The sequence below is a fragment of the Flavobacterium succinicans LMG 10402 genome, assembly GCF_000611675.1.
GTDB classification, from domain to species: Bacteria; Bacteroidota; Bacteroidia; order Flavobacteriales; family Flavobacteriaceae; genus Flavobacterium; species Flavobacterium succinicans.
In genome coordinates this window covers 57,672-115,342 of record NZ_JATV01000002.1, presented here as the reverse complement: position 1 = coordinate 115,342, position 57,671 = coordinate 57,672, and the positions used below count along the sequence as shown (strand labels likewise).

The following is a 57,671-nucleotide window of genomic DNA, read 5'->3' as shown; positions in this document are numbered from 1 at the left end:
ATTTGGCTAAATAATGTCTTTCTATTTTATTAAAAAGTGTAAGCTCTACTTTTTTAGGATCGACCAATACAAACTTCACTTCTGCCGGGTGTTTCTTGTATAAAAGCGAAGTTAAAACCGCATTTAACCCTACAGATTTTCCTTGACCAGTCGCACCAGCCATTAGTAAGTGAGGCATTTTGGCCAAATCAACTACGAAGGTTTCGTTTGAAATGGTTTTTCCTAAAGCGATCGGCAACTCCATTTCAGCTTCTTGAAATTTAGCAGCACCAATCACACTTTTCATCGAAACCATGGTCGGATTCTTATTCGGAACTTCAATTCCAATGGTTCCCTTTCCTGGAATTGGGGCAATGATGCGAATGCCTAAAGCTGAAAGTGATAAGGCAATGTCATCTTCTAAGCTTTTAATTTTCGAAATTCTAATACCGGCTTCGGGTACAATTTCGTACAAGGTAACCGATGGGCCAACGGTAGCTTTAATTTGTGCAATTTCAATTTTGTAATTGCGTAAAGTTTCGACAATCTTGTTTTTATTTTCTTCTAATTCTTCTTGGTTGATGGTAATGCCTCCCGTAGAATATTCTTTTAATAAATCAAGTGTAGGGTATTTGTAGTGCGACAAATCCAAAGTTGGGTCGAACAAGCCAAAATCTGACACTAGGCGAGAGGCTAAGTTTTCTTCAATAATGGTTTCCTCTGCCGCTTTTTCAATTACAAAGGCATTATCATTCGTTGCAATTACTTCTGGCGCTACCGAAAGAGGCTCTGGTTTAGGTTTAACTTGCAGATCCAAATTAATTTCAGACGAATTGCTAATGGTTGGTTTTAGTGCTTCTTTATTGATTTCAAATTGTGACCCCGTTGTTTTTAAATGAAGAGTGTCATCGGTCATAACCTCTTCTTCGAGAGCAAATTCTTCTAAATTGTAGGCGCTTCCGCTATCTTGAGCATAAGCACTACTGGCTATTTCTTGTTTGATTTCTTCTTTGGTTGATAGAAAGATATTTTGAATTTTCTCGGGAGAAATTTTCAATTTAAAAATCAAGTAAATCAATACGCCAAATAATAGCAGCAACAAAGCACCTGTTTTCCCTAAATAATCTTGTAGTAAAAGATTGACTTCGTAGCCTACAGTTCCTCCTAATTCGGGTATCGAATCAAAGAAAAAACCGAGTAGTACAGCTAAAATAACTATTAGAAATAAATCCCAAAACCAAATGGATTTGAGCTTGTTTAGTTTAAGGTTTAAAAATAAAAATAATCCAGTCAAAAAAAGTAAACGCACATAGAGAAAAGAGGCAATGCCAAACCCTTTGTAAATGAGAGCATCTGCTAAAAAAGCACCAATTTTTCCTAGCCAATTTTGTACCACTTCTGATCGATCCGTCATGGTATTGATGGCACTTTGATCTTCGTGTCCGTGAAGAAAAAAGGAAACAAAGGATACTAAAAGACCTATTGAAAATAAAATCAATATACTGCCTATTATTAGTTTTCTTTGCTTGGATAATTCCCAAAAAGGGACATTTGGAGTTGTAGTATCAGCCGCGGATGCTGCGGTGTTTTTTTTGTTTGATTTTGCCATTCTTATTTTAAAGTATGCCTAAATGAATTTTGGGATGTAAATGATTAAACCTATAATGATAGCAGTAATTGCTGCAAAGAAAACAGATCCTGCAGCAATATCTTTTATAAAACCAATTCTCTTACTGTAGCTTGGATGAATAAAATCGGCTATTTTTTCAACAGCGGTGTTTAAACCCTCAATGCTCATTACTAGACCAATAGCAAAGGTTTGAAACAACCACTCCGTAGCCGAAATTTTCATTATAGCACCTAAAATACTAATGAGTATTCCAATTGAAAATTGAACCATAATACTATGCTCTGTACTAATCAATTTTAGGGCGCCTTTGAAGGCATAGGTAACACTTTTTAATCTTCCGGTTACAAAAGAATTGTCTTTTTGAAATTCCATATAGTATTTATAGTACAGCTAATGCCGCTTCGTAATTGGGTTCGTTAGCAATTTCTGAAACTTGTTCTGTGTGCGTAATAATTCCATTTTCATTAACAACGATGATTGCTCTTGAGTGTAAACCAGTCAACGGGCCATCCGTAATTTCTAAACCATTTGCTTTACCAAAACTACCCACTTGGAAATCAGATAAATTGATTACGTTTTCTAATCCTTCAGCACCACAAAAACGTTTTTGAGCAAAAGGTAAATCTCTAGAAATACACAAAACAACGGTGTTGTCTAGGGTACTTGCGCTTTCGTTGAATTTTCTAACTGAGGTAGCACAAGTTCCGGTGTCGATACTTGGGAAGATGTTTAAAACTAATTTTTTACCAGCAAAATTAGCTAGTGAAGCTACTGATAAGTCATTTTGAATCAGTTTAAAATCTACTAATTTGCTTCCTACTTTTGGAAGCTCTCCTGAAGTGTGAATTGGATTTCCACCTAATGTTACTGTTGCCATATGGTTGTTTTTTTTGAGTTTCAAAAGTATGAATTTTTTTTAAGATTAGGGTTTCCTTTAAGGTAAGAATTTAGGTGATAGGAGTAATTGTTGTGCTTGTATTTTGTAGTATTGTTAGGAATTATTCGTTTGGTTTTATTCTTTTTTGAAGATGAAAAGTTTTTAGATGGATTATTTTAATTGAAAATATTCAATAACTTTTTTGTGATTTTTATCTAGGAGGCAGAACCCAAACAGCAGTGATTTTTTACAATACCTTATTTTTAATTAATTACGAATTTTAAATTTGCTCGGAAAGGAAATGTTTGCAGATTGAAGGATGAATTCATCGGTCTTTTTGGAGAGAGTTTAATCGCATTATATTTAATTGCATTTCGCATTAGTGTGATGATATAGTTATATAGATTTTGGCTAAAGACTAATACGAAACTCATTATTAAAGAACGTGCTAAAGCCCATTCCTATTTAAACTTTGCAAATGAATAGTAATCCCCAACTAGGGTTAGTAAAGTGTTTTTTATTATTTTCTCAAATTTAATTGCCTCCAGATTTATCTGGAGGAATTAAATTAGCATTTGCTTCAAATTGGCTTTAGCCGAAAGGATTATAGATTTTGGCTAAAGCCTAATAAGAAACTCATTTTAAAGAATGGGCTAAAGCCCATTCCTATTGAAATTATGCAAATAAATAGTTTTGATTACACTCCAAGTTTATAAATGTCATAGTATCTTTTGACAAGCCCGTTTATATATCGTTTCAAATAGTTCTCGCTCAAAAAGGAGTTAGACCAATTGTCGTAACGTTGGCATTGAATACCTAAGTAAAAAAAGTATAAACTTACGCCAAGCATAGGAATAAGTCGTTTTTCTTCTGCGCTTATTAGTGTTATCGATTCGTACCCTTTAATGAAATTGTCAACTTTAGGCTGGTAATCTTTTGCCTCATACTTTTCAATGTTGTGAAGCTGTAAAATATAATACCCAATGTCTAAGCAAAGCCAACCGTTTCCACAGAAGTCAAAATCGAAGATGGTTACTTTATTATCTTTTGTGATATTTAGATTGTCAAACCAAATGTCGAGATGCACAACTCCTTGTCGAATTTGAGAAGTGTCGGCATTTGCGAATTGGTCTAACAAATACGATTGAGCCAATTGCATAAAGGCCATTTCTTCGGTGTCATTGTTTAAAAAATGTGATACTTTTTGTAAAGAGTCAATAAGAATTACTTCAGGGGTATAGTCTATCCGATTTAATTTTTGATTATTGGTGACCTTATGAAGTTGCGCCATAAGTTGTCCAATTTGAAAATGTGCTTCTGGTGAAGTTATGTGTAATTTTTCTCCTTTTGCAAAGGTAAAAAGCACCCCAGACCTTTCACCTTCTGGGGCGTTTAATGTTTGTATATAATTATCTTCATTATCAGATAATGGATAGGAAACAGAAATGTTATGTTGTTTTAATTGCTGTAATAATTTAATTTCTTCTCCAATTGCTGCTCTTGTTCGCCAGTTTAAACTATACACTCTAAACACAAATTGGTCTGATTTATCAATTATTACATACGTGTCATTGATCCCCGCTTTTATCAATTGGCATTTGGTGTCTTTGCTCAATGAATGTTTTTCCTGTAAAAACAGTCCGAGATGAGTCGCTGAAAGATTAGAATTGCTTACTGGAAAATGTGTCATTTGTATAATCTCTTATTTGTTGTAAAATTGTGTCTGCCGTCCGCTGCACAAAGCACCCTTACTTTGTACTTTTTTATGCTTCTTAAAAGACGTAAACCTACTAAAATCCTCTAATTATTAAACTTATTTTTTTTTTCAACTTCTTCATATTGTGAGGGCAAGGTTTCAAATCTGCATTATCGGAAATTTTACAACAGTTACTGCTGTTAGCGGTAGTTTTTATTTTGTTTCTATTTCAAATATTTTGTTTCCATACGCTCCTAAATAATGTTTTACTATTTTTTCATAAACTTTATAGCCATCATCTACGTTGGTAAAAATAAGTAACCCTTGCTTTGTCTTTGGAAAAATAAATACGATAGTTTGACAACCTTTGTCAGAACCACCGTGGGATAAAGCATATTCTCCATTTCCAAGATCATATATTTCAAAACCAAGTCCAAAATGTTTTCCATTTTTGGTTTCGACTTGATTTTTAACCATCTCGGTAAATAGGTCATCACTTAAACCATCGCTATTCATAACGCTTGTCAAGAATTTTCCATAATCTTCAACGGTTGTCAATAAATTGTCAGCACCGTTGGCTGTTTTGTTTTTTTCTATTTCGTAAGCCATTCCTTTAGCGTCATAACCTATTGCAAATCGTGAAATATCTGTTTTATTGTTCCAAAAATAGTTGGTGTCTGTCATTTGTATTGGTTTAAAAATCAATTCACTTGCCAATTCGTTAAGTGATTTATGAAATTTTCTTTCTAACGCATTTCTCAAATATTCAAAACCTTCTCCCGAATATTGATACTTCGTTCCTGGTTCAAATTCAAAATGAAGTTTTCCGTCTTTGTTATTTCCACGCCAATTGGTAAATCCAGTTTGATGGCTTAAAATATGTCTTGTTGTAAGTATTTTGCAATTTTTGTCTTTTGAAACATCAGGGTCAATCCAATATTTAAAAATAGGTTCATCCAAATCCCATTTGCCTAAATTTACTAATTTTAAAGCTACCATAGCCGTTATGGGTTTGGTTAGTGAAGCGACATTAAATATAGTGTTGTATGGAGCCGTTATGCCTTTTTTTATGGTTCCAAATACTTTTACTTGTTGCAATTTTCCTTCTTTAATAACGCCAATTCCTAAAGTAGGTACTTTGTTTTCTAGTAACCACTTTTCAATTTTAGTATCGTTGTCAAAAATGGAAGATTGATAATTAGTATTATTGTTGTCTTGGTGGTCATAACTCAAACTTTTGGTTAATTTCCAAACACTATCTTCCAAAAGCCAAACGTGAGTAAACTTTGCTGAACCAGCAAAGGTTTCTTTATAACCTGAAATCGTTTCATAGAATTTATGATTTCCTGTTTGAATGGCTCCATATAGTACTTGGTTCTTATAAAGAGGAAAAATTTCGGTACTTTCTGTATTTAATTCGCGCCTTGATTGGTAAGTTGTTGGCGATTTACACAAGCCATTTTTAAACTTGTATAGAAACTCTTTTTTATAGGAAATACTGTCTTTGTCGTGAAAGAACTCAAACGTATCACTCAACAAGTGTTCAAACTGAGTGATGTTGCAATGATTAAAACCTACCTCAAACAACAGACTGTCTTTGGAAAGAATTGTTTGGTATAATGCTGAGTTTTTCTCGATTTGAGCTTGGCTTTTTGTTCCAAAAAACAGAACAATGATAAAGCTAATGATAATTTTTTTTGTCATAATTTTTTTTGTTTTTGCGATTTTAATTCTAGAAACAAAGCTATGTGCTTTGCGTTTTAAAATCGTAAAAACAACCCTGACAATAACCTGACAACTACCCGTCAGTTTTTATAGAATGCTGAAATTCAGTGTAAAAAAAAGCTTTTTTTCTTTGTCTAAAGCTACTGCGTTTCTAAGGACAATTATCACATTTGAAATTACAATTAGTGCCATAAGCAAGATTGTGAATTGATTGCCTAGTTTCAAAAAAATACCCAACATAAAAATAATTGGAGCCATTATAGTCCAAAGTATTTGTATGGAAATAAGTTGCTTTGCTAGGCTGTTTCTTTGTTTCATTCTAAACATTAGGAGCAATGGAATGATAATATTAAAAGGAGGAATAATGATAAACGGAATGGAAGAAAGATTGATTAATTTTAGTTTGGTAAAATTGATTAAATCGGTTTCTTGGTTTTTATCGATTTCTACGACATTTGCTAAATTTTCCTTTGTGGGTTTTTCAATAAGTAATTCATTCGCTTCAATTGCTAATACTTTGGCCAAAACTTTAAGGGTGTATCCTTTGGGTTCTTTTCCCGTTTCAATTCGCTGAATCGTTCTTACAGATACGCCCGATTTTTGTGCTAATTCTTCTTGGGTGAGGTTTTGAGATTCTCTGATGGTTTTTAATTTGGACATATTTTTAATTGATAGTTTTGTTTTTAGAAAATGAACACTTAAGCTATGGTATAGGCTACAACAATAGTAATGTTTGCTGCTTGAGCGACGAATTAGGTAGTTTGTCGTTACGGAGCGGGTTGCCTTTTTACATCATTCCTTTGATTGATACAAAGCAATTCTGTTTCCTTCTGTGTCTTCAAATTCTGCAACAAGTCCAATTCCATTATCTGTTTTTGGGTATAAAATTTGTCCGCCATTTAAAGTTGCCAATTGCAGTGTTTTATCAATATTTTCTGTTTTGAAATAAATTACAACCCCGTCTTTTGTTGGCTTGTAGATTGCTCCTTTTGCCAATGCACCTGAAATTCCTGAATTTTCATCAAAAAAAGGAAATAATGCCATTTCATTGTTATCAATGATTTCTTTGTCAAAGTCAAATTGGAATACGGTTTGATAAAATTTTATTGCTCTATCAATATCGTTAACTGGTATTTCAAAGTAAATGATTGGGTTTGATTTTTTTACCATATTGACTTTTTCAGTTTGTTTAGTTGACGTTTTTGAATGGTCACCACAAGAAGTTAGAAGGAGCATAAAAAGTCCAATAATCGTTGCTTTTACTATTTTCTTAGTTTGCTTCATTTCTTTTTCTATTTTGTCAAGTTCTGTGTTGTCTTAAAAAAAATCGCAGATATTCTATTGCTACAGAAATTATTGCTATTTTCAGATTTGATTAATCATCACAAATATAAAACCAACTTTTTATTATATCTGCACTAGGAAGTCTCACGACTTTATATTTTTGTTTTAAGTTTTATCTAAATTATACATTAAAATCAATTGCATCTCACTAAAGCGAGATGATTTCATTATTAAAATATATGCTTTAGCCGAAATTATTATAGATTTTGGCTAAAGCCTAATACTAAACTTATTTTAAAGAATGGGCTAAAGTCCATTCCTATTGAAACTTTGCAAATGTATAGCATTCTAAATTAGATTAGTAGAGTGTTATTTTCTCATATTTAATTGCCTCCAGATTTATCTGGAGGAATTAAATTGGCATTGGCTCTAAATTGGCTTTAGCCGAAATTATTATAGATTTTGGCTAAAGCCTAATACTAAACTTATTTTAAAGAATGGGCTAAAGTCCATTCCTATTGAAACTTTGCAAATGTATAGCATTCTAAATTAGATTAGTAGAGTGTTATTTTCTCATATTTAATTGCCTCCAGATTTATCTGGAGGAATTAAATTGGCATTGGCTCTAAATTGGCTTTAGCCGAAATTATTGTAGATTTTGGCTAAAGTCCAACACAAAACTCATTTTAAAGAACGGGTTAAAGCCATTCCTATTGAAATTATGCAAGTAAATTGTAATCCAACTCAGGTAAGGACAGTGTTTTTATTTTTCCTCAAAGTTAATTGCCTCTAGATTTATCTGGAGGAATTAAATTAGCATTTGCTCCAAATTGGCTTTAGCCTAAATTATTATAGATTTTGGCTAAAGCCGAATAAGAAACACATTTTAATGAATGGGCTAAAGCCCATTCCTATTGAAACTTTACAAATGTATAGCCGGGAGATTTTTGGTATTTACAAGGATTACAACATAAAATTACAATCGTGGGAAATCCGACCCTTTTTTCATCTTGTGCAGGGATGTTAGCACTGCGATTAAATCTCTAAGTAAATAGTTTTTAGAGGTTTTTGCAGTTATTACCTTCTATAAAGTTTTAAGCATATTTTTCACCATCATTAAACTATTATTTTGATTTTGTAATGATGATAACATACTCTCGATAATAGGTCTTGTAAGTGGTTGTGAAATCACTTTATATGCTTTCGCAGATAAGTTGTTTTCATATTCTTCCCTAATAAAATTTAAGTATTTTGAGAAGCTCATATTTTCAAATAGTAGCTTTTCAGAAGCATTATTTTCATTAATATAATTTTCTAAAAATTCTTGTATTTCTAGTGATAACTTTTGGTTCATTAAAAAATGAACTTTCAAGTTTTCTATTTCCTCTTTCGGCTCAGGTAGTTTTATTTCTGTTGGTTTTTGTCCTTGTATATAAGTAGCTAAAGCTATTATAATTCCAACAATTGCAATTATCATTTCTATTGTCATTGTATTTTGGTTTTAAATATTACTGTCAATGTTCCGTTGGTAAAAGCAGTTTGTGAATAAATTAAGCCCATTTACAGATTTGCCAAATCATCCCAAATCCGTTGTTGTGGCTGTTAGGCGACGTGTTTAATCATATAGCCAAATATTTATTTTATCTGACGGAATTGGATGTCCAATTTGCTTTAGAAGTATTTTAAATGTTTCTTGGATTTCTATTTCATCATCAATAGATAGCATTAAACGTAATAATATCCAAAATTCAACTTGATTAGCGTCTAAGTAAAATTCTTTTACTATTTCTTCTTCTTTTAAAAGTTTTATTTTGAAATTACTTTCAATAGGATCAAACTCAAAACTTATTTCGAATTTATTTTTACCGTCAGTTATTTTAAATTCATACCACACCGAATTAAATTTGCCTGATACCGAGCGTATAAAAAGGTCAGCGACATCTAAAGCTTCTTTGATTTCTGCTATGCTTGGTTTTTGATAAAAATGTTCTAATTTGTTTCTTAATGTTCTGAATTTTGAAATTATTAAGCTAGGAGCAAGGTTTAAAGCATTTATTATTTGGAGTTTAATAGGTATATCAGCTTCAAAGTCAAAATAATTAAGGAAATTTTTCACTATTGGATTAAAGTTGTCTGAAGAATTTACTAATATTTCAAATGTTTCATCAATTTGGCAATCGATTGCTCGCTTTGAGTTTGTTAAGCTATTTATATAACCACGGTCATTATTTTCTTTTAAATCTTCTTTTGCAAATCTTAAAAAATCTTTTGGTGAAATGTCAAATTGTTGTTCTTCAAAGTTAGTTCCAATTTCTCTTGAGATATATAATTCGGTTAAATCTAGTTTGGAATAAGTAAGGATTTCTAGTATTAATGAACTCATAGTGTTGTCATTTTTGGGTTGATGTCGCCTAACTTTTGTATAGGCGAAACAAATTTTCTCTCAATACAACCAGAAAGTTCGTTTCGCTTTATTTTTTTCTTACAAATCATCAAAAATGTTTCCTTTTAGCCCCGACAGCAGCGGCATCCTTTGCTTTTTTTCTTTAAAAAAGCAAAGATACAGCGGATGGCGGGACCTATGCTGGCAAAAAAGCCTATTTTTCCTGCTCCTTAGAAGGCAACTATTGTAAAGGTTTGTCTACTACGGGGCGTTCGGCTCTATTGGCCAATTCCCAAGCCATAGCAAAGGCCAATTGGGTTCTTTTGGCTAGGGCATCAAACTCGATTTTGCTGACTTCATCGGTTTTTTTATGGTAGTCTTCGTGTACGCCATTGAACAAAAATACCGACGGGATGCCATTTTTAGCGAAGTTGTAATGGTCGGAACGCTCATAAAAATGATTGGGGTCCTTCTTGTCGTTGTATTTGAAATCCAAGTCCAATTGGGTGTATTTTTCGTTGGCGGCCACGGTGATGTCGTGTAGCTGACTCGACAATCTATCGGCACCGATTACGTACACATAATTGTTGGTTTTGGGATGGTCAAAATCGCGACGCCCAATCATGTCAATATTGATGTCGGCGATGGTATTTTTTAAGGGGAATAATGGGTTTTTAGCATAAAAACGAGAGCCGTGTAAGCCGTGTTCTTCGCCTGTAACATGCAAAATTAAGATGGAACGTTTAGGGCCGTGCCCTTGTTTTTTTGCCATTTGAAAGGCCTGTGCAATTTCTAAAAGCGCCACGGTTCCTGAGCCATCGTCGTCGGCACCGTTGTAAACGTCACCATTTTTAACACCTACATGGTCGTAATGGGCAGAAATGACCAAGATTTCCTCTGGTTTTTCAGTTCCTTTGATGAAGGCCCAAATGTTTTCGGATTCATTGAGTTTGGGACCATAATTGGATTTCATGAACTCGGCGGGTACTTTTTGGTAATAGTCGGTGGCACCATCGGGAAACGAAATACCATTTTTCTTGTATTGTTCGATGAGATAGCGACCGGCTTTTTTTTGGCCTTCGGTTCCTGTGTCGCGTCCTTCCATTTCATCGGAGGCAACGATAGTGAGGTGTTTTTTCAGGTCGGTTTGGGTAATGGTGGCAAGGTATTTTTGTAAAGGCGCTGCTTTGGTTTTGTTTTGCGCTGTACAGGAAAGGCTAACAAGTACAGCACATACTAGTGCTTTTTGGATCATTTTTAAGGATTTTATTTAACGCAGATTCAAATTATTTTAGATGATGTAGTGGGTTAGTATGGCCACGAATACACTAAATTATTTTTGTTAATCGTTGCGGTTATTTTTTTTAAGTGTGTTGTTTGATTACCGCAAATTCGCAAATTATTTTTAGAGAAAGCTGTGGTTTGTATGGCCACGAATGCACTAATTTTATTTACCGCAAATTCGCAAATTATTTTGATAGTGTTGTGGGTTAATATGGTTACTAATGCTAATTTTTATTTATTGCAAATTCGTAAATTAAATTTTAATGTATGTTATTTATTTACAAAAAAAGCGCATATTATTTTTTACTATGATTTACTAACAATTTGCGGCTAGGTATGTTATTTTAAATGAGTAATAAAAAAAACACCCTCGTGAAAAATTTACAAGGGCATTTCAAGTATAGATTGGGATTACTCACCAGGATGATAGGTTTTCTCAGCATTTTTTTGGACGTCTTCTTTGTAGAATAAAACGTCTTTGAATTGGACGTTTTGATACATTTTGGCTTGGTCAAAAAAGTGTTTCGAGTTTGGGTCTCCCGAATTTCCTCCTGCCAATAAAGACTTTGCTTTTATCTTTGGACCAAATTCAACCGCGCAAATAAAGCTGTTGCCGTTGTAACCATATCGTTTTTTGCTGTTGTTTTGGTACGAACTTTTGAAAGCAGGTAAACTTCCCCACAATACAGAAGCGGTACCCATTGCTAAACTTTCTTGGTTGTCGTCATAGGTTAAATCAATAGCTCCCGAAGGACGTTGAAAACGGTTGATGTCGCCCCACGGAATTTCCCATTTTCCAAATTTGGCTTGCAGTTCTTGAACAACTGCTCTTAATTGTGGCAACATATCATTAATGCCCGCTGTTTTGGCAAACTCGGTCATATTTTCTACTTGGTCTTTTTCGCCTTCGTCAATGTAGACTTTTTGTAAAATTGGATTCAACTTGAACGCCCATTCATTGGCCAAGGTAGTCGCCACAGAGTTTGCATTAGAGTAATAATTCCAATTTTTAAACACTTGAATAGGAGCTTCCAAATCTTTGAATTTGGGTTCTTGAGCTTGAGCGTCTTTTTGAAAATTGGCAATCAAAGCAGGAAGTAACATTTCAAAAGCTGACAATTTGGTGTCGTAACCATCCGTAATCAAGTTGTCTAAGGTGTATTTTTTGTCTTGACTAAAAATACGAACGGCATTGATTCCTCTAAAGTTTTCCCCATCAGGCGCCATATAAGGCAAATAGTTAGATTCTTTTGGGCTATTGTTGCCTGCTACAGAATAGGGAGTGGAGTTACAATTTTGGAGCCATCCGTTACTTGGATTGTACAAATGCACGGTTTCGGATACTGGATGCAAACCTTTCCATTGGGTTTTGGAAGTGGTGCCATCGACTACTTTGGCCCAATTGAGACTTTTGTCGCGCATCGGAATAAAGTTTCCGTGCCAATAGGCAATGTTTCCTTTGTTGTCGGCATACACTGTATTGTTAGATGTATTGGCTTTTAAATCCATCGCTTTTTGGTAGTCATCAAAGCTCTTTGATTTTGTTCTTACCCAACTTTGCACCAAACTTTCCATATTGCGGTTTTTGGATTTCAAACTAATCCATTTTCCGTCTCGCTTAGCCATAATCGGACCGTGAATCGTAAAATAGGTCTTGATTGTTTTGGAAGCCATTTGTCCTTTATCCAAATACTTTAGAACGATTTTTTTTTCTTTTACAGGCAATAATTTTCCATCGTATTCATAAAATAGTTTTCCTTTTTGCTCGACTATTTTTTCTGCATACATATCGGCTACATCTACATTTGAAGAAGTATGCATCCAGCCACAGTTTTCATTAAAACCTTGGTAAATAAAAAACTGTCCCCAAGTCACCGCTCCGTATGCGTTCAATCCCTCTTGGCTACTGATTTGGATTTCGGGTCTAAAATAAAAAGTAGTGTGTGGATTGATGTATAAAAGTGCATTACCCGTCACCGATTTTGAAGGAGCAATAGCAAATCCATTAGAGCCTGTTTGCACATTTACATCTCTTTCAATGTAAGCTACTTTGTCGTTGTTGCCAGAGTAAAAAGCTTTCAGTTCGCCCGTGCTTAAATCGGCGGTGCTGATTGCGCCAATACTGCCATCGGTCCAAAGTAAAGGAAACCAAGGTTCAACACGAGTTAGTAATAATGGTTTTACATCAGGATGCTTGTACAAGTAATAGTTGATGGCATCGGCATAACTGTTCATTAGTTTTTTGAGCCAAGGTGCCGCTTTTTTGTAATCGGCTTTGGCTTCTTCTGCGTCAATAAGTAAACGGGTTTCTAAATCGTTGTACAAAACACCAACACCTTTTACTTCGGCCAAGCGGCCTAACTTATCAATATAGTTCATCTCGACACGCTTAAAGTCGTCTTCGCATTGGGCATACAACATCCCAAAAACAGCATCAGCATCTGTTTTTCCGTACACGTGGGCAATGCCCCAATTGTCTCTGATGATGGTGACTTGTTTGGCCTGTTGCTCCATTCGTTTTACTTCTGAAGCCGTTAATTGTTGTGCCCAAATCGAAGTCATGGGACTCAATAGTAGCATCCAAACAATAGCCCAATAGTGTTGTGTTTTCATTTTATTGAATATTAAATTTTTGACCTTCAATCAAAACGCTCATTTCTAAAGATTTGATGCTAACGAGATGATTCTTTGGCGCTTTCTTGATTTCTTTAGGATTTTTAACCACGATGACTTCGCTTTCGCCCACGACTTCTACGGTTTTGTCTCTGACAACAATGGCAGTGCTTTCGTCAATTCCAATTCCAATATGATTTGGAAAATCGACTAAGCCTGTCAGCAAGCGATTGTATCGACTTCTTTTTAGAAAATGTTGGTCAATAATGACGTTTTTTACTAAGCCCAAACCTGAGTTGATTTCAAGATTATCATAACGGATGTTGTCAAAGGTTTCGGTGTATTTGGTTTCTAATTTTTGGTTTCCAGTAATCATATTTTCGCACATCACAGCTGCACCAGCGCTAGTTCCTGCAATCGTACTGCCGTTTTGATGGGCTTTGTGAATGGCATCATAAATAGGAGTTCCGCGAACGACGCCCATAAAACGGGTTTGATCGCCGCCGCTTATGAAGATGAGTTTGGCTTTTTGAAGCGAATCGGTAAGAACTTTATTTTGACTGCTGGTTTTGTCAAAATTGAGCATCACGATAGGATGTGGGGTTAATTTGCTTAACTGTTTTTTGAAATAAATATAGGCACTATCAGGTTCTTCGCTAGACATTGGAAGCACTACAATAAAATCTTTGGTTTTTAAATCAGCTACTTTTAGCATTTGATTCATCAATACATCAGAGCGCTTTCCTCCACCAATGATGAATAATTTTCCTTTGTTTTTTTGAGCTTCAACTATAGTGGTTGATAGTAAAAGTAGGGTAATAAAAAGCTGGTTTAGTATTACTTTTGGCAATTGCATAATAAATGGTATTAATAGTGAAAAAGTGTTCAGAATGAGATAGTGTTATCTTGTTTATTCTATAGAAAGAACACCATCCGTAACGTACATATTTTGATAAATTCCGCCAGATATAGTGGTCCAATTGGTTAAATTAAAAGAGCCATTTCCAGTTTCTTTTCCTCCAATTAGGTAGGCTTGAACGGCTTTTTTATTATTTATCCAATTGAGCTTGCTGCCTGCTACACATTTCTCAGGTTTTTCACTACTGGCTTTCAAAAAATAAGCAAAACCAGTTCCATAAACTACCGCTTTACCATTTTCGTCAATACAAACGGCTGTTTGTTCTTGCACACCAATTCCTTTGGGTTGTTGCCAGTTAAATTCAGTAGCTAAACGTGCTAGAAAAGTGATTTGTCTGCCTTTTCTATCAGGGTTATTATAATGGGTGTCGGTAATTGTATTTTTAAGAAAAGGATTGTTGATAAAATCACTTTTTGCTAAAGTAATTTTTGAATTGAAAGGATTTAAAAGCGCTTCCTCGGAAGTTATGGTGTTGTTTTCGGCGGTAAAAACGGCTTCACCAAGAATGGCACAACCTGCGCTAGTTCCGCCAACGGGTACTTTTTTCACATTAATTAGGTAATTCAGTGCCTCTTCAACGGGAGTGTTTCTCCAAAAGCGAATGTAATTGGCTTGGTCTCCACCAGCAATGAAAAGCATTTCCGCTTCTTTGATGCGTTCCGCTACTTTTGGATTATTGGCAAGTTCGGCACTATTTATAAGTAAGGTTTCAACAGAATTTACTTGGCGGATGCCATTTACTTTTACTAAATCGTATAAGTATTGATTATAACCTGTTGTCCCTGATGCTCTAATGATTACTACATCTCCTCCGATGCTTTTATTGATCATCCATTTCATTGCGCCGTCTACATCGGTAGAGCCTCCCATTAAAACGGTCCCAGCACTAGTAGTTACTGTAACATCTTTTGGATCTCCAACAATCCCTATCGAAGAAGGGATAGCAGTGTAGGCGGGGGTTGGAGTTGGTTTTTCGGATTCGTTTGAATCACTACTGCAGGCTAATAAACTGAACGATAAAAGAAAAGAAGAAGCTAGTAAAACGCCATTTTTGGTTGGTTTGGTTAGAAAATCAGGGAACATTATTTAGTGGTTTATAAGGTTACATTGCGTTTAAAGGCACACCCTAACTCGATAATAGAATCGGTTTTGGCAATACCGGGAATATTATCTATTTTTTCGTAGAGTAACTTTCTCATGTGCTCATGATCTTTTGCAATCATTTTGATATATAAGGTAAATGAGCCTGTAATGAAATAGCATTCGGTTATTTCAGGTATTTTCTTTAATTCATCGATTACACGTTTAGAATCGGCATCTTTGTTTAAAGTGATACCAGTAAAGGCACCCCAGTCATAGCCGATTTTTTTTTCATTAATTACGGGTTTGATTCCGGTTAGTACACCTTGGTCCATTAACCTATTAATTCGTTGGTGAACCATGGTGTTTGAAATTTTGAGATTGGAAGCAATGGCAGAGTACGCCATACGGCCATCTTTTTCTAATTCTTTAATGATATTAATGTCAAATTCGTCTAATATTTCCATTTCGAAAGGCTTTTTTAAAGTTAAAATCACTTTTTATATTCTTTATAAAAGTAATTATTTTTATTTCATTTCAAAGTTTTAGTACAAATGAGACTTCAAAAATAACAAAATGACTTTATATATTTATAAAAAAACGAAAATTTGTTTTTATTTTTAAAATATTAAGTCAAAACACATTTTTTTTATCCTATTTTTAAATAAAATTAGTATTTTTGCTTTATAGATATAAATTAAAGACCAAAAAAATGATACAATCTGAACTAATACTTTCTTCAAAATCGGAAGTTTTAATCGAAAAAGAAAACCAATTTGGAGCCCATAATTATCATCCGTTACCGGTAGTTTTAGAACGTGGAGAAGGAGTTTATGTTTGGGATGTTGACGGCAAAAAATACTTTGATTTTCTATCGGCCTACTCCGCGGTGAATCAAGGACATTGTCATCCAAAAATTATTGGAGCAATGATTGAGCAAGCTCAAAAGTTAACCTTAACTTCTCGTGCTTTTCATAATGATAAATTAGGCGTATTCGAAGAATATATTACGGATTATTTCGGCTTTGACAAAGTTTTACCAATGAATACTGGTGCAGAAGCAGTAGAAACGGCTTTAAAATTATGCCGTAAATGGGCGTATGAAGTGAAAGGTATTCCAGAGAATCAAGCACAAGTGATTGTTTGCGAAAATAATTTCCACGGAAGAACAACTACTATTATTTCTTTTTCTAATGATGAAGTAGCGCGTAAAAGTTTTGGTCCTTTCACCGAAGGTTTTATCAGAATTCCTTATGATGATATCGATGCATTAGAAAAAGCGTTGCAATCTTCACCTAACATTGCTGGTTTTTTAGTGGAGCCTATCCAAGGTGAAGCTGGAGTATATGTACCTTCTGAAGGGTATTTGGCAAAAGCTAAAGCACTTTGTGAAGCGCATAATGCTCTTTTTATAGCCGATGAAGTACAAACAGGAATCGCTCGTACAGGTCGTTTATTAGCTACTTGCGGGAATTGTTCTTGTGAAAAAGGGTGTGAAAAAACACCTGAGGTAAAACCAGATATTCTTATTCTCGGTAAAGCCATTTCTGGCGGAGTGTATCCAGTATCGGCAGTTTTGGCCAATAATGAGATTATGAATGTGATTAAACCAGGGCAACACGGGTCTACTTTTGGTGGAAATCCAGTGGCTGCTGCCGTGGCTATTGCTGCTTTGGAAGTGATAAAAGATGACAATTTGGCTGCTAACGCAGATCGTTTAGGAAACATACTTAGACAAGGTTTAAATGATATAGCTGCCAAAAATCCTTTGATTGCTTTGGTAAGAGGAAAAGGTTTGTTGAATGCTATCGTTATCAACAGCGATGAAGATTCTGATTTGGCTTGGGATATTTGTTTACGATTTAGAGATTATGGTTTGTTGGCTAAACCCACTCACGGGAACAAAATTCGTTTTGCACCACCTTTGGTTATTACCGAAGAGCAAATTCAAGAGTGTTTAGCGATTATTGAAAAAGCGTTAAATGACTTTATCTAGGAAGTTGTATGAAACCTATTAAATTAATTAAAAATAGATCCGATATCGGAGCGGGTACTCGTGGCTCTGATTTGGGGGTAGACGCTATTGAAATTGCAGCCATCAATCAAGGAAGTGATTATTTTAACCAGTTTCCTTTTGAAGATATTAAAACGCACAACGAGTCGATTTATGATAAAGATAGAAGTACAGTAGCCAAGCGTATTGAACACGTGGTGGAGCAGTGTATTCGTTTGAATAATTCGATTCAGAAAAACTTAAAGGATTATTTTCCTATTGTGCTTTCAGGAGATCACTCCTCGGCTTTAGGAACCATTAGTGGGATAAAATCTGCATTTCCAGAGCAAAATGTTGGGGTGATTTGGATTGATGCCCACGCCGATTTGCATTCTCCTTACACGTCACCTTCTGGGAATATTCACGGAATGCCTTTGGCAGCAGCATTGGCAAATGATAATTTGGATGCTAAAACAAATGCTGTCGACCCTGATACTCAAAAGTATTGGGAAGAAATGAAGCAAATAGGGTACAAAGGACCTAAAATTCAGCCAGAAAATTTGGTGTATTTTGGAGTTCGTGATACGGAAGAAGCTGAAGATCAACAAATGGAGCGACTGTCTATTCGCAATTATAAAGTAGACGAAGTACGTTATAGAGGTTTAGAAACTTGTGTGGCAGAAGCTTTAGTAAAGCTGTCGCATTGCGAAGTTTTGTATATATCCTTTGATGTTGATTCGATGGATTGCGACTTGATTTCGTATGGAACAGGAACACCAGTAGCCAAAGGATTTGATCAATATGAAGTAATTGCAATAATAGATCAAATTATTAAAACCAAAAAAGTAGTTTGTATTGAAGTAGTTGAGGTGAATCCTTTATTGGATACCAAAGGGAATAAAATGGCAGAGACGGCATTTCAGGTGTTGGAGGCGGTTACTTCCACATTAGTTTTACCCATTGAGTAAGTAGGTTTTTTATATTTATTTGGTTGAAAAAGCTTAAAATCGCTCTGATTTTAAGCTTTTTTTTGCTCAAGTAAATGTTGGTTTTTATTTAATATATGCAAAAAAAACCACTCCGAATGTTGGAGTGGTTTAGAAAAACTAATTCAAAAAAAAATATTAATATCCAGGATTTTGAGTGATTAACCCATTTACATCTTTTTCTCTTTGTGGGATTGGGAAAACTAATAAATCAGAGTTCCATGCGATAGAAGAAGTTACAGAACCTTTAGTTCTTTTAATGTCATGAACTCTAAAACCTTCCATGCCTAACTCTAGCTCTCTTTCACGAAGAATGTTTGCTAGTGTAACAGTGCTAAACAAAGTAGCTTTTGCTCTAGTTCTTAATCTATTGATGTCATTTAGTGGCGTATCACCAGTTGTTGTTCCTGCTTGGAAATTAGATTCTGCGCGAATCAAATACATTTCGGCTAAACGAATAACAGGTACATCTCCAAATTGACTAGTAAATTTAGAAGTTAATCTACGACCGTTTACAGAGTTGACGTAATTGAAGTTTCTTCTTTCATCATTAACATCGTCAAATTTGTTTAAATATGTTGATCTCAATTCGATATCACCACCGCGGCCTCCAAATAATCCAGAAGCATAGAAAGTGATCAAGGCGTTGCTACCTGTTTGATTGGTAATTTGGATGGCAAAAATATCTTCAGCCTGATTTACTTCATGGTTGAATGCTTCCTTATATGTAGCCATCAAGCCTGCTCCACTGTTTGCAATCACGTCATTAGCAGCATCTCTTGCAGCCGGATAGTTTTGCATTTGTAAATATACCCTAGCTAAAAGTGCTTTTGCAGCATATTTGTTGGCGTAAAAGCTGTTGTTTGCAGGAAGATTTGCATATGCTTTGTTTAAACCATCAATAACAATTGCATAAACTTCTTCTACCGAGCTTCTTTCTTTAGGGTATTCTTTAGTGTAATCGTAGATTGCTTTATCTCTAACAACAACTCCTAATTGGCTGTTTGTTTTACCAGCTTCGTAAGGTTTAGCAAAAAAACGAACCAAATCAAAGTAGGCCAAAGATTTTAAAAAATTAGCCTCGGCTACCATTTTGGTTTGTTTTGCCGGATCAGCTACTTTATCTATATTTTCGATCACAACGTTTGCTGCATTAATGATTTCATAATTTCTTGCCCAGATGTTTTGAACAAATCCATTATCTACTAGCATAGTTTTAGTGTACATCTGTCTAAAAGGCACAAAAGTACCTCTCCATCTTAAATCTGTTGTGGTAGTAGATCCTGTTTGGCCAAGTAAATCAGCTGAAACTTGTATTCTACCTCCGTATGCATCACCACTGGCTGCAATTGCGTAAGTACCTGTAAGTATGTTTGTGATACCACTCTCAGTACTTAATGTGATTGTGTCATCCTCTCGTTGTCTAGGGTCGATTTCTAGTTCATTCTCACAACTAATAAACATAGCGGCAAGTAGAGAATATATGATTAATTTATTGACTTTCATTTTTGTTGTTATTAGAAATTAATATTTACACCCAATGCAATAGTTCTCGCTGGAGGAGCAGAATAAAACTCTTCCCCGATGGTAGTGCCGTCATCTCTTCTTGCTTCTGGATCATAACCAGAATAGTTGGTAAATGTAAGTAAGTTTACACCTGTTCCGTAAAAACGAACACTACTCATTCCTAAGTCTTTCACTACACTGCTTGGTAGTGTAAAACCGATTGTTAAGTTTCTTAAACGTACAAAATCAGCTTTTTCTAAGAATCTTGTGGAGTGACCTGTTCCATTACCGCCATAAAGTCTTGCTTGTGGTACATTGGTAATATCACCTGGTTTTTGCCAACGGTTTAATTGGTCTACAGTTTGGTTATCTAAGTAATCTCCAGAAACAGATTGGAAGATACCTGCAGAATTGTAGATACTAGCTCCCCATTCTCCTTGGAAAGTAAATGAGAAATCTAAGCCTTTGTAATTAATGGTATTTGTTAAACCCGTCATCAAAGTCGGGAAAGGATTTCCTGCAATAATTCTTTGTGCTGCTGCATAATCGCTAGTTTTTGTTCTGTCGATAGAACCATCAGGATTTAATGTGTTTAAATAAAATAATGCGTCACCGTTTTCAGGGTCAACTCCTGCATACTCTTTTAGGTAAAAAGAAGAAACGTTTTCGCCTACTCTATTAATTGTGAATGTATTGATTAAATCTTTGTTGTCGTTTGGTAAAGAAAGTACTTTAGTTTTGTTTGTTGTTAAATTAAAACTTGTACTCCATTTGAAGTTTTGAGTGTCAATGTTTTTGGTGTTTAACACGAATTCAACTCCTTTACTTTCAAGTTCACCAATATTCTTATTGATCGATGTTGCACCAGAACTCAAAGCTAATGGAACACTAAATAAAAGACCATCGGTCGTTTTTTTATAATAATCTGCTTCAATATTGATAATGTTAAATAAGCCTAATTCAGCACCAAAATCTACTTGAGTTGATTTTTCCCAACTCAAATCAGGGTTTCCTGCCTGAGTAAAGGTTAATCCTGATTTAAGGTTATAAGAGTTTGGTCCGTAAAATTGTCTTGACGCAAAGTTTCCTAGTTCAGCATTTCCAAGTTCACCCCAGCTTCCTTTAAGTTTCAAGTAAGAAAGTATATTGTTTTCTTTTAAGAAACTTTCCTCAGATACTACCCATCCTGCAGATACAGCAGGAAATGTACCATATCTGTTGTTTGCTCCAAATCTTGAAGACCCATCGCGACGAATACTTGCTTTAAGTAAATATTTATTTGCATAGGTATAGCTAATTCTGCCGAATTGAGAAGCAAAAGTATAGTCAGTTTCGTTACCCGATCCTGCGTTTACTTCAGCACCACCATCTATGGTTGTAAAACTATCATTAGGAAAATAAATGCTAGTAACATCTTGGTATCTTCTGTTGAATTTGTTGAACTCTATACCAGCAACTATGTTTACATCGTGTTTTTCTGCAAATGTCTTGTCGAATGTTAAGTAGTTACTAGTAATGTAGGTCTCGTTGTTTACAGAACTTGCGAAGACTTCTCCGTCAGTGGCCATGTTCGGAAAGTTTTTTCCGTACCAAGCATCTTCAGTTTGCGACATTAAATCGTAAGAAAAATCACTATTTGCTTTCAAATAAGGTAGGATTTTAAATTCACCGTACACTTTACCAAGAACTCTTCGAACTAAGGTCTTATAAAAAGAGTTATCAGCTGCTTGTACATAGTTAACATACTCTGTGTTTTGGTTAGGAGAGCCATCTGCTAAACGGACAGGTGCTAAAGGTGATTGAGCTACCATTTGCAATGGTGTTGTAAATGAGTTGTCATCTTGAACTCTATTAATTTGAGCTCTAGAAAAACTTAAGTTCATTCCAGCGGTAAAACGATCTGTCAGTTTATGTGAAATATTTGTTCTAGCAGTTATTCTTTCTAAATCATTATCTACAATAATTCCAGTTGTGCTATTGTAAGCGCCTGAGAAAAAGTATTTAGTTTTTGCATCTCCACCTGATACTGCAAAATCAGCATCAGTAGTGTATCCATTTCTAAAAGCAAGGTCTTGCCAATCTGTGTTAACTTCTAAGTTTCTCCAGTCAGTTCCTGCAGCATATGCATCAAAATAAGACTCCGCCTCTGCAGTATCTCCTGTACCATTGATGGAAGCCTCTTTAAATAATTCTACATATTGCGCAGCATTTAACCATTTTCTTTTATTAGTAGCTTCGCTAACTCCTTGCGATAAATTGATAGAAAAAGTTCCTTTTCCTTCTTTTCCTTTTTTAGTGGTAATAATTACAACTCCATTGGCACCTCGAGCACCATAAATTGCTGCCGAAGATGCATCTTTTAATACGTCAATCGATTCGATTTCATTTGGACTTAAAGTCAGTAATGGGTTTGTTGGTGCTCCATTATTTGATTCATTTGTTGTTATCAATGGTATTCCATCCAATACATATAATGGTTCTTTTCCAGCACTAATACTTGCAGCACCTCGAACACGTACGCTAACTCCTCCTTCAACTTTACCGTTAGTTTGCGTAATTTGAACCCCAGCCAGTTTACCAACTAAAGCGTTTTGTACGTTTGAAACGGGTACTTGTTGAATGTCTTTTGCAGTTACTCTGGCAATGTTATCCGTTGATTTCTTTTTGGATTGCGTACCATAACCTACAACGACCACATTTTCCAGTACGTTAGAAGCATCTTTTAGTTTTACGGAAACTTTTGATGCAGCTTTTACTTCAGCTGTTGACATCCCCACAAAACTCACGACCAACACATCATTAGTCGAAGCTTTTAGAGCAAAGACTCCCGAAAAATCTGTTTGCGTACTTGTTTTCGTTCCTTTTACTAGTACGTTAGCCCCTGGGATAGGAATTCCGGCCTGATCGGTAACGGTTCCCGTTACAGTGAATTCTTGGGCGACAGCGATTTGCACAAACAAGGCAAAAAGCAAACTCAAAAAATGCTTTAAATTGATTCTCATGTTGCTATTATTAAAGATTAGTTGGGTCAAATATCTTAATATAATGTTAAACACAAAAGGATATTTTTGTTAAATTTTTTTAAATAGTATTTTTTTATTAAAAAATTGATTTTTTATTCTGTTTATTGTTAAATATTTCTTTTTGTTGTCTTTTTTTAATTTAATTTTAAAATTTAGCTAATTGTTTGTTGTTTATTGTTTTGTGATTTTGACTTTAATGAAGTCTATTTTGGTTGCTTTTTATTTTTTTTTAAAATAATTACGTCAAATTTAAAACACTAGTGTGTTTTATTTACTTTTTTTTAGCAAATAATAAATATTTGTTATTATTGTTAATTATGTGTGAAATGTTTTTATAGTTAACTTTTTAGTCTTCATTTATAAATTCGAGAATCATCTTTTTGTATTAAACTATTATCTTAATAACTAATAGATTTCGGTACATTTTTATGTAATGATGTTAAACTATTATAAAGGAATGATTTTGAAGAATTAATAAAAAGCTATTCTTTATACTCTACGTTATAAAGATTAATACCTTCTTCCATCTTACACAAATAAAGTTAATCATCACAGAAAATTGAATTCACGAAAACGTTTTCATTTATTTTGTATGCATGCATAATATATCGTTTTCTTTTTCTATTTTTGACTGTTATAAAATTTTAAAAATGGAAAAACAATCGTTACAGTCTCTTTTGCAGATCACACATCCAGTGATTATGGCTCCCATGTTTTTAGTGTCTAATACCAAAATGGTGATCGAAGGGATGCATAGTGGTATTGCAGGATGTATTCCAGCCTTAAATTATCGAACCCTTGAAGATTTACGTGCGTCCATTCAAGAGTTGAAAAAGGCCAAAGTCGCTGGGGGTAGTTTTGGCTATAATTTGATTGTCAATAAATCGAATGTAAAATACAAAGAACAATTACGAGTGTTATGTGAAGAAGGAGTGGATTTTATTATAACTTCCTTGGGTTCTCCAGAAGAAACGATTAAAGAGGCACACAAAGCTGGTATAAAGGTCTTCTGTGATGTAACTGATTTGGCTTTTGCAAAAAAAGTCGAAAGTTTGGGGGCAGATGCGATTATTGCTGTTAATAATCTTGCAGGTGGACACCGTGGAAATACTGCTCCCGAAGCTTTAATTCGATTGTTGAACAAAGAAACCAAGTTGCCTGTTATTTCTGCTGGAGGTGTAGGTTCCAAAGCTGATCTTGAACAAATGATGAGTTTTGGTGCTGCTGGAGTATCTGTGGGTAGCCCGTTTATTGCCTCTGTTGAAGCTGGTGTTTCTCAAGAATACAAACAAGCTTGTGTGGATTACGGCGCCAAAGATATTGTGATGACCGAACGTATTTCGGGAACGCCTTGTACTGTTATCAATACACCTTATGTGCAAAAAATTGGTACCAAACAAACCGCTTTAGAAGCTCTTTTGAATAAAAATAAAAGTCTAAAAAAATGGGTTAAAATGATCCGTTTTTACATAGGTATGAAAGCTACCGAGAAAGCCGCAACGCAAGCTACTTACAAAACCGTTTGGGTTGCTGGACCGAGTATTGAAAATACTAAAGCCATTTTACCGCTTCGTGAAATTGTTAAAGGTCTAGTAGGTTAGTATGTACGAAAGAGTATACTCCGTTTTGAACCGTTATTTTGAGGCGGCTACATTGTTCAAAGTGTTGTTCAATTGGTCGCCGATGTATCGAAGAAGTTGTGGTAAAATCATTCACGTATCGAAAGATTTACATACCGTTCTAGTAAAAATACCGTTGACGTATAAAAACAAAAATTATGTGGGTTCCATTTTTGGCGGTAGTCTTTTTGCGGCTACGGATCCAATTTATATGATCCAATTGATGCAAATTCTGGGTAAAGAATATGTAGTTTGGGATAAGGCGTCTGTTATCCGTTTCAAAAAACCAGCGTACACAGTGGCTTATGCTGATTTTTGTTTCACTCAGGATGAAATTGCCGAAATCCAGTGTCGTGTGATTACTGAAAAGGAAGTCAACTTTGTAAAGCATTTAACGATTACTGATGGTAAGCAAATTATTTTTTCAGAATTGGAGAAGACAATTTACATCAGTAGTAAAGCGCATTATAAGCAAAAATTAGATCGAAAAAAAGTAGAGCAGGCTCAATAATAAAGCCTAAAATCTAGTAATTGACAAAGAGCGTATTGCTTTTCAAAGAGAGCTTCTACCACATCGGTTACATACTCTTCTTTTTGACACAATTCAAAAAAAATTTTATCTAAAACATAACTATTTGCTGTAGCGGTTACACCGTAACCAGAAATGGCTCTTGCGCCAGTGATGTCCAGAAAATATTGCGCTTCTTCTTCTTCGAGATCTAAAATTTTGGTATTAGCAAAGTGAATGATCTTGCCCTTCATTCTACCATCAAATAACTCGGCAATTTCTTCTAGACTATACAAATAATCGTTTAAACAAATTGAATTGGCTTCGCCAGGCATGACCAAATAAATGATTTCGTAGGCTTTGAAATTATTGTCATCGTACAGTAAAGTGGTTAAACTTTCCTCGAGGCCTTCAATACTGTCGCAGGCTTTGTAGATACTGGTTAACTTGCTTTGAAAAGCCATTTTTTCAAGGTGCTTGAGGACTTCCGTATCTTCAGCAACGCTGGCATCGGTGACTCCTTCAAGGCAAAATATTAATTTGTTATGTGGCATAAGATTGGTATTGAAGCGTTTGCAAAAATATTATTTCTTTCGCGTTTTGTTTTAGTTTTGTGGGCGTAAAATTCACTATTTTTTTTAAAAAACAGTTGCTTTGGTTCTTTTTAAAATTGTGAATATCTATTTTGAGATTCGTTCGTTTTCTAGGGCTTAAAATCTATCTTTGGCACCCTAAAAATGATATAAGATGAGCACAACTTGGTACGAATGCAAAGTAAAATATAGAAAAACGGATGAAACTGGCGGTCAAAAGATTACCACCGAACCTTATTTAGTGGATGCTTTATCCTATACCGAAGCGGAGAAGCGTATCAATGAAGAAATGGCAGCCTACATTAGCGAAGAATTTAAAATCACCAATATTAAAGTTGGCAATTACGCCGAAATTCACCCTTTTGAAAATGCCGATCGTTGGTTCAAGTCCAAAGTGTCGTTATTAGCTTTTGACGAAGAAAGTGGTAAAGAACGAAAAACCAATATGTATCTTTTGGTACAAGCCAATGATGTGAAAGAGGCGTTTGATAACACTATTTTTGCCATGCAAAATACTATGGGTGAGTATGCTATTCCGGCTATTTCTGAATCTCCTATTGTGGATATTTTTCCATATTTTAGTGGAGAAGAGGACGAAGCTGAAGCCTTGGAGCGTTTCAATACCTTGAAAGCTTCTACGGCTCCTAAATTCACGACAGATACTTACGAAGCCGAGGCTTTAAAAGCGGAGCTTATCGAAGATTTGGAATAGCTCTCAATTGAGTTAAACCTAAAAAGTCTGCAATCAACTTGATGTGCAGGCTTTTTAGATTTAGGAAACCGAATTTATTTATCAATCGAACCTAAAACGCGTTTCATGAACGTGTTTAAGGCTTCTTTTTTATCGGTACCTGTTTTTACCATTTTGTTTACTTCTAATGCACCGTACATATTCGAAATCAATTCGCCAATCACGTCCATCTCTTCATCTTTTAAAGAAGAAACTTCAGTAAGTGCTTCTAAAACTTCAATAGCTTCAATAATATAATCTTGATCGTTTTCTTCTATAAATTGTGTGAGGTGTTTGATAACAGGGAGTTTCATTCTTGTAAAGGTATAAAATTGAAATATTTTTTTTTGAGAAGCTATTAGGCGATTTCTTTTACTAAATCAGCCAAAACTTCCGCTTTATTGGTTTGCGTTTCGTTCACTAATTTTCCTCCAACAAATGTTGCAAAAGTTGGTAAGTTAGTCACATTGGCTAATTTTCTAGATTCTGGCGAATTCTCAGCATCTACCAAAACAAACGTCAAGTTTTCGTTTTCAGTAGCCATTTTTTTGAATTTTGGCTTCATAATTCTACAATTACCACACCAAGAAGCAGAATATTGTACTACCACTTTTTCGTTTTGTGCTACCAAAGCACCTAATGTATCTTCGTTTAATTCGATTAACATAATTTAAATTTTAAAATTCAATTTTTAAAATCCCAAATTCCAATTTTTTGATAGTGTTACAAAGAACTACATTGGAATTTGGAATTTAAAATTTGGAATTTGTTATTAGTTTAAGCTTAAGTATTCAGCAGTACTTTTTCTGTCAGCACTCATTGCTTCTTTACCAGCTTCCCAGTTAGCTGGACATACTTCACCTTTTTCTTGAACGTGAGTGTAAGCATCTACCATACGTAAGTATTCGTTTACGTTACGACCCAATGGCATGTCGTTTACACTTTCGTGGAAAATTTTACCTGTTTCGTCAATCAAATAAGTAGCTCTGTAGGTTACGTTTGAACCTTCAACAATTACAGAGTCAGTTTCTTCGCTGTAGCTTGTAGACTCAATATCTAAAATACCAAGAATGTTAGCTAAGTTTCTATTGGTGTCAGCCAAGATTGGATAGGTTACTCCCTCGATACCACCGTTGTTTTTTGGAGTATTCAACCAAGCAAAGTGAACTTCGTTCGTATCGCAAGAAGCACCAATTACGATTGTATTTCTTTTTTCAAATTCTGGTAAAGCAGCTTGAAATGCGTGTAATTCTGTTGGACAAACAAAAGTGAAATCTTTTGGGTACCAAAACAACAATACTTTTTTGTTATTGTTTACCGCTTCTTCAAAAATGTTGATTTTCAAATTGTCTCCCATTTCAGAGATAGCATCAACCGCAATACTTGGAAATTTTTTACCTACTAATGACATAATTATATGATTTTAAATTTTGTTTTTATTTCTGTGGCAAAAATAAGCACTAAGTACGGGTGGTACAATAAAAAGTAATTATAAATTGCTATTATCGAATAACGATTGCTTATTTAATAAATTTATAACACTTTTTAACGAAAACGTTGTATAATATTTAAAAAACTGACAATTAGTAACTTGGCTAGTTTTCTGCTTCTTTTGGAGCGGGATACAAAGCGCTTTTTTAGAGATAATGTCCCGCTGTCCTTCCAATCTTTTTTTATAGTTAACAGGTTATGCCAACCTGTTAACTATAAAAAAAGGATTTTCCCTCCCATCGGGGCTACGAAGTAAGAATGGGTGTCTTATTTATAAGCAAAAAAACGATAGCTTCATTACTATCGTTATTTAATATGGATTATTGTTGTTCATTACAGTATTTTGAGTTAGGGATTGGAGTCAATGTCATTAAGTTAAAGGATTAAATGATAAAATGATTGCTGATTTTTGTTTAACGATTTTTGATTTCTGATGTATAAGATGCTGAAAATCATATAATTTTTAATTCACTTGCTCCAAAATCCAAAATCAAGAATCGTTAATCTTCAATCTAAAATCTTTTAACTTAATGACATTGGGATTGGATTGTAGCCTAAAGTCCGATCCTTGTGGTAACGTCCAAATAGTGCCGTTTTAAAGAATATTTTTCAATGTTGTATTACTTCAAGAGCAAAGTCACAGGCAAAGTCCCTTCGTATTCTTGGTTCAAAGCGATTTTTTGAGCCGCTATTTCTTGAAATTCAGGAAGATCTTGATAAGCAATCACTACTACCGATGCGGCTGTACTATTTGGAAGCACTTGCAGCGCATACGGATTGCCAAACAAATGCAACACCACTTTCTTTGTTAACACCACTTCACTTAGCCAATTGATTATTGCCTCTTCAATTTCAAAATTAGCGATGGGTTTGGCCTTTGGAACAAATAAAGCAATAACCAAAGTGTCATATTTGTCTATTTCTTGAAGTTTTTCGTCTAGATTTTCGTCGTTCAATGCAATCGAAAAGCAATCGCCTTGAATGGTCTTTTCCAATCCTTTAAAAAACGGATTATTGCTGTCTTTGTAAAGACTTACTTTGGCTATTTTTTGGCTCGAATTGATAAAATCGGTTATAGAGGTTGCGCAGTTTTTCTGAACTAGCGTGATCGATTTTTCAGCACATTTTTGGTTAATTGTTGCTGTAGTTTTCCAATCTAAGTTTGGTAAGCTGATTTCGTTTTCTGTAATAAGTCCAGCTTGTACTTTGCATTTCCAAATACGTTCAAAACTAGCTTCAATTCTTGAAACATCGGCTCTTTTTAAGATTTCCTGAATTCCTTCAGGGACATTTTCGGCAAAACATAACACATCGTTGCCCGCGTTGAAAGCTTCCCATTCTAAAATTCCTTTTTGAGGATACAGTTTGGAAACGCTATGCATATTCAATGCATCCGAAATGATTAAACCATCGTATCCCAATCGTTCTCGGAGTAATCCTTCAATCACTGCTTTAGAAAGTGTCGCCGAAGTATTTTCTCCATCATTTAAAGCAGGAACAGCCAAATGACCAATCATGATAGAGTCGACCTTGTTTTCAATTCCTTCGATAAAAGGAACTAATTCATTGGATAGCAATTCGTCTAATTTTTCATTCAGAACAGGTAATCCTAAATGGGAATCAACATTAGTATTACCGTGACCAGGGAAGTGTTTTAAACAACCCAAAATTCCCGCAGCCGTCATTCCTTTTAAATATTCCAAAGCGAAGGTGGCGACTTTATTTTTGTCTTCGCCAAAAGAGCGATATCCAATAACGGGATTGTTTGGATCGGTATTGATATCTGCCAAAGGAGCCAAATTATAATGAATACCTGCTGATTTTAAATCGTTGCCAATTTGTTTGCCAACTTCATAAATCAAGTGTTTTTCGGTCACTGGAATAGCTCCAAGTGTAATAGCATAAGGATATTGAGGTGTTTTTTCAATACGCATTGCCAAGCCCCATTCGGCATCTATAATCATTAATAGCGGAGTTTGTGCTGCTTTTTGGTAACGTATAATTAAGGCTTTTAATCGTTCGTAACTTTCGTTATTGAATTCAATTTTTTTGTTGCCTTCATAGTTGGTGGCTGCACTAGCTCGACTGTGAAAAAAGGTTAAGCCACCAATATTGTATTCACGAATCAAGCGTTCGGTTGCTTGAATGTTTTCTTCGCTGTCGTTAATAAATACGGCAGGAAAAAAGAATTGTCCTATTTTTTGTTCGGTTGTCATGTGTTGTGTTATTGTTTTTCTGTTTCTTTTTTTCCAAAATCATAAGGAAAAATCAAAAAGTGAGATAAAATAATCCCAGGAATTGTCGCTAAAAAGACCCAAATAAAGAAGTTGCCATAGCCCAAATACTCTTGAATATAACCACTTGCCATTCCAGGAAGCATCATTCCCAAGGCCATAAAACCAGTGGCAATAGAGTAGTGGGAGGTTTTGGATTCTCCTTCGGCAACATGGATCAAGTACATCATGAAAGCTGCAAAACCAAAGCCATAGCCAAATTGCTCTATAACGACAACTGCAGTAATGTGTGGATTTAAGTTGTAATCAAAAACAGTTTTCAAAAATTCAAAATGAATATTGATGATATCGGAAGGGTGAAAATGCGATAGGTAGATAAAACCAAGTATTGGCAAATGCATCGTTAAAATCATGGGGAGCATCCATTTTCCAAGACCGTCTCTCGAAATTACGATACCTCCAATGATACCTCCAATAACCAAAGCGGCTACTCCAAATGTACCATAAATTACGCCTACATCTTCGGTACTCAATCCCATTCCGCCTTTAGTAACGTCATCAATTAAAAAAGGAGTAAGCATCTTCATCAATTGGGATTCTCCTAATCGATACACTAAAATGAAGGTTAGGATCAATCCAATTTGCTTTTTTTGAAAAAAAGTCACGAATACCTCTGTAAAACTTGCTTTGTGATTGGCATTACTACGAAGGTATTCCTCCTCAACTTCGGGATTGGGAGTCATGAAAAAATTATAAACAGTAATAAAAACCATGATACTAGCTACCACGAGCATGGTATAAGACCAAGCTTTAGTATTGTCGCTATATTTTTCTTCCAAATAACCCGCCAAAAGTACCATTACACCATTGGCAGTAAGCATGGATAAACGATAAAAAGTACTTCGGATCCCTAAGAAAAAAGATTGTTTGTCTTTAGTTAATGCCAATAAATAAAAGCCATCAATGGAAACATCATTGGAAGCAGACGCAAAAGCAGCTACCCAAAATAGAGCTAAACTCAAAAAGAAAAAATGATGCATAGGAATGGTTAGTCCTACAATAAGAAATGCAAGGGAGATCAGCAGTTGCATGGCCAAAAACCATTTTCTTTTGGTAGCATGCAAATCAATGAAAGGGCTCCATAGTGGTTTGATCACCCAAGGTAAGTATAATAAACTCGTATACATCCCGATATCTTCGTTGCTAATGCCTAAATTTTTGTACATTAAAACAGATACTGAAATGATAATGGCATACGGAAAACCTGAAGCAAAATTTAATAGTGGTATCCAATACCAAGGTGATTTTTCGGAATTCATAAAATAGGGGATCAAGTTGGGTTAGTCTTCGTTGGGTAAATCAACAATGGTTTCTTTGCTTTCATTGCCATAAAAGTCAATAAAAGTGAAGGCAATGGATTTGTTTTCATCAATTGCGATTAGCGGAATGCTAAAGTTAATGACTGTTGATTTTGGGTCTATAAAATATTTTTCAATAATCTGTTCCGGTTTGTTGATGTCGATTTTAGCATCTTTTTTTGCAGCATAGACCATTACGTATCGAACTTTGGTATTCAAAGGTATTGGTAAAGTGAAGGTGCAGTTTGTAGAATCAATTTCAATATGGTTGATCACCGGGTTATCAATAACAATATGTTTTGATCTTGGAACAGGTAGCGGAATTGCAGGATATTTATAATGATGATTTTGCAATATATTGGTTACTTCCTTATGGTTGTTGATGAACCATTTAGCGCTATAAAAGGCATTTCCTTGAACATTGTGATAGCTTCTGGTTAAGTCAATTTGATTTGGGATTTCATGAATATTGTTCCAATTTTTATCCGAATCGTTCTTTATTTTATAGGTACCGTTACCGATGTATAGGTTGACATCCGAAGTGTTTTCAGACCACCATTTTAAAAGTTTAGCATAAGAAGCTGTTTTGTGATTGATGCTCCAATACAATTGCGGTAGGACATAGTCGATCCACTTGTTTTGCATCCATAATAAAGGATCTGCATACAGATCGTCGTAATTGGTTTGTCCAGATTGGGTGTCAGAGCCTTTAGGATCTACTGACTTGTTGCGCCATACACCAAAAGGACTAATACCAAATTGTACCCAAGGTTTGTGTTGTTGGATTACGGTATGTATTTTATGAACGAAAATAGTAACGTTGTTTCTTCTCCAATCTTCTAAATTCATTCCATTGCCATATTGCTTAAATGAGGCGGTATCATTGAAATTTTCTCCTTTAATCTTGTAAGGGTAAAAGTAATCATCAAAATGTATGGCATCAATGTCGTATTTGACCACTACTTCCTCTACTATTTTGGCCAAATGATCTTGAACTTGAGGGAGAGCAGGATTGTAGTATATTTTTCCTCCATAAGAAATCATCCATTCAGGATGTTTGAAAACATCGTGGTTTGGGCTCAATTGCGCTTTGTTCAAGTCAAAAGTAGCACGGTACGGATTGAGCCAAGCGTGGAATTCGAATCCTCTTTTATGAGCTTCTTCGATCATCCATTCTAAAGTATCATAATTTGGTTCGGGGGCTTTTCCTTCTTTTCCAGTCAAAAAACGAGACCAAGGAGCTAAATCTGATGGGTAAAAAGCATCTCCAACACTACGAATTTGGACAATAACCGCATTATAGTTTAGTTGCTGATAAGTGTCTAGTATTGCTAAATAATCTTCTTTTTGCTTTGCAACCGAATCGGTGCTTTTTTTCGGCCAATCAATATTCACAACCGTTGCTATCCAAACTGCTCTAAATTCATTTTTTGGATGATGTTCTTTTCTTTGGGCAATGCCATTATTGGTAATACAAAAAAGGAATAAAAGGAATAGTGGAAAGAAGTGTTTGTGTTTGGTCATCAGTACATCATTTATAACGCTTTCAAAAATAGTTTTTTTTAGCATAGAAATACGAATTATAGTTAAAAATCCAACTAAAAGTTGTGTTGTTTCTTACGATTATTTTGTTTTGAAAACGATTCTGATCATCTTGTTTTTTCCAGCAGCAATGGCAGTGGTGGGATTCAAAAAACGAAGAGTGTAAAGGGTGGGATCTGAACTAATTTCATGCCAAGTCGTACCACTATCTTTTGAATAATGGATACCGGTTGCTCCAACAGTAAGCAACCCTTTTCCTTTGCTTTTCGGGATAAATTGTACACATGAAATATATCCAGGACCTTTGTTTTCTCCAATAAGTTTCCAGCTTTTTCCACCATTAAAAGTGATGGCTTTGTTGCTATGATTTTGCTTTGGTAACTCATAATCGCCTCCAGCAATACAACCAATTTTTGAATCATAAAACGCTCCGGTAAAAATCCCAGTCATTGTTTTGCCTTGAACAATTGGGGTCTCATGCACTTGCCATGAATTTCCTTTATCAGAAGAATAAAAAACTCTTGCTTTTTTTCCACCAGAAACCAGCCAAGTATGATGGCCTTGTAGGATGATATTGGTGTTACTTGCTGCAAAAGCGCCTTCTTCAGTTGTGTTTTTAAAGAAGGAGGCTGTTGGTAATTCCTTCCAAGTGGTGCCTGCATCGCGGGTGATGAGTATTTTAAAATAGTCATCTATTGGGTCACCCAAAGCAATTCCTTCTTTTGTGTTCCAAAATTGGAGACTATCAAAAAATATTTTTTCATGGTTGTTTTGATACACCAATTCAGTCGTTCCTTTAGTTTTATCAATCTTATACAAAAAAGCAGGATTAGCGATAGAGAGTGTAAAAAGATGTGTAGACGTGAGTGCCGAGCTGCGAAACTCTAGTTTATGACTGAGGTTTTCAATTTTTTTAATAATTCGTTCCTTTTTAGTTAAATCGAAATACCCGTAGCGATTTTTATCTGCAGCAAACCAAACTTTGTCTTTTTCAAGATTCAAAGTACGTATGCTGATGGTATCCGTAAAAAGAGTATCTATCGTTACTTTATTAAAATTTATTGTTGTTGATTTACTGTTTTGGCCATTGCTAAATATACTGTATAATATGCTGAAACATAGAGATATTGTTGGTTTTGGTTTCATTTTGTTCGTTTTTTTATAGACAAAAATACGATTTTAAGAAGAATAACGCAGGCACTGTAAGATCTTCTTGGCACAGTAATTGGTTTGTAGCTATTAGAATCTAAAACCAATAATTATGAAAACCAAACTACTTTTTTCAGCCCTACTAAGCATTGTAAGTATAGCAACTACTACTGCTCAAGGACGTACTTCGATTACAGTTGCCAACAATGAACTAAGCGATCATTTGGATTTAAAAGCGGTGGCTTCTGTTTTTGGCGCCTCTCAAAACATTCAGGATTTTGAACAACGATTAAATGATCCAAGAAGACAGCTTTCTAATTTAGATCTTAATTACGATAATCAAGTGGATTATTTGAGAGTGATTGAATCTGTAGAAAACCGAACACATGTAGTGGTGATTCAAGCGGTGTTAGGAAGGAATTTATTTCAAGATGTTGCCACCATTGACATTGAGACTGATCGTTACAATACGTTGAGCATACAAGTGGTGGGTGATGTTTTTTTATATGGTCCAAATTATATTTACGAACCAGTATATTATCAAACTCCTGCCATATACGCCACTTTTTATAGTAGAAACTATCGTCCGTATTGTTCTACTTGGACTTGGAATTATTATCCTTCTTATTATGCTTCATGGCGTCCGTTTCCCGTATACCGATACCGTGATAACATAATTTCTTGTATCGATAATCATAATGCCTATTATTATGTAAGTTATAGAAAAAGCAACAGAGCGCATAGTATTTGTGCGCCTTATCGTCAAAATTATTATGAAAAAAGATATCCTAATTATTCATTTTCCAATAGGAATAAATACGTTACTAACAGATATGAATTAGAAAGACGTGGCGGAAATCGAGGTAATAAAGAAGGTAATGGAGTAAATCATTATTTGAATACTAGAGGAGAAAGTGAAAGAAGAGAAACGGTGTATCAAAATCCAGCAATATATCCTAATCGTACATCGAATACAAGAGCGAATCGCAACGAGTACAATAGTCATTCAGTAAATAACGAATCACGAGATACTTATTCAAACCGAAGAGTAATCGTGTCACAATCAGATGTAAATAGAGGAGAATCAAATTGGAGCGAAATAGATACAAAACGCTCGCAAGGACAAGGGGCGAGAGATAAAATGAGAGAGTCAAGATCCGCTTCATCAAATGAAAATGATAGTGATGAAATGTCAAGAAAGCATTCACAATCAGTAAACCCAGCAGATGGCAATAGGATAAGCAGGGTAGGTAATAGAAGAATTTAATTTTCTAAACATAAAGCACGGCAATTAGGTCGTGCTTTTTTTAATTATTTGTTGTAATAAAATCTTGTTATATATTTTAAAATACTAAATTTGGTGCAGTTTTTTAATTTTTTTTCATGAGCACATCGCACAAAGACCTGCATAGTAAATTGACATTAGGTGGTTTATTAATTTCTTTAGGGATTATTTATGGTGATATTGGTACATCACCTTTATATGTAATGAAAGCTATACTTGGCACACACATAATTGATCCCGATGTTGTATTAGGAGGAGTTTCCTGTGTTTTTTGGACTTTAACATTACAAACTACTTTAAAATATGTTATTCTGACCTTAAGTGCCGATAACCATGGAGAAGGAGGGATTTTTGCGCTATATGCTTTGGTCAAAAAAACTAAGATCAAGTGGCTTATTGTTCCTGCAATAATTGGTGGTAGTGCTTTATTAGCCGATGGTATAATTACCCCTCCAATTTCGGTTTCGTCAGCTGTAGAAGGGATTAAGACGTATAACCCTGAAATCAATACGGTACCAATCGTTATTGCTATTTTGGTGATGCTGTTTACAATTCAGCAGTTTGGTACTAAGTTAGTAGGGCGGTTTTTTGCTCCAATGATGACCATTTGGTTTAGTATGTTAGCGATTTTAGGAACTATACAGGTTTTTTCACACCCTGAGGTATTTAAAGCGATTAATCCATATTACGCCTACAATTTATTATCTATTCATCCTGAAGGATTCTTTGTACTTGGATTTGTTTTTTTATGTACTACAGGTGCAGAAGCATTATATTCCGATATGGGGCATTGTGGAAGAAAAAACATCCGCATCAGTTGGATTTTTGTAAAAGTAGCGCTGATGATGAACTATTTTGGTCAGGCAGCTTACTTGATCAATCAAGGGGGTGAAACTTTACAATCTCTTGGAGGAAAGAATGGAAATCCATTTTATTTAATTATGCCAAGTTGGTTCCAACCATTTGGAATTGTTATTGCAACACTTGCGGCAGTAATTGCTTCTCAAGCTTTAATTAGTGGTTCGTTTACTTTAATAAATGAAGCCATGAGATTGAATTTTTGGCCTAAAGTCAAAATTAAATATCCTACGGAATTGAAAGGACAATTGTATATTCCATCCATTAACTGGTTGTTGTTAGCGGGTTGTATTGGTATTGTGCTTCATTTTAGAGAATCAAGTAATATGGAACATGCTTATGGTTTAGCGATTATACTTTGTATGATAATGACTACCATATTATTGAATTATTATTTAATAATGAAGCGTGTGAAATGGTATTTTTTCATGCCCCTTATTTCCTTGTATTTAATCATTGAATTTAGCTTTTTGGCTGCAAATGTTACAAAATTTTCCGAAGGTGGATATGTAACTTTATTTATTGCATTAGTTTTAATATCTGTAATGACCATTTGGTATTTGGCTAAAAAAATTAATAAAAGCTATACTAAAATTGTAAAAATTGACAATTTCAAAAAAGTATTAGTGGAATTGAGTAATGATCTGACCATTCCTAAATATGCAACACACTTAATCTATTTGACTAATGCTGGTCGAATAGATGAAATTGAAGAAAAGGTGATGTACTCCATTCTTCAGAAAAGACCAAAAAGAGCTGATATTTATTGGTTTGTTCATGTAAATGTCTTAAACGAACCGTACAAAAAAGAATACAAAGTAACCGAAATTGTAAAAGACGATTTATACAGAATAGATTTTAATTTAGGATTTAGAGAGCCTACCAAAATTAATTTGATGTTTCGTGAAGTGATTCTTGATATGGTTAAAAGGGGTGAAGTAGATGTGACCAGCCGTTATGAGTCTTTAAATAAAAACAATATTATTGGAGACTTTAAATTTGTGCTTTCAGAAAAATTCTTATCCAATGATTCCGATTTATTATGGCATGAAAAAATCATTATGAATTCTTATTTTTTAATTAAAAAATTGAGTTTATCTGAAGAAAGTGCTTTCGGTTTGGATAGTAGTTCTGTGAAAATAGAAAAATTCCCAATGGTGCTTCACGCTCCCGAAAATCTCGGACTGCACAGAATCAAATAATACATACTTTAAAAACACTGTTTTTTGCAGTGTTTTTTTTTGGGGATTAAAATTATCAAAGAACAATGCGTACTAAAAATTTAACATTCAACCAATAAATAGTACCTTTGCATTTCAATTATTTAAAATGAGATTACACAGAAATTTAGTTTACACTACGATAGACGCTTTGAATGCGATATTCAATGAAGGAGAATATGCCGATAAAGTTGTAGCGCGTTCTTTAAAAAAAGACAAACGTTGGGGAAGTTCCGATAGAAAGTTTGTTGCCGAAACCATATACGAAATAGTACGTTGGAAACGATTATATGCTGAAATTGCCGAAGTAAAGGAGCCTTTTGATAGAGATAATTTATGGAGAATGTTTTCAGTATGGGCCGTATTAAGAGGCTATCCAATTCCAGATTGGAGACAGCTTGAAGGTACGCCAGAACGAAAAATTAAAGGACGATTCGATGAACTTTCAAAAATTCGTGCTTTTAAAGAATCTATTCCAGATTGGATGGATGAAGTAGGAGTTAAGGAGCTTGGTGAAAAAGTGTGGTCCAAAGAAATCGCTGCTCAAAATCAACCAGCCAAAGTGGTGTTAAGAGTAAATACGTTGAAAACTACAAAAGAGCAATTAAGAGCGCTTTTGATGGATTTGAATATTGAAACTGATACCTTACCAGATCAACCTGATGCCTTAGTTTTACGCGAAAGAGCTAATGTTTTTTTAACGGATGCTTTTAAACAAGGATTGTTCGAAGTTCAAGATGCTAACTCACAGTTAGTAGCTGCTTTCTTGGATGTTAAACCTGGAATGCGCGTTGTAGATACTTGTGCAGGAGCAGGAGGAAAAACGTTGCATATAGCCGCCTTGATGGAAAATAAAGGTCAGTTAATTGCTATGGATTTATACGAAAGCAAACTCAAGCAATTGAAAATAAGAGCCAAAAGAGATAGTGCTTTTAATATTGAATATCGTATCATTGATTCAACTAAAGTCATCAAAAAGTTACATCAAAAAGCGGATAGAGTATTGATTGATGCTCCATGTAGTGGACTTGGTGTTTTGAAAAGAAATCCTGATGCTAAGTGGAAATTACAACCTGAGTTTATTGATAACATCAGAAAAGTACAATCTGAGGTTTTAGAAAGCTATTCTAAAATTGTGAAACCAGGTGGAAAATTGGTGTATGCAACCTGTTCAGTACTTCCTTCTGAAAATCAAGAACAAGTGAAACGCTTTTTAACTACTGATATCGGTAAAGAATTTACTTTTATCAAAGATCATAAAATTTTAGCTTCTGAATCGGGTTTTGATGGGTTTTATATGGCATTATTAGAGCGAAAAGAAAATGCAGTTCAATAGATTATTACCTTAGGGAAATATCTTTATTACGATAATTTTGTAAACAAACAACCAAAAGAACAGCTGTTTTTTTGGTTGTTTTGTTTTTATCTGCTTTCAGATAATTTTCACGGTTTTTTTTTGGATGATTTTAACCTATAATAGTTGCTTTTATCAGTGTTTATCCCTAATTTTTACCCAAATTTTTTTCATAAAATAAATTATTATTATGCGACAACTGCTCACTCATTTTTCTCGACTTTTTGTTGGGGTTTTATTTATTATTTCTGGATTAATTAAGCTAAATGATCCTCTAGGATTTTCTTATAAATTGGTAGAATATTTTAGCGAGGCGGTTTTTAATGTGCCTTTTTTGTCACCATTTGCTTTAGCGATTGCCTTGTTTTTAGTAATTCTTGAAGTAGTTTTGGGTGTCATGTTACTGTTAGGATATCAGACCAAATGGACTATTTGGAGTTTATTACTCTTAATCATTGTTTTTACTTTTTTAACGTTTTACTCGGCATATTTTGATGTAGTAAAAGATTGTGGTTGTTTCGGCGATGCCTTAAAATTGAAACCATGGGAAACCTTTGGAAAAGACATTGTTTTATTGGTCTTTATTTTGATTTTGTATTTCAATCAAAAATGGATTGAACCATTGTTTGGTTTGGGTACCCAAAAAGTGATTGTTTTAGCCGCTTTTTTCTTGAGTTGTTTCATGGGATATTGGGTTTTAAATCATTTGCCTTTGATAGATTTTAGACCTTTTAAAGTAGGAAATAATATCAATGAAGGAATGGTTATCCCTGATGATGCACCCAAAAGTGTGGTAGAAATGGTGTTCATTTATAATGTAAATGGCGAAAATAAAGAGTTTACTGATAAGGAGTTAATGCAAATTCCTGAAGGAGCCACCTTTGTAGATCGTAAAGATAAAGTTATTAAAGAAGGGTATGTGCCTCCCATTCATGATTTTACCATGGAGAAAGATGGAGTGGAGTATAGAGACCTTTTTTTAAGAAATGAAAAATTCATGCTAATGGTAGCCTACGATTTAGAAATTGCAGATGCCGATGGAATGAAAAAACTGGAAGCATTGCATCAAAAAGCTGTGAAAAAGGGATACAAAGTTATTGGTATGACAGCTTCGTCTCCAGAGCAAATAGCAAAAGCTCAAAAACAATATGGTTTGACCTTTGATTTTTATTTCTGTGACCCGATTGCTTTGAAAACGGTGGAGCGTGCTAATCCAAGCATAGTGTTACTTTCTAAGGCAGTGGTTGTGCAAAAAGTACACCACAATGATATCGAAGATTTAAAGTTGTAATTGATTTAATTTTAACTTTATAAAGTGCGGCTATTCTTGTAATAGGCGCATTTTTTTTGTGTTATCGCTTTTTTAAGAAGGTGTTCTATCTTGGTTTATGTATAGTGAAGTGTCGTGATAAAATCTTAACTGCGCTTTACAAGGAAGATTTGTCAGACCCAAATAAGGCATCATCTTTTTTGCAGATTTTTATTTATTAACGATAACGTTATTTTTTTGGTTATTTAACAAAAAAACAACTAAACTGTAAAATCAATTTCGTGATAGATGAAATACTTTCTTTAAATTTGTAAAAACCAAAAAAATACATTTATGAAAAAAATGCTAGCTATTTTTATCGCTTTTGCTAGTTTTTCTTGTTCTCAAGCGCAAAAAACCAATTTTTCACCTGTTGCTTTGAATGAAAAACTATTGTCCTTGTCAGACCAACAAGTTGCTTTTAAGGATATTTTAAAAAAGAACAAAGGTAAAACTGTGGTTGTTGAAATGTGGGCGTCTTGGTGTGGTGATTGTGTAAAAGCGATGCCTAAATTGAAAGCATTACAAGCTAACCATCCCGAAGTGAATTATGTTTTTATCTCTATGGATAAAACAGCCGATAAATGGAAACAAGGCATTGAAAAGCATGAAATAAAAGGAGATCACTATATGGCCAATGACCAGATGAAAGGAGTATTTGCCAAAGCAATTGATCTTGATTGGATTCCAAGGTATATTATAATCGATAAAAAAGGCAAAATTGTGCGTTATCGAGCCGTTGAAACCGATTTTGATGTTATTGAAGAAACCTTAAACAGTTTAAAATAAATTACAAATTCAACTATAAATACAAAAAAGATGAGAAAGAAGATTGTTGCAGGAAACTGGAAAATGCATAAAAATGCTACTCAAACACAAGAATTATTATCCGATTTATTAGCTAAAATACCAGCTCAAACCAACGCACAAGTTATTGTAGCGCCTACTTATATTAATTTGGCTGCTGCTGTAGCTAAAGTAGAAGGTTCTGCTGTGGAGGTTGCAGCTCAAAATCTTCATCAAGCGGAAAGCGGTGCTTTTACCGGTGAGATTTCTGCTGATATGATTAAGAGTGTAGGAGTGAATCATGTTATTTTAGGTCATTCAGAGCGTAGAGCTATTTTTCACGAAACAGATGCCTTGATTGCAAGTAAAGTAAATACAGCTCTAGAACATGACATGACTGTTATTTTCTGTTTTGGAGAAGAGTTAAAAGACCGTCAATCTGGGAATCATTTTAACGTTGTTGAGAACCAATTGAAAGACGGTTTATTCCATATCGCTGCCGCTGATTGGGAAAAAGTAGTGTTAGCTTATGAGCCAGTTTGGGCTATTGGTACAGGTGAAACAGCTTCTCCTGAGCAAGCACAAGAAATGCACGAATTTATTAGAGAAACGGTTCGTAAAGCATTTACTAGTGAAATTGCAGAAGATCTTTCTATCTTGTACGGTGGAAGTGTTAAACCAGACAATGCTAAAGAAATTTTCTCTAAACCAGACGTTGATGGTGGGTTAATTGGTGGAGCTGCGTTGAACGCTTCTGATTTTGTAGCTATCATCACTGCTATCTAAGATACGAAATCATTCTTAAATATCGTTACTAAAAAACGGCTGTCTATTTAGGCAGCCGTTTTTGTTGTTTTTATTATGTTCCTTTTGCTTGATTCTGTAATAAACAGCATTTTCGCAACTTATTATTTGGGCGTTACCACAAGGGTCGGGCTTTACGCTACAATCTTTTTGAGGCAGAAAAGCCTCAAAAAGGATTTTCGCTTCAAACGAAGTTCACTGAACTCCTATTAAAATAGTATAAGTGAAGTAATCCCTAACGCAAAATGCTGTAATGAATAGCATTAGGCTGTATTTTTAGTATTACACTAAATCAAAACGATCTGCATTCATGACTTTGGTCCAAGCTTTTACGAAATCTGTAACGAATTTTTCTTTGGCATCGGAATAGGCATATACTTCAGCAATTGCTCTTAATTCTGAGTTAGAACCAAATATTAAATCGACTCTACTTCCAGTCCATTTTGCAGTACCTGTTGCTCTGTTGCGACCTTCAAATGCGTCATCCGAGCTATTAACAGCACTCCAAGAAGTACTTAAATCCAAGAGGTTTACAAAGAAATCATTACTCAATACTTCTTCTTGATGGGTGAATACGCCTAGTTTTGAATGATTAAAATTGGTGTTTAAAACACGTAATCCACCAATTAAAACAGTCATTTCTGGGGCTGTTAGCGTAAGTAATTGTGCTCTATCTATCAGCATTTCCTCAGCAGAAACCGTAAATTTAGTTTTGGAGTAATTTCTAAAACCATCCGCCATTGGTTCTAAAAGTTCAAAAGACTCCGTGTCTGTTTGTTCTTGTGTAGCATCGGTTCTACCAGGAGTGAACGCAACGGTTAGGGTATGTCCGGCATTTTTAGCAGCCTTTTCAACACCAACATTTCCGGCTAAGACGATCAAATCACCAAGAGATACTGTTTTGTTATCGGTTTGCGCAGCATTAAAATCATGTTGAATAGTTTCAAGTATTCCTAATACTTTATTCAATTGATCTGGAAGATTTACTTCCCAATCTTTTTGAGGCGCTAATCGGATTCGCGCTCCATTGGCACCACCTCTTTTGTCAGAACCACGAAATGTTGAGGCAGATGCCCAAGCAGTGGAAACTAATTCTGAAATAGTTAAAGATGAATTTGCTATAGCGGCTTTTAAAGTGTTACTATCTTCATTGTTGATTAGTGTGCCAATTGGTTTCGGAACTGGATCTTGCCAAATTAATTCTTCTTTAGGAACTTCAGGTCCCAAATAGCGTGAAACAGGTCCCATATCACGATGGGTTAGTTTGAACCATGCTCGTGCAAATGCATCGGCAAGTTCATCAGGGTTTTGGTGAAATCTACGAGATATTTTTTCATAGACAGGATCCATTTTTAAGGCCATGTCTGCAGTAGTCATCATCAATCGTTGTTTTTTGGTTGGGTCGCCAGCAGCAGGGGCCATTTTGGCATTGGAAGCTTCAGTTGGTGTCCATTGATGTGCGCCTGCAGGACTTTTGGTTAATTCCCAATCGTATCCTAATAAAACATTGAAATAATCGTTGTCCCATTGTGTAGGGTTTGGAGTCCAAGCGCCTTCAATTCCACTAGTAATTGTATCGTCACCTTTACCGGTTCCAAATGTGTTTTTCCAACCAAGACCTTGTTCTTCTATAGAAGCTCCTGCTGGTTCTGGTCCTACATACACACTTGGGTCTGCAGCTCCATGGGCTTTTCCAAAAGTATGTCCACCTGCTACTAGGGCTACGGTTTCTTCATCATTCATGGCCATACGGGCAAATGTTTCACGAATGTCTTTTGCGGAGGCTAATGGATCAGGATTACTATTTGGACCTTCTGGATTTACATATATTAATCCCATTTGAACAGCTGCCAATGGATTTTCAAGTTCTCTATCTCCAGTATAGCGTTTGTCTTCAAGCCATTTTCCTTCAGATCCCCAATAAATATCTTCTTCAGGTTCCCAAACATCTTCTCTACCGCCACCAAAACCAAACGTTTGTAGTCCCATAGATTCCAAGGCACAATTTCCTGCCAAGATCATCAAATCTGCCCAAGAAAGTTTCTTTCCGTATTTTTGTTTTATTGGCCAAAGTAGTAATCTGGCTTTATCTAGATTTCCATTGTCTGGCCAACTATTTAGTGGAGCGAAACGTTGTGTTCCAGATCCTGCGCCACCTCGCCCGTCTGCTGTACGATACGTACCAGCACTATGCCAAGCCATACGTATAAATAGTGGTCCGTAATGACCATAATCAGCTGGCCACCAGTCTTGGGAGTCGGTCATTAGGTCAAAAATATCTTTTTTGAGTGCGTTATAGTCCAAACTATTAAAGGCTGCTTTGTAGTCGAAATGTTCTCCCATAGGATTCGATAGCGAAGAATTTTGTCTTAGAATGGATAAATTCAATTGATTAGGCCACCAATCACGATTATTGGTTCCTGAGCCTGCACTTTTAGTTAGAGTACCGCTTGAAAAAGGGCATTTGCCACTTGCATTGGTTTTTGGATTGTTTTCCATAGTATTTTGTTTTAATGTATTGATCGTTATGATTGCTAAGATAGCGCGTTTTTATCTATTTAAAAATTAGTTACAATAGATAAAAACTATTTTAAGATGTTTTTTTTATTTATAAAGATATTAAAATTGTATAAAATTATTGATAATCAGTGTTTTGAATTTTGTATTGCTTTGGGGTATAAAAAAAACCTCCCAGATCGTTCTAGGAGGTTTAAGGTTTTATTTTGAAGAATTTACTTGTATTTATTTTACATTTAGTTTACTGTTCTTTCGGCTAAAACTAAAGTAAATGACCAATCCTATCAGTAACCATATACCGAAGTAAATCCAGTTCCATACACTTAATTCGGCCATCATATATAAACAACATATCAAACCTAGTAATGGGATTAGTGACAGATTTTGACGATACGCCCAAATAGATAATCCTATTAAAGAGAATAAGAAGATCCACATTGGTATTTTATGTTTAAATAAATCAAAACCACTTTCATATTTGAGACTGTCATCAATTGGCAATCCAGCTACTATGGCTTTATATTCAGCCTCATTTTCAGCATGAATACTTAACAAATTCTCTAAATCGATCTCTGATTTTGGCGCTTTGCTTCCTTCTGTAGCAATTAAATAATCTCTTACAGTTTGAGATTCTTCTTTGTTGAGTGAGGTGACAATACTTGAAGGTTCGTTTACTTGTGTAGTATTGGTAATAAAATCCATGGTTGCCTGTTTGTTGAAAGTAAAAGCAAATACTAGACCTGCAATCAAGAATAACGGCATAATGAATTTTGAATTTACATAAGGCGTTTTGAATTTTCCACGAGGGATGTCTGTTTTATTTTGAAGCGATAAAACACCTGCACACACTAATACAAAAGCAAATAATGTTCCAATACTACATAAGTCTGTCACCATTGTAAGGTTTAAAAATAATGCTGGAACTGCCACTACAAAACCGGTTACGATTGTAGCAAAGGATGGTGTTTTGAATTTAGGGTGAACGGTTGAAAATTTCTTTGGTAATAATCCGTCTCTACTCATGCTCATCCAAATACGAGGTTGTCCCATTTGGAATACTAACAATACGCTGGCCATGGCTACCACAGCTGATACAGCAATAATGCCGGAAAGCCATTTTAAATCTAATTTATCAAACACAAAAGCCAAAGGATCTCCAACATTTAATTGATTGTAGCTTACCATTCCAGTTAATACTAATGCAATCGAAATGTATAATAAGGTACATATAATGATAGCCCACATCATTCCTTTGGGTAAATCGCGCTGTGGATCTTTACATTCTTCAGCAGTTGTTGATATCGCATCAAAGCCGATGTATGCGAAAAAAACAGCGGAAACTCCTTTTAAAACCCCCGAAACACCATTTGGAGCAAAGGGCTGCCAGTTGGCAGTGTCTACATAGAAAATACCAACAGCAATAACTAATAGTACAACACAAACTTTTATAGCGACCATTAAATTACTCGCATTTCTAGATTCTTTCATGCCGCGATACACCAAAGCTGTAATTAAAACAATAATTAACAAAGCAGGTAAGTCAGCCACCAAATGAAATGATCCAATAGTAGGAGATGTGGTCCAAGCGGTGTAGGCCATTTGTGTAGCTGTTTCTAAGTTTTCAAATGATTTACCGCCTTGCATTAACGCGGTGGCTTCTTTGAACCCGTTTGAGGCAGTCAAATAATCCATTTGTACCCATTGTGGCAGGATAATGCCTCCACTTTCTAATAGTCCAGTGAAATAATCACTCCATGAGATGGCTACTGTTATGTTTCCAACTGCATATTCCATGATCAGTGCCCAACCAATAATCCAAGCTATTAATTCTCCAAAAGCAACATAGGAATAGGTGTAAGCACTTCCAGATACAGGGACCATTGAGGCAAATTCAGCATAAGCAAATGCGGCAAAACTACAAGCTATTGCTGTGAAAATAAATAAAAATATTACTGCAGGTCCACCGTCTGCACTAGCTTTCCCAATGGTGCTAAAAATTCCAGCACCTACAATGGCGGCAATTCCAAATGCAGTTAAGTCGCGAGCGGTTAAGTGTTTTCCTAAGGCATCATGTCCTTCGAGGTTGTTTTTTTCAACTTGTTTTAGAATGTCTTGAACTGTTTTTTTTCTAAATAAACCTTTTAATGCCATTTTTCGAATTTTATTGGTACTGTTGTTGTATAAATGCCTTGTAAATAAATGTTTTACTTTCTTAAACTAATGTTAAGATATGTTTTTTAACTGTTTTTCAAAACGATATAATGTTTTTTGTTTTTTATTTTTGCTGTAAAAAGAATAAATTCATTTTTAATACGTTAAAAAAGTCAAATATATGTAAAAATGTTTTGTTTGAAAAAAAATACATTTTTTTTATTTAAGATTTTATAACTTTTATTTTACAACGGGCATAAAAATAGTAATATACTAATTATCAAACCCGCAATTCAACATTTTTTTAGCATTTTGTAGTCAATTAATCCATTGATGAAATAAATAGATTTAAATTCAACTTGTAAATATTTAAAGTTTGTTAAATTTTATTTGAAGATTTGATGTGCTTAGATATTTGTTTTATAAACATTCGGTCTGTTGAAAAAAAATAATTACTATTAATAAGCGAAAGCAAGGTTTTATTGCTTTTGAAGTTGAATGTTGATATTTTAGTTAATTTTGAAAAGATAAATAACAGTACATTCAAATGAATTCAAACATAATCAAATTATCTAAAATTGCACAAAAAGAAGAACGAAATATTATTGGTTTAATGTCCGGAACTTCGTTGGATGGTTTAGATGTTGCTTATTGTAAAATTACTGGAGAGGGTATACATTCTAAAGTGAAATTGGTTCATTTTGAAACGATACCTTACGATACTGAAACAAAAAACGAAATTCGAAAAGTTTTTGCCAAAAAAAAGATTGATTTTCAGCAGCTGACGCTTTTGAATGAATGGATTGGCGTATTGCATGGGAACATGGTAAATCAATGTTTGAATCAATGGAACTTATCGAGTAACGATGTCGATTTGATTGCTTCTCATGGTCAAACGGTGCTTCACGCTCCAAAATCCTTACACCAACAAGAAAAATTCCCAAATGCTACATTGCAAATTGGTGATGGAGATCATATTGCCGTGCTTACACAATGTATCACGATTTCGGACTTCCGTCAAAAACATTTGGCATTGGGAGGTGAAGGAGCGCCATTGGCGGTGTACGGAGATTATTTTTTGTTTAGCACCGATTTAGAAAATCGTATTTTGTTAAATATTGGTGGAATTTCAAATTTTACTTTTTTGCCAAAATCTGGAGATTTTCAAGATGTTTTTGTTAGTGATACTGGAACTGGCAATACGCTGATGGATGCTTACACTCGACTGCATTTTCCTGATCTAGCCTTCGATGTCGATTCAAAAATCGCTCAATCAGGTTCAGTATCTTCGGATTTGTTATGCTCATTAAAAAACCATGATTTCTTTAAAGCTCCTTTCCCTAAAAGTACTGGTCCCGAATTGTTTAGTATGGAGTATTTAAATCGCTCTATGCAAGAATCTAATACTACTACATTAGGTGTCGCTGATGTTTTAGCCACCTTAACTCGATTTACAGCCGAAACCATTGCGGAGGCTATTATTGAAATTAGTGCTACTAAGTTATGTACTTCAAATAATTTATCTATTTATGTTTCTGGTGGAGGTATGCATAATCCGTTGCTAATGGACAATTTGAGGCAGTTACTTGATTTTTCAATACAATCCACTCTTGATTTAGGTATTGATGGTGATGCTAAAGAAGCAATACTCTTTGCTCTATTGGCAAATGAAACTGTAGTAGGAACCTCTTATATTAATGCCAATACTGTTACTCAAAACACCCCATATGCTAGTATGGGTAAAATTTCGTTTCCATTGTAGTTTTTATATACGCAAAAATACGTAGCTTTTTTTATGTATAAATGATTGTTAATATTTTTATATATTTTATGTAATTTAATAAATTTATTAATAATAAAATAAAATATAATCACTTAAAATTAATTTTATTTATTTTAAAGCTACTTGTTTGGTTTTATTGTTAAATTTAACAGTATAAAATTGATGATTGTTTTAATTAAATCGATTAGTTCTTTTTGGTGTAAAAAAAATTCTGTTTTTTTGATTTTATGTTTGTTGATGATTTTGCCTTTCAAAAGCCCTGAAGTTTTAACCTAAAACCTACGAAGTTATGGAAAATAATAAATCCCTTAATAGTTTTCAATGCTTTGTTTCTAACTCTAGTACTAAATCCAATAACAATAGCAGTAGTACAAGTTTATTATTGAATCAAAAAAAGCTTATCAGGGAGATTAATTTTCTTGAAAAGTCGGTAGTTGAATTACAAAAAGAAAGAGAAAAATTAAATTTACAGTTACTTCACGAAAAAAATAATTACAGCAATTCAAATCAATTCTCTAAGAATGATGTCCAAGAAGGATTGGAAGAAATTATGTTTATTATTTCTCATAAAATTAGATTGCCACTGACTAACATACTTGGTCTTACAAATTTGTTAAGTGCAGAACATAATGGAGATGCTGATAATCTTGAAATAGTTGAATTGATAAAAAAATCGGCAACAGATCTTGATGAATTTACCAAAGAATTGACTTTGTTTATCAAAAAAATGCATCGTAGAAAGAGAATGGATTTGTCTAAATAGCAATAGATAAAACATTTTGTATTGAATATTATCTGTTTTTTACATCTAATTTTTAAATCTATAGCCATGAAAACTTTAATTCTATTATTGGTAAGTGTTTTTACATTTGCACAAAGTGATAAAGAAAATTTCATTGCATTTTCAGGAGCGGTAGATGCTAGAAATTTATTTTTAGGAAGTGAACCGACTAATTATAAGTCAGGAATCAATTATTTACTTCAATTTGCTATGGTTTCAAGAAATTATGAAGTAAATGTTGGATACGAAAGTTTTTCTATTACCCAATTCAGTAAGTTTACGATTGGTTTTGGATATCATATTCCCTTACGTTTTAACATAGGAAGCTTATTGATTAAGTCAACAATAATTCCATCAATGGAGCCAACTTTAATCAATAGATGGGGTAATTGGGGAGGTGGTATTTCCTATGATCAAAAAAGTTCACATATTTCGGTGGGCGGAAACTTGGCTTATAGAATTAATATTTCTGATTCAATAGCAATCGAATATTTATTTAATGTTTTGCCAAGAGTTGATCTTAATGCTATGTATGGTGATGGAAGTTGGGATAATAGGAGAAGTTTGAATGGAATTCCATTGGTAGGAAGTAATTATTTTAAGTTGATTTATAAATTAAGAATTTAAGATTATATGTTTCATTTTTTATTCTAACAAAAGTTCATTCGGAAGTGGAATGAACTTTTGTTTTTTTTATTTGTTTTTGTTACGATATTGTTGTAGTAATTTGCGGTCAAAATCAATTTCAGATTTTCTGAGTTTTAGAATCTTAGTGGGTATTAAGATACCTCGAAGTGCTTGATTGTATTTTTTTCTACAATGATATTGTTCATCATCAGTGTTTTCTATTTGATTCAAAAAAACTAAGGCTTCTTTTTCGCTCATATTGTCTAGGGAGCCGTCGTTTAATTTCTTGGCATATGTTTTCATTTTTTGATGCCTTAATTCAAATTGTTTGTCGTCATAGGCATTGTAAACAGGCCAAAATTTAGCTGCTTCTTCGGGAGTCAAGTTGAGTTCGGTAGTCAAAAAAGCTACTTTCATGGCTTTGATTTGATCTCTTTTTTCTTTTAATCTTTCATTTTGACCAAAAGCAGTAAATGATAATAGCAAAATAATCAATGGGAGAATATGTTTCATTGTAATGTATTTTTTAATTTTATTTTATAGACTTTATTCAATTATAAGTTGCTCTATGTTTCCTTCTTTAATTAAGTAATCTTCAACGGTTGTCAGATCTGCACTCGTGGATTCTAACAGCGGTAAAGATTGGTTTAGGTTTATTTCATTTATTAAGTCGTATTCAGTAATATTGGGTTGATAGGCTAAATAATTCTCTAAATAAGTACTGTCAAATTCTGTAGTGCTACTATGAAAATGATTGTAAAGCGGTATACTCAACACACCAATCAAAATGGCTGCTGCTGCCCAAATTAATTTTTTTCTTTTTGAGAAAAGCGGAATTACTTTGGCTTCTTTATTGGGTAGATCCGCAAGAAGTGTAGCCGAAAAGGTGTCGAAATAATTTTCAGGAACCTTAAATCCAGCAGATATCTTGGGATGTTGATCTAATTTGAATTCTTTCATAATGTTTTTAGACTAATAAGTTGGCAAATGGTTTAATTTTCAGTCATAAAAGTTTCTATTTTTTTGGTGGCATGATGGTAAGAAGCTTTTAACCCTCCTACCGATGTTCCCAGAATTTCTGATATTTCTTCGTATTTTAAATCTTCAAAATATTTCATTTTGAAAACCAGTTGTTGTTTTTCTGGTAAGAGAGCGATTGCTTTTTGTAATTTAATTTGAATAGCATCTCCTTCAAAATAGACATCGGCTTCCAGATTTTGCAGTATTTTATCTTGCAACTCTTGTGAACTCACCTTGTTTTTTTTGGCCTTTTGATTTAGAAAAGTCAAAGCTTCATTAGTAGCTATGCGATACATCCAAGAGAAAAGTTTGCTATCTCCTTTAAAATCTTTTAAATAACGAAAAATTTTAATAAATGTATTTTGCAAAACATCGTCAGCATCATCATGATTCAAAACTATGTTTCGAATATGATGGTACAACGGTCTTTGGTATTCCTTCAATAACAGCTCGAACGCTTTATTTTGCGTTTTCGGATCTAGTAATTGCTGGATAAATGCTTTTTCGTCTTGCAAGTGTTACACTTTTTGTGGGTTAGACTAGCATTTACTTCGAAGGTTTAATTGTCGATTTTCTTTTTTAGAATTCAGAGGGTATCTCTTCCTCAATAGTGGTTTCCACAGGTTTTTTCTTTGGGATATACGTTCGAACAATTGGAGATGGAACAACTTTTGGTTGAATAGGAGTATAGATCGTTGTAATCCATTCAGAAGGTTTTGTGCTTTTATTCTTTCCAACGGTATAAACCTCAATATGAGAAAATGTTGTTGCTCTGGAAATGCCTTTTGTGTTAAAATAACTAGCAGTTTTATCTAAAGCTTTTAACATGTGCCTATAATCCCCTTTTGCTATCGTTTTTACCGCAGGGAAACCTTCAAGCTCGCCAATAGTTATGTCTTTTTCAATACTTATTAAGTTTTCGTCTTGGATCGGGAGGCAAAATGATAGTTTTACTGTTTCTTTGGGTAAGTCGTAAAGATGGTAGATGATAAAGGGTACTCCCGAGATTTTAATGCCATTCGCACTACAATAGTTAGTTAATTTCTCAAAAACAATTTTACTGTTTTTTGCAATATTACTTGTTTTACTGCTAAAAGTTTGGCTGATATAATTTGTTGAAGTTTTTCGAACTTCACCTACTACTTTAGAGGAATAAGTATTCATTTCGTAGTCTAAGATTTTATCTAAATTGATCAAGCTCTTTTCGTAAATACTTCCTAAATTACGTTCAACTCCTCCTTTTAAAGCGGCCAACATTTTTAATTCGAAACTCAAGTTACCTTTGGTTTTCCAAGTGACTTTTGTACCTCCAACAGTATCCTTGAAGTTCCAAAGTACCTCGGATTCGGTTCCGTTATTGTTTAGTTTTTGAACAATACTCTCATTGATTTTGCTTTTTATCGTCACAATATCACCTGTTCCTTCTGCTCCTGTCCACGAACATGAGGCTCCATTTCCAGAAGTAATACCAGAATAAGTCATGTTTAAACTCGAATCTTCAAGCATCCAAGTGTTGAAATCGGGCCAGTTTTGGTAGTCGTTAACATAAGTAAAAACGGCCGATTTAGGTGAGTTGATTACTTTACTGCGTTCCAATTGAAAATCACCTTTTTGCGTAGCAATAAAGATAGTAGTGGCAACAATACTGAGTAGAAATAATAAAAAAAGATACTTTAGGATTTGCATGAGATGTAAAATGTAAACTTGAGTAAAGTTAAAAATTTTATTCAAAAAAGGAGTCTATGAAATTTAATGCTTCAAAAAAATCTTAATAATAAACAAAATCCCAATAAAGGCAATAAATCCTAGTAAAATTTTATAATTTCCTTTATAAAAAACGCGATGTAAATTCGCGTCTTTTCGGTAGGCAATTATCATTGCAAAAATAAAGGCGATGGCGAAGCAGGCTCCAAATACTAATTGTCCTTGACTAAACATAATGGTAATTTTTTGTACAAATTTAAGGAATTGATTAGGAATTATTGCTAATTTGTACTTTCAATTCATAAATCAAAAGTATGCAAAAACAAATAGAAGCGGTAAAGGAATTTCATACTGCATTTGCCATAGGGCATAAAGAACAACCCCACGCTAATTTGGGTGAGGCAAAACAGCTGCTTCGCTTTAATTTGATGAAAGAAGAAAATGAAGAATATCTTGAAGCCGCCAATACTAATGATATTGTTGAAATTGCTGATGCTTTGGGCGATATGATGTATATTTTGTGCGGTACAATCATCGAACATGGATTGCAAGATCATATTGAAGCTGTTTTTGATGAAATTCAACGAAGCAATATGAGTAAATTGGGCGAGGACGGAAAACCAATTTATAGAGAAGATGGTAAAGTTATGAAAGGACCTAATTATTTCAAGCCTGATTTTTCTAAGATTCTCAAGATTGTTGCAGATTCAAAATAAAACGAAAGGCGATTTTCATCGTGAAAATCGCCTTTCGTATTTTTTATAAAGTATATATTAGATTTTTACAGTCCAACCAAATGGATCCGCTTCTAATTTGTGTTGCATTTTAGTTAGTTTGCTTTTCAATTGTTCTGCGTAAGAGTTTTCGATTTTAGGTAATTCGTAATATTTATCTTTATACGAATATCCAACAATTGGGTTAACCACTGCCGCTGTACCTGCTCCAAAAATTTCTTTTAATGTTCCGTTGTTAGAAGCTTCTACTAGTTCGCTAACCAAAACTGGTCGTACTTCTACATTGATGCCTTCTTTTTTGGCTAATTCAATTAAACTTTTTCTAGTAATTCCATCCAAAATTCTCTCGCTTACTGGAGCAGTCAACAATGTGTCGTTGATTCTGAAGAATACGTTCATGGTACCAGCTTCTTCAAGTTTAGTATGTGTCGCGTCATCTGTCCAAATTACTTGCTGGAAGCCTTCTTTGTTGGCTAAAGTAGTTGGATAAAATTGTGCAGCGTAGTTTCCGGCTGCTTTTGCAGCTCCAATTCCTCCATTGGCAGCTCTACTATAATGCTCAGCAATTAAAACTTTTACTTCACCAGAATAGTATGCTTTTGCTGGAGAAAGAATAATCATGAATTTGTATTCACTTGAAGGGTTGGCTACTACACCATCACCTGTTGCAATCATAAAAGGACGTATGTACATCGTATTACCTAATCCTTTCTTCACCCATGCTTCGTCGATTTTCAAAAGTTCGTTCAGTCCATTCATGAAAACTTCTTCTGGAACTTCAGGCATTGCCATTCTCACTGCCGACGCATTAAATCTTTTGTAATTTTCATCGGGTCTAAAAAGCCATAGATCATTATTGTCGTCTTTGTAAGCTTTCATTCCTTCAAAAATAGCTTGTCCGTAGTGAAAAACTTTGGCCGATGGGTCTAATAGAAAAGGTTGGTAGGGTTTAATTACAGGTTGTTGCCAAGCACCATTTTTAAAATCGCATTCCAATAAATGATCAGTAAAAACGGAACCAAAACTTAAATTATCAAAATCTACATCGTTTATTTTGGAAGTAGTAGCTTTTGTGATATCAATTGTTGTTGTTTGAGAAGTACTCATGATTAGGTTTTAATAGTTAAATTCAATAGCTAAAATCATAGAAAAAATGCTTCTTTTGTATGATTTTTATTTTTTTACAAAATTAAATAAAAAAGCCTATAAATAGTCCTAAAATTTTTCTCTCTGTTGAATTTGATAATGATTTGTAATTTTTCTAATAATCAGAATTATTTATTGTCTTTTTGATGAAAGAATAAATAAATACTTGAGATTTTGTCTGTTGCATAACGTTAGTAATGATTAATTTTGCTTTAAAACTAAAAACAAAATTCACAAATTTATTTTAATTTGTTTTAATTCAATGATAATGTTATTGTTGATCAAATGGTTAGTGATATTTTGAACAAAAAATAACGATAATACAATTACTTTTACCGCTATGAAAAGAAACGTGATTCAAACGTTGGATGGTTCTACCACGATCCAAATTGAGGATTGGGATGAATGTTATCATTCTAAGCATGGTGCAATACAAGAAGCCAAACATGTGTTTATCAAAAACGGATTGGCTCTTTTTCCTGCGCAATCCCTCTCCATTTTAGAAATAGGTTTTGGTACGGGACTCAATACTTTTATTACTTTTCTAGAAGCCAAAAAACTTCAGCAAACCATAAGTTATGTTGGGGTCGAGGCTTATCCAATTTCTGTTGCAGAGTTACAGGGTATGAATTATGTTTCGGAATTGCAGGCAGCAAGCGACCAAACAGTTTTTGATGCTATTCATTCTAGTGATTGGGAAAAAACTGTGGCGTTAGCTTCTAATTTTTCGTTAACTAAAAGGCAACAATTTTTTGAAGACATTAGTGATCAAGCGCAGTATGATTTGATTTATTTTGATGCTTTTGGTTATAGGGTTCAGCCGGATTTATGGAGTACCGAGATCTTTAAAAAAATGTTTGATGCACTCAAGAATAAGGGTGTTTTGGTTACGTATGCTGCTAGAGGCGTTGTAAAGAGAAGTATGATAGAAGTAGGTTTTACCGTCGAAAAATTAGAAGGGCCACCTGGTAAACGAGAAATGTTTAGAGCCACAAAGCGCGTGCCTTGATAGCACTTCGAAAACGTTATTAATTGCATAAAAAAACTATAAATCTTAGTTTGCTTTGTAAAAGCAAAGCATAAAAAAAGTATTTTTACAACAAGATAACCCCAAAATCTTATTTTATTATGTCTAAAATAATGTTTGATTACACTAAATCAGTGCTAGAAAGAGTAAGTTTTGACCATAGTCTTTTTTGTAAAGAATTAGAAAAAGCCATAAGAACTTTGTTGCCTTATGAATTGGAACAATTAAGAGAATGGTTGTTTGATTTTACTGAGAAAAAGCCAGAATTAAAACAATGTTTAATAATTGTAAATAGATAAAAGAAAGGAACCTGTTTAGGTTCCTTTTTTTATGTTTACTTTTTTTGGACAGGACTAATAATTTCAACATTTTGAAATACAATTGCTCCTTTAATTACTCCGGCAATCGTATTGCGCAAGGCGTCAATGATTTGAATTTTTAGCTCGTTTTTTGGGTAAATTAAGCTAATTTCTCTAGCGGGTTTTGGCTCTTTGAAATGTTTTAGTTTTCCTTTGTCAGATTCTTTCAAATCCAAGGTATGAAGATAGGGGAGTAATGTGGTGCCTAAGCCTTCATCAGCTAATTTGATTAAAGTTTCAAAGCTGCCGCTTTCAATAGTGAAGTGGTTGACTTGATTGGAATTGCTGTTTTTGCATAAATTCAAGATGCCATCTCTAAAACAGTGTCCATCTTGCAATAAAAGAATTTCATCTAAATTCAAATCGCTAACCTCTATTTCTTTTTTGTCAAAATGCTGATGACCTTCAGGAATGTAGGCAACAAAAGGTTCATAATACAAAGGAATTTCCTTTATTTTTTCTTCTAGAAGTGGAGTAGCCGCAATGGCAGCGTCCAGATGTCCATTATTTAGTTTGGTGATAATTTCAGCAGTATTGAGCTCTTCAATAATCAATCGTATTTTTGGATATTTTTTAATAAAATTATTCAAAAACATGGGCAATAAAGTAGGCATGATAGTAGGGATGATTCCTAAGCGAAATTCTCCTCCAATAAATCCTTTTTGTTGTTCTACTATATCCTGTATGCGATCTGCTTCGTTAACAATATTTTTGGCTTGATTTACAATTTTTTGACCAATCTCTGTAAGTTGTATTGGCTTTTTGGTTCGGTCAAAAATTTGAACACTTAGTTCTTCTTCTATTTTTTGAATTTGCATGCTGAGGGTGGGTTGCGTCACAAAGCATTTCTCAGCGGCTAGAGTAAAGTTTTTATGCTCTGCTACGGCGAGCACGTATTTTAATTGAGTAATTGTCATTGATAGTAAAATTTGATGTAAAGATAATTACAATCAATTAAAGTGATCGTGATTTCTACTTTTAATTCTAAATTCTTGCAGGAATTAATGAGCGATGCCTTAAATCTAATATAATTTTTAGCAGTTTATAATGTTTGATTTGATGGCAGGTAATATCATCATCGTACTTTAAAGCTTGTATTTGTTTTAATAATTATTTTTTACCTCAAAAAAAAAGTAACTTCGTATGAGTTAAAAACTAAATGCAAATCGTTTACAGTAAGTGTCTTGTTGGTTTTGTGTTGTTGTTGGTTGCGTTTTTTTATTATTTATTTATGATTTTTGTTTTAAAAATGAATGTTGGATTTAGTAAATTTGAAAAAATTTTTTCAATATGCAACTAGCTTCATTTAGTGGTTTTATAAAGACATTGTTATACATGATCATGTTTTACTATGTTTTTAAATTTTTAGCTAAACTTTTTTTGCCGATATTAGTTAAAAAAGCGGTTGAAAAAGCCGGAGAGAGTTTTCAGCAACAACAACAGTATTCACAACAACAGTACAATCAAAATAATAGAAACTATACTCATCAAGATGAGATTATTGTAGATACTGCACGTTCTAAAAACCCAAAAGAAACCAAAAAAGTGGGAGAATATGTGGATTACGAAGAAATAGATTAAATTTGTGCGCTGAAGCCCTTTTTTTAATCTAATTCAAATCTGAATCCATTGAAAGTTATAAATAAATTCTATCCGCACGCATTAGCTATTTTAGGTTTTGTAGTTATTTCTTTAATTTATTTTTATCCTGTTCTACAAGGAAAACAAATTTTCCAGTCTGATATCGCTCAGTTTACTGGGATGGCCAAAGAACAAAATGACTTTAGAGCCATCGAACATCAAGAACCTTTTTGGACAAATTCTGCTTTCGGTGGAATGCCTACCTATCAGTTAGGTGCAAAATATCCTCACGATTATATTGGTGCTCTTGATGATGCAATCCGATTTTTACCTAGACCAGCTGATTATTTATTCTTATACTTTCTAGGATTCTACGGCCTTTTATTGGTCTTAAAAATCGATCCGTTAAAAGCATTTTTTGGT

Annotated in this window: 51 protein-coding genes (2 of these 51 cut by a window edge); 19 read left to right on the top strand and 32 right to left on the bottom strand. The window is 34.3% G+C overall.

The genetic code is table 11. The annotated features are described in order from the left end of the window. The 14 genes from AO58_RS0101985 to AO58_RS0101915 form a co-directional block, all read right to left on the bottom strand. Positions 1 to 1,588, bottom strand: partial view of a DNA translocase FtsK gene (locus AO58_RS0101985; protein ID WP_024980103.1) — the 5' portion only. Its footprint begins 863 nt before the window's first position; 1,588 of the gene's 2,451 nt are visible here — the first part of the coding sequence; it begins with the start codon at positions 1,586 to 1,588; its stop codon lies beyond the left edge, outside the window. 18 nt (positions 1,589 to 1,606) lie between these two features. Next, positions 1,607 to 1,981: a diacylglycerol kinase family protein gene (locus AO58_RS0101980; protein WP_024980102.1), complete on the bottom strand. Its 375-nt coding sequence runs from the start codon at positions 1,979 to 1,981 to the stop codon at positions 1,607 to 1,609. Positions 1,982 to 1,988: 7 nt separating this feature from the next. Next, positions 1,989 to 2,486 (bottom strand): thiol peroxidase, encoded by a 498-nt coding sequence (gene tpx / locus AO58_RS0101975; protein ID WP_024980101.1) that lies wholly within the window; start codon positions 2,484 to 2,486, stop codon positions 1,989 to 1,991. A 697-nt stretch (positions 2,487 to 3,183) separates the two neighbouring features. Further along, positions 3,184 to 4,176 carry a phosphotransferase gene (locus AO58_RS0101970; RefSeq protein WP_024980100.1) on the bottom strand — a complete coding sequence of 331 codons (993 nt, stop codon included), beginning with the start codon at positions 4,174 to 4,176 and terminating at the stop codon, positions 3,184 to 3,186. A gap of 219 nt (positions 4,177 to 4,395) precedes the next feature. Next, the gene (locus AO58_RS0101965) at positions 4,396 to 5,886 is read right to left on the bottom strand and encodes a serine hydrolase domain-containing protein (protein WP_024980099.1); all 1,491 of its coding nucleotides are present in this window, start codon (positions 5,884 to 5,886) and stop codon (positions 4,396 to 4,398) included. Between the two features lie 108 nt (positions 5,887 to 5,994). After that, complete coding sequence (locus AO58_RS0101960) at positions 5,995 to 6,567, bottom strand: helix-turn-helix domain-containing protein (RefSeq protein ID WP_024980098.1); 573 nt, start codon at positions 6,565 to 6,567, stop codon at positions 5,995 to 5,997. Positions 6,568 to 6,699: 132 nt separating this feature from the next. Further along, the gene (locus tag AO58_RS0101955; protein WP_081764637.1) at positions 6,700 to 7,191 is read right to left on the bottom strand and encodes a VOC family protein; all 492 of its coding nucleotides are present in this window, start codon (positions 7,189 to 7,191) and stop codon (positions 6,700 to 6,702) included. A gap of 1,084 nt (positions 7,192 to 8,275) precedes the next feature. Further along, on the bottom strand, positions 8,276 to 8,680 hold the full coding sequence (locus AO58_RS0101950) for a hypothetical protein (RefSeq protein ID WP_024980096.1): 405 nt from the start codon (positions 8,678 to 8,680) through the stop codon (positions 8,276 to 8,278). Positions 8,681 to 8,806: 126 nt separating this feature from the next. Next, complete coding sequence (locus AO58_RS0101945; RefSeq protein ID WP_024980095.1) at positions 8,807 to 9,574, bottom strand: hypothetical protein; 768 nt, start codon at positions 9,572 to 9,574, stop codon at positions 8,807 to 8,809. A gap of 241 nt (positions 9,575 to 9,815) precedes the next feature. Then, positions 9,816 to 10,829 carry a M28 family metallopeptidase gene (locus AO58_RS0101940; protein ID WP_139225540.1) on the bottom strand — a complete coding sequence of 338 codons (1,014 nt, stop codon included), beginning with the start codon at positions 10,827 to 10,829 and terminating at the stop codon, positions 9,816 to 9,818. Positions 10,830 to 11,269: 440 nt separating this feature from the next. Next, on the bottom strand, positions 11,270 to 13,471 hold the full coding sequence (locus AO58_RS0101930) for a penicillin acylase family protein (RefSeq protein ID WP_024980092.1): 2,202 nt from the start codon (positions 13,469 to 13,471) through the stop codon (positions 11,270 to 11,272). A 1-nt stretch (position 13,472) separates the two neighbouring features. Continuing rightward, positions 13,473 to 14,327: a cyanophycinase gene (locus AO58_RS0101925; protein ID WP_024980091.1), complete on the bottom strand. Its 855-nt coding sequence runs from the start codon at positions 14,325 to 14,327 to the stop codon at positions 13,473 to 13,475. 54 nt (positions 14,328 to 14,381) lie between these two features. Then, positions 14,382 to 15,473, bottom strand: coding sequence for a cyanophycinase (locus AO58_RS0101920; RefSeq protein ID WP_024980090.1), 1,092 nt, complete (start codon positions 15,471 to 15,473; stop codon positions 14,382 to 14,384). Positions 15,474 to 15,484: 11 nt separating this feature from the next. After that, positions 15,485 to 15,937: an Lrp/AsnC family transcriptional regulator gene (locus AO58_RS0101915; protein ID WP_024980089.1), complete on the bottom strand. Its 453-nt coding sequence runs from the start codon at positions 15,935 to 15,937 to the stop codon at positions 15,485 to 15,487. A 245-nt stretch (positions 15,938 to 16,182) separates the two neighbouring features. On the opposite strand from AO58_RS0101915, the gene rocD reads away from it, so the two are divergent. Beyond that, positions 16,183 to 17,466, top strand: a complete 1,284-nt coding sequence (gene rocD / locus AO58_RS0101910; protein WP_024980088.1) for an ornithine--oxo-acid transaminase — start codon at positions 16,183 to 16,185, stop codon at positions 17,464 to 17,466. 8 nt (positions 17,467 to 17,474) lie between these two features. Further along, on the top strand, positions 17,475 to 18,431 hold the full coding sequence (locus AO58_RS0101905; RefSeq protein ID WP_024980087.1) for an arginase: 957 nt from the start codon (positions 17,475 to 17,477) through the stop codon (positions 18,429 to 18,431). A gap of 156 nt (positions 18,432 to 18,587) precedes the next feature. Here AO58_RS0101905 and AO58_RS0101900 read toward each other — a convergent pair whose 3' ends face one another. Continuing rightward, the gene (locus AO58_RS0101900; protein WP_024980086.1) at positions 18,588 to 19,955 is read right to left on the bottom strand and encodes a RagB/SusD family nutrient uptake outer membrane protein; all 1,368 of its coding nucleotides are present in this window, start codon (positions 19,953 to 19,955) and stop codon (positions 18,588 to 18,590) included. An 11-nt stretch (positions 19,956 to 19,966) separates the two neighbouring features. Continuing rightward, complete coding sequence (locus tag AO58_RS0101895) at positions 19,967 to 22,957, bottom strand: SusC/RagA family TonB-linked outer membrane protein (RefSeq protein WP_024980085.1); 2,991 nt, start codon at positions 22,955 to 22,957, stop codon at positions 19,967 to 19,969. A gap of 671 nt (positions 22,958 to 23,628) precedes the next feature. On the opposite strand from AO58_RS0101895, the gene AO58_RS0101890 reads away from it, so the two are divergent. Next, positions 23,629 to 24,579, top strand: a complete 951-nt coding sequence (locus tag AO58_RS0101890) for an NAD(P)H-dependent flavin oxidoreductase (protein WP_024980084.1) — start codon at positions 23,629 to 23,631, stop codon at positions 24,577 to 24,579. Between the two features lies 1 nt (position 24,580). After that, a complete protein-coding gene (locus AO58_RS0101885; protein ID WP_024980083.1) occupies positions 24,581 to 25,108 on the top strand; it encodes a DUF4442 domain-containing protein in 528 nt (175 codons plus the stop codon). Here the strand turns inward: AO58_RS0101885 and AO58_RS0101880 are convergent. After that, the gene (locus AO58_RS0101880) at positions 25,102 to 25,659 is read right to left on the bottom strand and encodes a DUF6642 family protein (RefSeq protein WP_024980082.1); all 558 of its coding nucleotides are present in this window, start codon (positions 25,657 to 25,659) and stop codon (positions 25,102 to 25,104) included. The genes AO58_RS0101885 and AO58_RS0101880 overlap by 7 nt on opposite strands. 193 nt (positions 25,660 to 25,852) lie before the next feature. Between AO58_RS0101880 and AO58_RS0101875 the strand changes: the two genes are divergently transcribed. Next, a complete protein-coding gene (locus AO58_RS0101875; protein WP_024980081.1) occupies positions 25,853 to 26,410 on the top strand; it encodes a DUF4494 domain-containing protein in 558 nt (185 codons plus the stop codon). A gap of 74 nt (positions 26,411 to 26,484) precedes the next feature. Here the strand turns inward: AO58_RS0101875 and AO58_RS0101870 are convergent, their stop codons facing one another. The 7 genes from AO58_RS0101870 to AO58_RS0101840 form a co-directional block, all read right to left on the bottom strand. Continuing rightward, complete coding sequence (locus AO58_RS0101870; RefSeq protein WP_024980080.1) at positions 26,485 to 26,742, bottom strand: DUF6952 family protein; 258 nt, start codon at positions 26,740 to 26,742, stop codon at positions 26,485 to 26,487. Between the two features lie 44 nt (positions 26,743 to 26,786). Beyond that, positions 26,787 to 27,095, bottom strand: coding sequence for a thioredoxin family protein (locus tag AO58_RS0101865; RefSeq protein ID WP_024980079.1), 309 nt, complete (start codon positions 27,093 to 27,095; stop codon positions 26,787 to 26,789). Between the two features lie 105 nt (positions 27,096 to 27,200). Next, on the bottom strand, positions 27,201 to 27,839 hold the full coding sequence (locus tag AO58_RS0101860; RefSeq protein ID WP_024980078.1) for a peroxiredoxin: 639 nt from the start codon (positions 27,837 to 27,839) through the stop codon (positions 27,201 to 27,203). A 700-nt stretch (positions 27,840 to 28,539) separates the two neighbouring features. Beyond that, entirely contained in the window at positions 28,540 to 30,135 is a 1,596-nt protein-coding gene (locus tag AO58_RS0101855) for a glycoside hydrolase family 3 protein (RefSeq protein ID WP_024980077.1), read from the bottom strand. A gap of 8 nt (positions 30,136 to 30,143) precedes the next feature. After that, the gene (locus AO58_RS0101850; RefSeq protein WP_024980076.1) at positions 30,144 to 31,472 is read right to left on the bottom strand and encodes an MFS transporter; all 1,329 of its coding nucleotides are present in this window, start codon (positions 31,470 to 31,472) and stop codon (positions 30,144 to 30,146) included. Positions 31,473 to 31,493: 21 nt separating this feature from the next. Continuing rightward, positions 31,494 to 33,080 carry a glycoside hydrolase family 10-like protein gene (locus tag AO58_RS0101845; protein ID WP_139225541.1) on the bottom strand — a complete coding sequence of 529 codons (1,587 nt, stop codon included), beginning with the start codon at positions 33,078 to 33,080 and terminating at the stop codon, positions 31,494 to 31,496. A gap of 54 nt (positions 33,081 to 33,134) precedes the next feature. Next, entirely contained in the window at positions 33,135 to 34,199 is a 1,065-nt protein-coding gene (locus AO58_RS0101840) for a WD40/YVTN/BNR-like repeat-containing protein (protein ID WP_024980074.1), read from the bottom strand. Positions 34,200 to 34,314: 115 nt separating this feature from the next. Between AO58_RS0101840 and AO58_RS17505 the strand changes: the two genes are divergently transcribed. The 6 genes from AO58_RS17505 to tpiA all read left to right on the top strand — a co-directional run bounded on the left by AO58_RS17505 (position 34,315) and on the right by tpiA (position 41,800). After that, a complete protein-coding gene (locus AO58_RS17505) occupies positions 34,315 to 35,469 on the top strand; it encodes a hypothetical protein (protein WP_024980073.1) in 1,155 nt (384 codons plus the stop codon). A 116-nt stretch (positions 35,470 to 35,585) separates the two neighbouring features. Further along, complete coding sequence (locus tag AO58_RS0101830; protein WP_024980072.1) at positions 35,586 to 37,547, top strand: KUP/HAK/KT family potassium transporter; 1,962 nt, start codon at positions 35,586 to 35,588, stop codon at positions 37,545 to 37,547. A gap of 127 nt (positions 37,548 to 37,674) precedes the next feature. After that, entirely contained in the window at positions 37,675 to 38,901 is a 1,227-nt protein-coding gene (locus tag AO58_RS0101825) for an RsmB/NOP family class I SAM-dependent RNA methyltransferase (protein WP_024980071.1), read from the top strand. Between the two features lie 208 nt (positions 38,902 to 39,109). Then, positions 39,110 to 40,210 (top strand): BT_3928 family protein, encoded by a 1,101-nt coding sequence (locus AO58_RS0101820; protein ID WP_024980070.1) that lies wholly within the window; start codon positions 39,110 to 39,112, stop codon positions 40,208 to 40,210. A 312-nt stretch (positions 40,211 to 40,522) separates the two neighbouring features. Beyond that, positions 40,523 to 41,017, top strand: coding sequence for a TlpA family protein disulfide reductase (locus tag AO58_RS0101815; protein ID WP_024980069.1), 495 nt, complete (start codon positions 40,523 to 40,525; stop codon positions 41,015 to 41,017). 30 nt (positions 41,018 to 41,047) lie between these two features. Further along, positions 41,048 to 41,800 carry a triose-phosphate isomerase gene (gene tpiA, locus AO58_RS0101810; protein WP_024980068.1) on the top strand — a complete coding sequence of 251 codons (753 nt, stop codon included), beginning with the start codon at positions 41,048 to 41,050 and terminating at the stop codon, positions 41,798 to 41,800. A 300-nt stretch (positions 41,801 to 42,100) separates the two neighbouring features. Here the strand turns inward: tpiA and katG are convergent, their stop codons facing one another. Both katG and AO58_RS0101800 read right to left on the bottom strand, forming a co-directional pair. Next, positions 42,101 to 44,317 (bottom strand): catalase/peroxidase HPI, encoded by a 2,217-nt coding sequence (gene katG / locus AO58_RS0101805; protein WP_024980067.1) that lies wholly within the window; start codon positions 44,315 to 44,317, stop codon positions 42,101 to 42,103. A 243-nt stretch (positions 44,318 to 44,560) separates the two neighbouring features. Next, on the bottom strand, positions 44,561 to 46,486 hold the full coding sequence (locus tag AO58_RS0101800; protein ID WP_024980066.1) for an amino acid permease: 1,926 nt from the start codon (positions 46,484 to 46,486) through the stop codon (positions 44,561 to 44,563). 547 nt (positions 46,487 to 47,033) lie between these two features. Between AO58_RS0101800 and AO58_RS0101795 the strand changes: the two genes are divergently transcribed. From AO58_RS0101795 to AO58_RS0101780, 3 genes are all read left to right on the top strand, one after another. After that, entirely contained in the window at positions 47,034 to 48,248 is a 1,215-nt protein-coding gene (locus tag AO58_RS0101795; protein ID WP_024980065.1) for an anhydro-N-acetylmuramic acid kinase, read from the top strand. Positions 48,249 to 48,558: 310 nt separating this feature from the next. Further along, complete coding sequence (locus AO58_RS0101785; protein ID WP_024980064.1) at positions 48,559 to 49,032, top strand: hypothetical protein; 474 nt, start codon at positions 48,559 to 48,561, stop codon at positions 49,030 to 49,032. A 66-nt stretch (positions 49,033 to 49,098) separates the two neighbouring features. After that, positions 49,099 to 49,677: a hypothetical protein gene (locus AO58_RS0101780; RefSeq protein ID WP_024980063.1), complete on the top strand. Its 579-nt coding sequence runs from the start codon at positions 49,099 to 49,101 to the stop codon at positions 49,675 to 49,677. 66 nt (positions 49,678 to 49,743) lie between these two features. Here AO58_RS0101780 and AO58_RS0101775 read toward each other — a convergent pair whose 3' ends face one another. The 4 genes from AO58_RS0101775 to AO58_RS0101760 form a co-directional block, all read right to left on the bottom strand. Beyond that, positions 49,744 to 50,190, bottom strand: a complete 447-nt coding sequence (locus AO58_RS0101775; RefSeq protein WP_306372101.1) for a sensor of ECF-type sigma factor — start codon at positions 50,188 to 50,190, stop codon at positions 49,744 to 49,746. A 33-nt stretch (positions 50,191 to 50,223) separates the two neighbouring features. After that, positions 50,224 to 50,637, bottom strand: coding sequence for a hypothetical protein (locus AO58_RS0101770; protein ID WP_024980061.1), 414 nt, complete (start codon positions 50,635 to 50,637; stop codon positions 50,224 to 50,226). A 32-nt stretch (positions 50,638 to 50,669) separates the two neighbouring features. Continuing rightward, positions 50,670 to 51,212: an RNA polymerase sigma factor gene (locus AO58_RS0101765; protein WP_024980060.1), complete on the bottom strand. Its 543-nt coding sequence runs from the start codon at positions 51,210 to 51,212 to the stop codon at positions 50,670 to 50,672. Positions 51,213 to 51,276: 64 nt separating this feature from the next. Further along, positions 51,277 to 52,383: an SRPBCC family protein gene (locus AO58_RS0101760; protein WP_024980059.1), complete on the bottom strand. Its 1,107-nt coding sequence runs from the start codon at positions 52,381 to 52,383 to the stop codon at positions 51,277 to 51,279. A gap of 332 nt (positions 52,384 to 52,715) precedes the next feature. Between AO58_RS0101760 and AO58_RS0101750 the strand changes: the two genes are divergently transcribed. Next, a complete protein-coding gene (locus tag AO58_RS0101750; RefSeq protein ID WP_024980057.1) occupies positions 52,716 to 53,117 on the top strand; it encodes a pyrophosphohydrolase domain-containing protein in 402 nt (133 codons plus the stop codon). A gap of 57 nt (positions 53,118 to 53,174) precedes the next feature. Here the strand turns inward: AO58_RS0101750 and AO58_RS0101745 are convergent, their stop codons facing one another. Continuing rightward, on the bottom strand, positions 53,175 to 54,242 hold the full coding sequence (locus AO58_RS0101745) for a branched-chain amino acid aminotransferase (protein WP_024980056.1): 1,068 nt from the start codon (positions 54,240 to 54,242) through the stop codon (positions 53,175 to 53,177). A gap of 379 nt (positions 54,243 to 54,621) precedes the next feature. Here AO58_RS0101745 and mnmC2 point away from each other — a divergent pair, with 379 nt between their 5' ends. After that, positions 54,622 to 55,290: a tRNA (5-methylaminomethyl-2-thiouridine)(34)-methyltransferase MnmC2 gene (gene mnmC2 / locus AO58_RS0101740; protein WP_024980055.1), complete on the top strand. Its 669-nt coding sequence runs from the start codon at positions 54,622 to 54,624 to the stop codon at positions 55,288 to 55,290. 119 nt (positions 55,291 to 55,409) lie between these two features. After that, positions 55,410 to 55,607 (top strand): hypothetical protein, encoded by a 198-nt coding sequence (locus AO58_RS0101735; RefSeq protein ID WP_024980054.1) that lies wholly within the window; start codon positions 55,410 to 55,412, stop codon positions 55,605 to 55,607. 35 nt (positions 55,608 to 55,642) lie between these two features. On the opposite strand, the gene AO58_RS0101730 is transcribed toward AO58_RS0101735, so the two are convergent. Beyond that, entirely contained in the window at positions 55,643 to 56,584 is a 942-nt protein-coding gene (locus AO58_RS0101730; RefSeq protein WP_024980053.1) for a LysR substrate-binding domain-containing protein, read from the bottom strand. Positions 56,585 to 56,957: 373 nt separating this feature from the next. Between AO58_RS0101730 and AO58_RS0101725 the strand changes: the two genes are divergently transcribed. Together AO58_RS0101725 and AO58_RS0101720 are read left to right on the top strand one after the other, a co-directional pair. Beyond that, complete coding sequence (locus AO58_RS0101725; protein WP_024980052.1) at positions 56,958 to 57,248, top strand: DUF4834 family protein; 291 nt, start codon at positions 56,958 to 56,960, stop codon at positions 57,246 to 57,248. A 48-nt stretch (positions 57,249 to 57,296) separates the two neighbouring features. Continuing rightward, positions 57,297 to 57,671 carry the beginning of a YfhO family protein gene (locus tag AO58_RS0101720; protein ID WP_024980051.1) on the top strand. It continues 2,037 nt past the right edge of the window, so 375 of the gene's 2,412 nt are visible here — the first part of the coding sequence; its start codon is at positions 57,297 to 57,299; its stop codon lies off the right edge, out of view.

Coding starts and splice junctions, on each gene's coding strand:
- AO58_RS0101745 (WP_024980056.1), bottom strand. CDS start 54,242: ATGAGTACTTCTCAAACAACAACAATTGATATCACAAAAGCTACTACT.
- AO58_RS0101795 (WP_024980065.1), top strand. CDS start 47,034: ATGAATTCAAACATAATCAAATTATCTAAAATTGCACAAAAAGAAGAA.
- katG (WP_024980067.1), bottom strand. CDS start 44,317: ATGGAAAACAATCCAAAAACCAATGCAAGTGGCAAATGCCCTTTTTCA.
- rocD (WP_024980088.1), top strand. CDS start 16,183: ATGATACAATCTGAACTAATACTTTCTTCAAAATCGGAAGTTTTAATC.
- AO58_RS0101895 (WP_024980085.1), bottom strand. CDS start 22,957: ATGAGAATCAATTTAAAGCATTTTTTGAGTTTGCTTTTTGCCTTGTTT.
- tpx (WP_024980101.1), bottom strand. CDS start 2,486: ATGGCAACAGTAACATTAGGTGGAAATCCAATTCACACTTCAGGAGAG.
- AO58_RS0101970 (WP_024980100.1), bottom strand. CDS start 4,176: ATGACACATTTTCCAGTAAGCAATTCTAATCTTTCAGCGACTCATCTC.
- AO58_RS0101820 (WP_024980070.1), top strand. CDS start 39,110: ATGCGACAACTGCTCACTCATTTTTCTCGACTTTTTGTTGGGGTTTTA.
- AO58_RS0101875 (WP_024980081.1), top strand. CDS start 25,853: ATGAGCACAACTTGGTACGAATGCAAAGTAAAATATAGAAAAACGGAT.
- AO58_RS0101840 (WP_024980074.1), bottom strand. CDS start 34,199: ATGAAACCAAAACCAACAATATCTCTATGTTTCAGCATATTATACAGT.
- mnmC2 (WP_024980055.1), top strand. CDS start 54,622: ATGAAAAGAAACGTGATTCAAACGTTGGATGGTTCTACCACGATCCAA.
- AO58_RS0101885 (WP_024980083.1), top strand. CDS start 24,581: ATGTACGAAAGAGTATACTCCGTTTTGAACCGTTATTTTGAGGCGGCT.
- AO58_RS0101865 (WP_024980079.1), bottom strand. CDS start 27,095: ATGTTAATCGAATTAAACGAAGATACATTAGGTGCTTTGGTAGCACAA.
- AO58_RS17505 (WP_024980073.1), top strand. CDS start 34,315: ATGAAAACCAAACTACTTTTTTCAGCCCTACTAAGCATTGTAAGTATA.
- AO58_RS0101940 (WP_139225540.1), bottom strand. CDS start 10,829: ATGATCCAAAAAGCACTAGTATGTGCTGTACTTGTTAGCCTTTCCTGT.
- AO58_RS0101815 (WP_024980069.1), top strand. CDS start 40,523: ATGAAAAAAATGCTAGCTATTTTTATCGCTTTTGCTAGTTTTTCTTGT.
- AO58_RS0101920 (WP_024980090.1), bottom strand. CDS start 15,473: ATGTTCCCTGATTTTCTAACCAAACCAACCAAAAATGGCGTTTTACTA.
- AO58_RS0101850 (WP_024980076.1), bottom strand. CDS start 31,472: ATGAATTCCGAAAAATCACCTTGGTATTGGATACCACTATTAAATTTT.
- tpiA (WP_024980068.1), top strand. CDS start 41,048: ATGAGAAAGAAGATTGTTGCAGGAAACTGGAAAATGCATAAAAATGCT.
- AO58_RS0101845 (WP_139225541.1), bottom strand. CDS start 33,080: ATGCTAAAAAAAACTATTTTTGAAAGCGTTATAAATGATGTACTGATG.
- AO58_RS0101890 (WP_024980084.1), top strand. CDS start 23,629: ATGGAAAAACAATCGTTACAGTCTCTTTTGCAGATCACACATCCAGTG.
- AO58_RS0101750 (WP_024980057.1), top strand. CDS start 52,716: ATGCAAAAACAAATAGAAGCGGTAAAGGAATTTCATACTGCATTTGCC.
- AO58_RS0101785 (WP_024980064.1), top strand. CDS start 48,559: ATGGAAAATAATAAATCCCTTAATAGTTTTCAATGCTTTGTTTCTAAC.
- AO58_RS0101770 (WP_024980061.1), bottom strand. CDS start 50,637: ATGAAAGAATTCAAATTAGATCAACATCCCAAGATATCTGCTGGATTT.
- AO58_RS0101870 (WP_024980080.1), bottom strand. CDS start 26,742: ATGAAACTCCCTGTTATCAAACACCTCACACAATTTATAGAAGAAAAC.
- AO58_RS0101760 (WP_024980059.1), bottom strand. CDS start 52,383: ATGCAAATCCTAAAGTATCTTTTTTTATTATTTCTACTCAGTATTGTT.
- AO58_RS0101900 (WP_024980086.1), bottom strand. CDS start 19,955: ATGAAAGTCAATAAATTAATCATATATTCTCTACTTGCCGCTATGTTT.
- AO58_RS0101780 (WP_024980063.1), top strand. CDS start 49,099: ATGAAAACTTTAATTCTATTATTGGTAAGTGTTTTTACATTTGCACAA.
- AO58_RS0101980 (WP_024980102.1), bottom strand. CDS start 1,981: ATGGAATTTCAAAAAGACAATTCTTTTGTAACCGGAAGATTAAAAAGT.
- AO58_RS0101830 (WP_024980072.1), top strand. CDS start 35,586: ATGAGCACATCGCACAAAGACCTGCATAGTAAATTGACATTAGGTGGT.
- AO58_RS0101965 (WP_024980099.1), bottom strand. CDS start 5,886: ATGACAAAAAAAATTATCATTAGCTTTATCATTGTTCTGTTTTTTGGA.
- AO58_RS0101915 (WP_024980089.1), bottom strand. CDS start 15,937: ATGGAAATATTAGACGAATTTGACATTAATATCATTAAAGAATTAGAA.
- AO58_RS0101930 (WP_024980092.1), bottom strand. CDS start 13,471: ATGAAAACACAACACTATTGGGCTATTGTTTGGATGCTACTATTGAGT.
- AO58_RS0101800 (WP_024980066.1), bottom strand. CDS start 46,486: ATGGCATTAAAAGGTTTATTTAGAAAAAAAACAGTTCAAGACATTCTA.
- AO58_RS0101945 (WP_024980095.1), bottom strand. CDS start 9,574: ATGAGTTCATTAATACTAGAAATCCTTACTTATTCCAAACTAGATTTA.
- AO58_RS0101735 (WP_024980054.1), top strand. CDS start 55,410: ATGTCTAAAATAATGTTTGATTACACTAAATCAGTGCTAGAAAGAGTA.
- AO58_RS0101905 (WP_024980087.1), top strand. CDS start 17,475: ATGAAACCTATTAAATTAATTAAAAATAGATCCGATATCGGAGCGGGT.
- AO58_RS0101960 (WP_024980098.1), bottom strand. CDS start 6,567: ATGTCCAAATTAAAAACCATCAGAGAATCTCAAAACCTCACCCAAGAA.
- AO58_RS0101730 (WP_024980053.1), bottom strand. CDS start 56,584: ATGACAATTACTCAATTAAAATACGTGCTCGCCGTAGCAGAGCATAAA.
- AO58_RS0101825 (WP_024980071.1), top strand. CDS start 37,675: ATGAGATTACACAGAAATTTAGTTTACACTACGATAGACGCTTTGAAT.
- AO58_RS0101855 (WP_024980077.1), bottom strand. CDS start 30,135: ATGACAACCGAACAAAAAATAGGACAATTCTTTTTTCCTGCCGTATTT.
- AO58_RS0101950 (WP_024980096.1), bottom strand. CDS start 8,680: ATGACAATAGAAATGATAATTGCAATTGTTGGAATTATAATAGCTTTA.
- AO58_RS0101725 (WP_024980052.1), top strand. CDS start 56,958: ATGCAACTAGCTTCATTTAGTGGTTTTATAAAGACATTGTTATACATG.
- AO58_RS0101775 (WP_306372101.1), bottom strand. CDS start 50,190: ATGAAACATATTCTCCCATTGATTATTTTGCTATTATCATTTACTGCT.
- AO58_RS0101925 (WP_024980091.1), bottom strand. CDS start 14,327: ATGCAATTGCCAAAAGTAATACTAAACCAGCTTTTTATTACCCTACTT.
- AO58_RS0101880 (WP_024980082.1), bottom strand. CDS start 25,659: ATGCCACATAACAAATTAATATTTTGCCTTGAAGGAGTCACCGATGCC.
- AO58_RS0101955 (WP_081764637.1), bottom strand. CDS start 7,191: ATGAAGCAAACTAAGAAAATAGTAAAAGCAACGATTATTGGACTTTTT.
- AO58_RS0101860 (WP_024980078.1), bottom strand. CDS start 27,839: ATGTCATTAGTAGGTAAAAAATTTCCAAGTATTGCGGTTGATGCTATC.